The 55,160-nt window shown below is 66.3% G+C and carries 56 protein-coding genes and 1 pseudogene (2 of these 57 only partly in view); 30 read left to right on the top strand and 27 right to left on the bottom strand.

What is annotated here, in order from left to right; all coding sequences use genetic code 11:
- Positions 1 to 543, top strand: the 3' portion of a protein-coding gene (locus tag BN973_RS16505) for a GGDEF domain-containing protein (RefSeq protein ID WP_036469440.1). It extends 408 nt beyond the left edge of the window; the window shows 543 of its 951 coding nt (coding positions 409-951); the start codon falls outside the window, past its left edge; the stop codon is at positions 541 to 543.
- On the opposite strand, the gene BN973_RS16500 is transcribed toward BN973_RS16505, so the two are convergent.
- A complete protein-coding gene (locus BN973_RS16500) occupies positions 540 to 1,160 on the bottom strand; it encodes a limonene-1,2-epoxide hydrolase family protein (RefSeq protein ID WP_232232097.1) in 621 nt (206 codons plus the stop codon). The genes BN973_RS16505 and BN973_RS16500 overlap by 4 nt on opposite strands.
- An 11-nt stretch (positions 1,161 to 1,171) precedes the next feature.
- Between BN973_RS16500 and BN973_RS16495 the strand changes: the two genes are divergently transcribed.
- On the top strand, positions 1,172 to 2,809 hold the full coding sequence (locus tag BN973_RS16495) for an L-lactate permease (protein WP_036469437.1): 1,638 nt from the start codon (positions 1,172 to 1,174) through the stop codon (positions 2,807 to 2,809).
- 18 nt (positions 2,810 to 2,827) lie between these two features.
- Here BN973_RS16495 and zwf read toward each other — a convergent pair whose 3' ends face one another.
- The gene (gene zwf / locus BN973_RS16490; RefSeq protein ID WP_036472561.1) at positions 2,828 to 4,327 is read right to left on the bottom strand and encodes a glucose-6-phosphate dehydrogenase; all 1,500 of its coding nucleotides are present in this window, start codon (positions 4,325 to 4,327) and stop codon (positions 2,828 to 2,830) included.
- Positions 4,328 to 4,427: 100 nt separating this feature from the next.
- Positions 4,428 to 5,270, bottom strand: a complete 843-nt coding sequence (locus tag BN973_RS16485) for an LLM class F420-dependent oxidoreductase (protein ID WP_232232096.1) — start codon at positions 5,268 to 5,270, stop codon at positions 4,428 to 4,430.
- 180 nt (positions 5,271 to 5,450) lie between these two features.
- On the opposite strand from BN973_RS16485, the gene BN973_RS16480 reads away from it, so the two are divergent.
- Positions 5,451 to 6,092: a cutinase family protein gene (locus BN973_RS16480; protein WP_036469433.1), complete on the top strand. Its 642-nt coding sequence runs from the start codon at positions 5,451 to 5,453 to the stop codon at positions 6,090 to 6,092.
- A gap of 66 nt (positions 6,093 to 6,158) precedes the next feature.
- Entirely contained in the window at positions 6,159 to 7,337 is a 1,179-nt protein-coding gene (locus BN973_RS16475) for a glycosyltransferase (RefSeq protein ID WP_036469429.1), read from the top strand.
- 6 nt (positions 7,338 to 7,343) lie between these two features.
- Here BN973_RS16475 and BN973_RS16470 read toward each other — a convergent pair whose 3' ends face one another.
- The gene (locus BN973_RS16470) at positions 7,344 to 8,273 is read right to left on the bottom strand and encodes a DMT family transporter (protein WP_051641301.1); all 930 of its coding nucleotides are present in this window, start codon (positions 8,271 to 8,273) and stop codon (positions 7,344 to 7,346) included.
- Positions 8,274 to 8,398: 125 nt separating this feature from the next.
- On the opposite strand from BN973_RS16470, the gene BN973_RS16465 reads away from it, so the two are divergent.
- The gene (locus BN973_RS16465) at positions 8,399 to 8,947 is read left to right on the top strand and encodes a thioredoxin family protein (protein WP_036469426.1); all 549 of its coding nucleotides are present in this window, start codon (positions 8,399 to 8,401) and stop codon (positions 8,945 to 8,947) included.
- Positions 8,948 to 9,129: 182 nt separating this feature from the next.
- The gene (locus BN973_RS16460) at positions 9,130 to 9,870 is read left to right on the top strand and encodes a cutinase family protein (RefSeq protein ID WP_036469423.1); all 741 of its coding nucleotides are present in this window, start codon (positions 9,130 to 9,132) and stop codon (positions 9,868 to 9,870) included.
- Between the two features lie 4 nt (positions 9,871 to 9,874).
- Here BN973_RS16460 and BN973_RS16455 read toward each other — a convergent pair whose 3' ends face one another.
- Together BN973_RS16455 and BN973_RS16450 are read right to left on the bottom strand one after the other, a co-directional pair.
- Positions 9,875 to 10,678 carry an MOSC domain-containing protein gene (locus tag BN973_RS16455; RefSeq protein ID WP_051641300.1) on the bottom strand — a complete coding sequence of 268 codons (804 nt, stop codon included), beginning with the start codon at positions 10,676 to 10,678 and terminating at the stop codon, positions 9,875 to 9,877.
- Between the two features lie 5 nt (positions 10,679 to 10,683).
- Positions 10,684 to 11,097, bottom strand: coding sequence for a PPOX class F420-dependent oxidoreductase (locus BN973_RS16450; protein WP_036472555.1), 414 nt, complete (start codon positions 11,095 to 11,097; stop codon positions 10,684 to 10,686).
- A gap of 84 nt (positions 11,098 to 11,181) precedes the next feature.
- On the opposite strand from BN973_RS16450, the gene BN973_RS16445 reads away from it, so the two are divergent.
- From BN973_RS16445 to BN973_RS16430, 4 genes are all read left to right on the top strand, one after another.
- Positions 11,182 to 12,225 carry a class I SAM-dependent methyltransferase gene (locus BN973_RS16445; RefSeq protein WP_036472553.1) on the top strand — a complete coding sequence of 348 codons (1,044 nt, stop codon included), beginning with the start codon at positions 11,182 to 11,184 and terminating at the stop codon, positions 12,223 to 12,225.
- 107 nt (positions 12,226 to 12,332) lie between these two features.
- Positions 12,333 to 12,773: a Fur family transcriptional regulator gene (locus BN973_RS16440; protein WP_036469422.1), complete on the top strand. Its 441-nt coding sequence runs from the start codon at positions 12,333 to 12,335 to the stop codon at positions 12,771 to 12,773.
- Positions 12,774 to 12,824: 51 nt separating this feature from the next.
- Positions 12,825 to 15,065 (top strand): catalase/peroxidase HPI, encoded by a 2,241-nt coding sequence (gene katG, locus BN973_RS16435; RefSeq protein ID WP_036469420.1) that lies wholly within the window; start codon positions 12,825 to 12,827, stop codon positions 15,063 to 15,065.
- A 197-nt stretch (positions 15,066 to 15,262) separates the two neighbouring features.
- Positions 15,263 to 16,138: an alpha/beta fold hydrolase gene (locus tag BN973_RS16430; protein WP_036469418.1), complete on the top strand. Its 876-nt coding sequence runs from the start codon at positions 15,263 to 15,265 to the stop codon at positions 16,136 to 16,138.
- Between the two features lie 3 nt (positions 16,139 to 16,141).
- On the opposite strand, the gene BN973_RS16425 is transcribed toward BN973_RS16430, so the two are convergent.
- From BN973_RS16425 to BN973_RS16410, 4 genes are all read right to left on the bottom strand, one after another.
- Positions 16,142 to 16,936 carry a DUF1906 domain-containing protein gene (locus tag BN973_RS16425; RefSeq protein ID WP_036469416.1) on the bottom strand — a complete coding sequence of 265 codons (795 nt, stop codon included), beginning with the start codon at positions 16,934 to 16,936 and terminating at the stop codon, positions 16,142 to 16,144.
- A gap of 38 nt (positions 16,937 to 16,974) precedes the next feature.
- A complete protein-coding gene (locus tag BN973_RS16420; RefSeq protein WP_036469413.1) occupies positions 16,975 to 17,766 on the bottom strand; it encodes an alpha/beta hydrolase in 792 nt (263 codons plus the stop codon).
- A gap of 56 nt (positions 17,767 to 17,822) precedes the next feature.
- Positions 17,823 to 19,412: a GMC family oxidoreductase gene (locus BN973_RS16415; protein WP_051641299.1), complete on the bottom strand. Its 1,590-nt coding sequence runs from the start codon at positions 19,410 to 19,412 to the stop codon at positions 17,823 to 17,825.
- Positions 19,413 to 19,699: 287 nt separating this feature from the next.
- Complete coding sequence (locus BN973_RS16410; RefSeq protein ID WP_036469409.1) at positions 19,700 to 20,518, bottom strand: SDR family NAD(P)-dependent oxidoreductase; 819 nt, start codon at positions 20,516 to 20,518, stop codon at positions 19,700 to 19,702.
- Between the two features lie 62 nt (positions 20,519 to 20,580).
- Here BN973_RS16410 and BN973_RS16405 point away from each other — a divergent pair, with 62 nt between their 5' ends.
- From BN973_RS16405 to BN973_RS16390, 4 genes are all read left to right on the top strand, one after another.
- A complete protein-coding gene (locus BN973_RS16405; protein WP_036469408.1) occupies positions 20,581 to 21,204 on the top strand; it encodes a TetR/AcrR family transcriptional regulator in 624 nt (207 codons plus the stop codon).
- Between the two features lie 307 nt (positions 21,205 to 21,511).
- A complete protein-coding gene (locus BN973_RS16400; protein WP_036469407.1) occupies positions 21,512 to 22,768 on the top strand; it encodes a glycosyltransferase family 4 protein in 1,257 nt (418 codons plus the stop codon).
- Positions 22,762 to 23,520 carry a class I SAM-dependent methyltransferase gene (locus tag BN973_RS16395; protein ID WP_036469405.1) on the top strand — a complete coding sequence of 253 codons (759 nt, stop codon included), beginning with the start codon at positions 22,762 to 22,764 and terminating at the stop codon, positions 23,518 to 23,520. Before BN973_RS16400 ends, BN973_RS16395 begins: the two co-directional genes overlap by 7 nt.
- Positions 23,507 to 24,583 (top strand): prenyltransferase, encoded by a 1,077-nt coding sequence (locus BN973_RS16390; protein WP_036469403.1) that lies wholly within the window; start codon positions 23,507 to 23,509, stop codon positions 24,581 to 24,583. The genes BN973_RS16395 and BN973_RS16390 overlap by 14 nt, the downstream gene beginning before the upstream one ends.
- Here BN973_RS16390 and BN973_RS16385 read toward each other — a convergent pair.
- Positions 24,564 to 25,247, bottom strand: coding sequence for a class I SAM-dependent methyltransferase (locus BN973_RS16385; protein WP_036469402.1), 684 nt, complete (start codon positions 25,245 to 25,247; stop codon positions 24,564 to 24,566). The two genes, BN973_RS16390 and BN973_RS16385, sit on opposite strands and share 20 nt — an antisense overlap.
- Positions 25,248 to 25,357: 110 nt before the next feature.
- Here BN973_RS16385 and BN973_RS16380 point away from each other — a divergent pair, with 110 nt between their 5' ends.
- Positions 25,358 to 26,044 carry a cutinase family protein gene (locus BN973_RS16380; RefSeq protein ID WP_036469401.1) on the top strand — a complete coding sequence of 229 codons (687 nt, stop codon included), beginning with the start codon at positions 25,358 to 25,360 and terminating at the stop codon, positions 26,042 to 26,044.
- Here BN973_RS16380 and BN973_RS16375 read toward each other — a convergent pair whose 3' ends face one another.
- A complete protein-coding gene (locus BN973_RS16375; RefSeq protein ID WP_139830234.1) occupies positions 26,045 to 26,815 on the bottom strand; it encodes a glycerophosphodiester phosphodiesterase in 771 nt (256 codons plus the stop codon).
- A 69-nt stretch (positions 26,816 to 26,884) separates the two neighbouring features.
- Positions 26,885 to 28,033 (bottom strand): LLM class flavin-dependent oxidoreductase, encoded by a 1,149-nt coding sequence (locus BN973_RS16370; protein WP_051641298.1) that lies wholly within the window; start codon positions 28,031 to 28,033, stop codon positions 26,885 to 26,887.
- A gap of 60 nt (positions 28,034 to 28,093) precedes the next feature.
- On the opposite strand from BN973_RS16370, the gene BN973_RS16365 reads away from it, so the two are divergent.
- From BN973_RS16365 to BN973_RS16345, 5 genes are all read left to right on the top strand, one after another.
- On the top strand, positions 28,094 to 28,867 hold the full coding sequence (locus BN973_RS16365) for an enoyl-CoA hydratase/isomerase family protein (protein WP_051641297.1): 774 nt from the start codon (positions 28,094 to 28,096) through the stop codon (positions 28,865 to 28,867).
- 123 nt (positions 28,868 to 28,990) lie between these two features.
- Positions 28,991 to 29,647, top strand: a complete 657-nt coding sequence (locus tag BN973_RS16360; RefSeq protein WP_084163423.1) for a TetR/AcrR family transcriptional regulator — start codon at positions 28,991 to 28,993, stop codon at positions 29,645 to 29,647.
- A gap of 109 nt (positions 29,648 to 29,756) precedes the next feature.
- Entirely contained in the window at positions 29,757 to 30,398 is a 642-nt protein-coding gene (locus tag BN973_RS16355; protein WP_036469399.1) for a carboxymuconolactone decarboxylase family protein, read from the top strand.
- A 1-nt stretch (position 30,399) separates the two neighbouring features.
- Entirely contained in the window at positions 30,400 to 31,095 is a 696-nt protein-coding gene (locus BN973_RS16350; protein ID WP_051641296.1) for a GntR family transcriptional regulator, read from the top strand.
- On the top strand, positions 31,092 to 31,850 hold the full coding sequence (locus BN973_RS16345) for an SDR family NAD(P)-dependent oxidoreductase (protein ID WP_036469391.1): 759 nt from the start codon (positions 31,092 to 31,094) through the stop codon (positions 31,848 to 31,850). Before BN973_RS16350 ends, BN973_RS16345 begins: the two co-directional genes overlap by 4 nt.
- On the opposite strand, the gene BN973_RS16340 is transcribed toward BN973_RS16345, so the two are convergent.
- The 5 genes from BN973_RS16340 to BN973_RS30565 form a co-directional block, all read right to left on the bottom strand.
- Positions 31,818 to 32,738, bottom strand: coding sequence for an LLM class flavin-dependent oxidoreductase (locus BN973_RS16340; protein ID WP_051641295.1), 921 nt, complete (start codon positions 32,736 to 32,738; stop codon positions 31,818 to 31,820). The two genes, BN973_RS16345 and BN973_RS16340, sit on opposite strands and share 33 nt — an antisense overlap.
- On the bottom strand, positions 32,735 to 33,922 hold the full coding sequence (locus BN973_RS16335; RefSeq protein WP_036469389.1) for an LLM class flavin-dependent oxidoreductase: 1,188 nt from the start codon (positions 33,920 to 33,922) through the stop codon (positions 32,735 to 32,737). The genes BN973_RS16340 and BN973_RS16335 overlap by 4 nt, the downstream gene beginning before the upstream one ends.
- A 58-nt stretch (positions 33,923 to 33,980) precedes the next feature.
- Positions 33,981 to 35,354, bottom strand: coding sequence for a 4-hydroxyphenylacetate 3-hydroxylase N-terminal domain-containing protein (locus BN973_RS16330; RefSeq protein ID WP_036469387.1), 1,374 nt, complete (start codon positions 35,352 to 35,354; stop codon positions 33,981 to 33,983).
- Between the two features lie 18 nt (positions 35,355 to 35,372).
- Positions 35,373 to 37,676: an acyl-CoA dehydrogenase gene (locus BN973_RS16325; RefSeq protein ID WP_051641294.1), complete on the bottom strand. Its 2,304-nt coding sequence runs from the start codon at positions 37,674 to 37,676 to the stop codon at positions 35,373 to 35,375.
- A 189-nt stretch (positions 37,677 to 37,865) separates the two neighbouring features.
- A complete protein-coding gene (locus tag BN973_RS30565; RefSeq protein WP_084163421.1) occupies positions 37,866 to 38,072 on the bottom strand; it encodes a hypothetical protein in 207 nt (68 codons plus the stop codon).
- A 259-nt stretch (positions 38,073 to 38,331) separates the two neighbouring features.
- Between BN973_RS30565 and BN973_RS16320 the strand changes: the two genes are divergently transcribed.
- Entirely contained in the window at positions 38,332 to 39,159 is an 828-nt protein-coding gene (locus BN973_RS16320; protein WP_036469385.1) for a glycoside hydrolase family 16 protein, read from the top strand.
- Positions 39,160 to 39,169: 10 nt separating this feature from the next.
- On the opposite strand, the gene BN973_RS16315 is transcribed toward BN973_RS16320, so the two are convergent.
- From BN973_RS16315 to BN973_RS16305, 3 genes are all read right to left on the bottom strand, one after another.
- Positions 39,170 to 39,853: a hypothetical protein gene (locus BN973_RS16315; RefSeq protein ID WP_232232094.1), complete on the bottom strand. Its 684-nt coding sequence runs from the start codon at positions 39,851 to 39,853 to the stop codon at positions 39,170 to 39,172.
- 32 nt (positions 39,854 to 39,885) lie between these two features.
- Positions 39,886 to 40,737 carry a TIGR03560 family F420-dependent LLM class oxidoreductase gene (locus tag BN973_RS16310; RefSeq protein WP_036469382.1) on the bottom strand — a complete coding sequence of 284 codons (852 nt, stop codon included), beginning with the start codon at positions 40,735 to 40,737 and terminating at the stop codon, positions 39,886 to 39,888.
- A gap of 174 nt (positions 40,738 to 40,911) precedes the next feature.
- A complete protein-coding gene (locus BN973_RS16305) occupies positions 40,912 to 41,751 on the bottom strand; it encodes a class I SAM-dependent methyltransferase (RefSeq protein ID WP_051641293.1) in 840 nt (279 codons plus the stop codon).
- Between the two features lie 126 nt (positions 41,752 to 41,877).
- Between BN973_RS16305 and BN973_RS16300 the strand changes: the two are divergent.
- From BN973_RS16300 to BN973_RS16290, 3 genes and pseudogenes are all read left to right on the top strand, one after another.
- A pseudogene (locus BN973_RS16300) lies at positions 41,878 to 42,892 on the top strand (NADP-dependent oxidoreductase).
- 159 nt (positions 42,893 to 43,051) lie between these two features.
- Positions 43,052 to 44,506, top strand: a complete 1,455-nt coding sequence (locus BN973_RS16295) for an amino acid permease (RefSeq protein WP_036469380.1) — start codon at positions 43,052 to 43,054, stop codon at positions 44,504 to 44,506.
- A 116-nt stretch (positions 44,507 to 44,622) separates the two neighbouring features.
- Positions 44,623 to 44,877, top strand: a complete 255-nt coding sequence (locus BN973_RS16290; protein WP_036469379.1) for a hypothetical protein — start codon at positions 44,623 to 44,625, stop codon at positions 44,875 to 44,877.
- Positions 44,878 to 44,947: 70 nt separating this feature from the next.
- On the opposite strand, the gene BN973_RS16285 is transcribed toward BN973_RS16290, so the two are convergent.
- Together BN973_RS16285 and BN973_RS16280 are read right to left on the bottom strand one after the other, a co-directional pair.
- The gene (locus tag BN973_RS16285) at positions 44,948 to 46,402 is read right to left on the bottom strand and encodes an aldehyde dehydrogenase family protein (RefSeq protein WP_036469378.1); all 1,455 of its coding nucleotides are present in this window, start codon (positions 46,400 to 46,402) and stop codon (positions 44,948 to 44,950) included.
- Positions 46,403 to 46,526: 124 nt separating this feature from the next.
- Positions 46,527 to 46,997, bottom strand: coding sequence for a hypothetical protein (locus BN973_RS16280; protein ID WP_036472544.1), 471 nt, complete (start codon positions 46,995 to 46,997; stop codon positions 46,527 to 46,529).
- Positions 46,998 to 47,059: 62 nt separating this feature from the next.
- Here BN973_RS16280 and BN973_RS16275 point away from each other — a divergent pair, with 62 nt between their 5' ends.
- Positions 47,060 to 48,367 (top strand): hydroxyacid-oxoacid transhydrogenase, encoded by a 1,308-nt coding sequence (locus BN973_RS16275; RefSeq protein WP_036469376.1) that lies wholly within the window; start codon positions 47,060 to 47,062, stop codon positions 48,365 to 48,367.
- Between the two features lie 115 nt (positions 48,368 to 48,482).
- On the opposite strand, the gene BN973_RS16270 is transcribed toward BN973_RS16275, so the two are convergent.
- Positions 48,483 to 49,385 carry an NAD-dependent epimerase/dehydratase family protein gene (locus tag BN973_RS16270; protein WP_036469375.1) on the bottom strand — a complete coding sequence of 301 codons (903 nt, stop codon included), beginning with the start codon at positions 49,383 to 49,385 and terminating at the stop codon, positions 48,483 to 48,485.
- A 59-nt stretch (positions 49,386 to 49,444) separates the two neighbouring features.
- On the opposite strand from BN973_RS16270, the gene BN973_RS16265 reads away from it, so the two are divergent.
- Together BN973_RS16265 and BN973_RS30560 are read left to right on the top strand one after the other, a co-directional pair.
- Positions 49,445 to 50,266, top strand: a complete 822-nt coding sequence (locus tag BN973_RS16265; RefSeq protein WP_051641292.1) for an alpha/beta fold hydrolase — start codon at positions 49,445 to 49,447, stop codon at positions 50,264 to 50,266.
- A 102-nt stretch (positions 50,267 to 50,368) separates the two neighbouring features.
- Entirely contained in the window at positions 50,369 to 51,166 is a 798-nt protein-coding gene (locus tag BN973_RS30560; protein WP_084163420.1) for a PE domain-containing protein, read from the top strand.
- A gap of 15 nt (positions 51,167 to 51,181) precedes the next feature.
- On the opposite strand, the gene BN973_RS16255 is transcribed toward BN973_RS30560, so the two are convergent.
- Positions 51,182 to 52,366: an acyl-CoA dehydrogenase family protein gene (locus tag BN973_RS16255; protein WP_036469373.1), complete on the bottom strand. Its 1,185-nt coding sequence runs from the start codon at positions 52,364 to 52,366 to the stop codon at positions 51,182 to 51,184.
- A 99-nt stretch (positions 52,367 to 52,465) separates the two neighbouring features.
- On the opposite strand from BN973_RS16255, the gene BN973_RS16250 reads away from it, so the two are divergent.
- Together BN973_RS16250 and BN973_RS16245 are read left to right on the top strand one after the other, a co-directional pair.
- A complete protein-coding gene (locus BN973_RS16250; protein ID WP_084163625.1) occupies positions 52,466 to 52,846 on the top strand; it encodes an NYN domain-containing protein in 381 nt (126 codons plus the stop codon).
- A 77-nt stretch (positions 52,847 to 52,923) separates the two neighbouring features.
- Positions 52,924 to 53,793 (top strand): NAD(P)H-dependent flavin oxidoreductase, encoded by an 870-nt coding sequence (locus tag BN973_RS16245; RefSeq protein ID WP_232232211.1) that lies wholly within the window; start codon positions 52,924 to 52,926, stop codon positions 53,791 to 53,793.
- Here the strand turns inward: BN973_RS16245 and BN973_RS16240 are convergent.
- Entirely contained in the window at positions 53,790 to 54,101 is a 312-nt protein-coding gene (locus BN973_RS16240) for a DUF4333 domain-containing protein (RefSeq protein WP_232232093.1), read from the bottom strand. The genes BN973_RS16245 and BN973_RS16240 overlap by 4 nt on opposite strands.
- Positions 54,102 to 54,268: 167 nt before the next feature.
- Here BN973_RS16240 and BN973_RS16235 point away from each other — a divergent pair, with 167 nt between their 5' ends.
- Positions 54,269 to 54,766, top strand: coding sequence for an MBOE_33420 family protein (locus tag BN973_RS16235; protein WP_051641291.1), 498 nt, complete (start codon positions 54,269 to 54,271; stop codon positions 54,764 to 54,766).
- A gap of 5 nt (positions 54,767 to 54,771) precedes the next feature.
- Here the strand turns inward: BN973_RS16235 and BN973_RS16230 are convergent, their stop codons facing one another.
- Positions 54,772 to 55,160: the 3' portion of a CAP domain-containing protein gene (locus tag BN973_RS16230; protein ID WP_407067582.1), read on the bottom strand. The gene runs 286 nt beyond the window's last position; only the last 389 of its 675 coding nucleotides appear in the window; the start codon falls outside the window, past its right edge; the stop codon is at positions 54,772 to 54,774.

The raw sequence follows: 55,160 nt of genomic DNA, 5'->3' as shown, positions 1-55,160 counted from the left end.
GTTCTGCCGGGTTCGTTGACGACCGTCGTGTTGGCGGCGGCCATGTGGGTCGTCGTCGCGGAGGTCCCGGCGTGGCTCATCGCGCAACTCGAGGAGCAAAGCGCACTGCTCCGCAAGATCGCGCACACCGACGCGCTCACCCAATTGTTCGACCGGAGCACGCTGGGACCGCAGCTGTCTGCGCACGCCAACGGGTCGGCCGTGGTGCTCATCGATCTCGATAACTTCAAGCGCTACAACGACGGTCACGGACATGAGGCCGGCGACGACGTCCTGGTCGCCTTCGCCGACGCGATCCGTTGGTCGGTGCGCAACAAGGACGTCGCTTTCCGGATCGGCGGTGACGAGTTCCTCCTGCTGCTCGTCGGGGCCGATCGCCCCGACGCCGAGCAGGTTCTCGATCGGCTGCGCAACCGCTGGGCCGAGATCGGCGAGCCCGTCGGCTTCAGCGCCGGGATCGCTTCCGGGGAGCAGGATCTGATGCGCCTCGCGGACGAGCACATGTACGCCAACAAGCGCTCCAGGAATTTGCCGGCCGATTAGGCGAGCACGTCGAACATGTGGGCCGCCTCGATGCCGATCTGCTTTGCAACGTGGCTGGTGTCCCAATACTCGCGCCAATGGGTGATCGCGCCGTCCCGGACTTCGAAGACCGCGATGACGTGGAACGTGACCGGTTGGCCGCCCAACGCATTCACGTCGATCCGCTCGACGACGACGGTGTCACCGGTCGACACAATGGTGCGGATTTCGCTGCCGTCGATCATTCCCGTCGAGAGGCTGTTGTGCTTCTCCAGCTCCGCGCGTGCGGCATCGCGTCCGGCGATCACGGGCGAGAGCGGGACATGGAGCTGCCAGACGAAGTCCTCGGCCACCAAGGCGATCGCCGCGTCGATGTCGATGGTCTGCCCGTAGAAGGCATGGATGAAGTCGAGCACGAGCTGCTCGGTGTCGTTCTTGGCGGCAACACCTGGTGGCATGTTCTCTTCCCTTTGCTGTTCACCGGTCGCGTCGAAGGCAGCCAACCGGCTGCCGGTGTGGAAGCTGGTGGTGACTCTACGCCTAAATAAACTGATTGATTTAATAAACCTCCAAATCTTCCGCGGACATTCGTCGTTGTCATGTGATTGATCCGAGGCATGGCGGCGTATGTGATCCATATGGTGCCTATATGTATCGTCAGATCCTTGATCCTCTCGCTCACTCTCTGGGTTTGAGTTCACTCGTGGCGGCCGTGCCGCTGGCGATTCTCTTCTTGATGCTGGGCGTTTTGCGGTTGCGCGCGTGGAAGGCGTCACTGCTATCGCTGGCGGTGGCGATCGCGATCGCTGTTGCCGTGTACCGCATGCCAATTGGCCAGACGCTGTTGGCCGGCGGCGAGGGTGCCGTGTTCGGTTTCTTCCCGATCCTCTGGATCGTGATCAACGCGATCTGGGTCTACCAGATGACGGTCGAGACAGGGCATTTCGATGTGCTGCGGCGCAGCTTCGCAAGCGTGAGCGACGATCACCGCATCCAGGCGATCATCATCGCGTTCTCCTTCGGCGCGCTGCTCGAAGCGTTGGCCGGATTCGGCGCACCGGTCGCTGTCACCTCGGTCATGTTGCTCGCCCTGGGCTTCAAGCCGCTCAAGGCCGCGGTGCTCGCACTGGTCGCCAACACCGCGCCGGTCGCCTACGGCGCGATGGCCACACCCATCATCGTGCTCGGCAAGGTATCCGGATTGTCCAGCGACGCGCTCGGCGCGATGGTCGGGCGTCAAACCCCCGTCATGGCCCTGTTCGTCCCGCTGGCCCTGGTGGCCATCGTCGACGGTCGACGCGGAATTCGGGAGACCTGGCCCGCGGCACTGACCGCCGGCGCGGTTTTCGGAGTCGGGCAATTCGCCACGTCGAACTACGTGTCGGTGGCGCTGGCCGACGTCGTGGCCGCACTGCTCTCGGCCGGCGCCGTGGTGTTACTGCTACGCGTCCGGCGTCCGCAGACCGCACCCCGTGCTGCTGCCGTCGTGGCGGGCGGCGCCGCCGACACGATGCCCCCCGAATTCGAAGCGAGCCTGGGGCGAGGCGAGTCACGCGCCGAGGTCGTCCGCGCATACGCGCCGTACGCGATCATCATTGCCATCTTCGTGATCTGCCAGATCCCGGCGGTGAAGCGGTATCTGGACAACGCGACCTACACCGTGCACTGGCCGGGACTGCATCTGCTGACGGCCAAGGGCACCCCGTCGACGCTACCGAACTTCACCTTCAATCTGCTGACCACGCCGGGCACCCAGATGCTGGTGGCGGGCGTCGTCGCCATGGTGGTGCTACGCGTGTCGGTGGGCGCTGCGATCAAGGCCTACGGCGCGACGCTATATCAGCTCCGCTGGGCAATCCTCACCGTAATGGCAGTGCTGGCACTGGCTTTCGTGATGAACGCCTCCGGTCAGACCATCACGCTGGGCACCTGGATGGCCGGGGCGGGCGGTGCCTTCGCGCTGCTCTCTCCCATTCTCGGGTGGCTCGGTGTGGCGGTGACCGGGTCCGACACCTCGTCGAACTCCCTATTCGGCGCACTGCAGGTAACCGCCGCGGCCAAGGCAGGGCTCTCGCCGCTGCTGATGGCCGCGGGCAACAGCTCCGGTGGTGTGCTGGGCAAGATGATCTCGCCGCAAAACCTCGCGATCGCAGCCGCAGCGGTCGAACTGCACGGAAAAGAAGGCGACATCTTCCGCCGAGTCGTGTTGTGGAGCTTGGTGTTTCTGGCCTTTATCTGCGTCCTGTCCGGACTGCAAGCGTCGGTGCTGTCCTGGATGGTGTATTGAGGCGTGCCCCGCTGCGGATCAGGTTCTCGCTTCGCGCCAACCGCGCTCGAACGGCAACCGCCACGCATTGGGCGCGATCAACTGATGAATGGCGTTGGGCCCCCAACTTCCCGGCGGGTACACCTTGGCCGCGGGCGGGTCGGTAAGGAGTTCTTGCGAACGCTCCCATAGTGATTCGATGCCCTCGGCGGTGGTGAACAGCGTGTGGTCACCGCGCATCGCATCGAGAATGAGCCGCTCGTAAGCCTCCAACGTCTGGTCCGCGGTGTCGATCTCGCGAGACGAGAACTGCATCGACAACTTGTCGAGCTTCATTCCCGGCCCCGGCCGCTTGCCGTAGAACGACAGCGAAACCTTGGAGTTGTCAGCAAGATCGAAGGTGAGGTGGTCGGGGCCCTGGGTCCCTACCCCCGACCCAGGCGGGAACATGCTGCGCGGCGCCTCTTTGAAAGCGATCGAAATGATGCGGATGCCCTCCGCCATCTTCTTGCCGGTGCGCAGATAGATCGGCACCCCGGCCCAGCGCCAGTTGTCGATGCCGACCTTGAGAGCGATGAACGTCTCGGTGTCGGAATCGCTTGCCACACCGGGCTCCCCGCGGTACCCGTTGTACTGGCCGCGCACCACGTCGGCGCATTTCACCGGCAGCATCGAGCGGAACACCTTGTTCTTCTCTTCGCTGATGGCGTACGGCTCCAGGGCGGTCGGCGGTTCCATCACCACGAATGCCATTACCTGGAACAGGTGGGTGACGACCATGTCTTTGTAGGCGCCGGTGCTTTCGTAGAAGTTCGCCCGCTGATCCAGCCCGAGCGTTTCGGGAATGTCGATCTGGATGTGGTCGATGAAGTTGCGGTTCCAGATCGGCTCGAACAGGCCGTTGGCGAACCGGAATGCCAGGATGTTCTGGGCGGCTTCCTTGCCGAGGAAGTGGTCGATGCGGAAAATCTGGGATTCGTCGAACGTCTCGTGCAAGAAGTCGTTGAGGGCCACCGCGCTTTCCAAGTTGGTGCCGAACGGCTTTTCCATGACGACCCGGGAGCGCTCGACTAGGTCCGCGTCGCGCAGCATGGTGATCACGTCGCGCGCCGCTTTCGGCGGGACGGACAGGTAATGCAGGCGCCGCACCTTCGGGCCCAGGTTTGCCTCGGCCTCGGCGACCGCGGCGGCCAGTGCCGCCGGCCCGGCACCCTGCGGGACGTAGCGCACGATCTTCGAGAAATCGGCCCACTGCTCGGGTGTGAGTTTGTGGGTGCCGTACGAATCGATCGCGTTCTTGGCGATATCCCGAAACTCGTCGTCGCTCAATTCCTCCAGCGACGTCGCGACGATCTGGATATCGGGTGCCAGCTCGGACTGATCCAAATAGGCCAGCCCGGAAATCAGCTTGCGCTTGGCCAGATCCCCGGTCGCGCCGAACAGGACGATGACATGGGGGTCGAGCGGGGCGTAGTCGTGGCGGCGCGGACGCGATTCCGGCGCCGGGTAAGAGATCGTCTGGGGGTTCTTCTCGGCCACCCCGGTGATACTTCCACTGTCGCGCCGCATCCGCAGCCGAGGGGCCGCATCGGTTTTCTGTTGAAAATCAGATGTTCATCCGCGGCCGGTAGCGAACCGCTTATTGCCGGCGCCAGGCGAGCATCGTCTCCAGCTCTGAGAAGTCATACCCGTTGTCGTCAGGGTGGATCTCGGTGGTGAACAGCGTGACGCCCTCGTCGAGGAAGGCGTCGGCCGTCTTGGCGTCCGTCCAGGCCATCGCGCGCTCGATGCCGGCCTCGTCGCGCCCGGCCTCGGTCGCGAGCCGCTTGAGGAGCTCGTTTTTGCGGCGGAACTCGTCGATGGGTTCGAAGCTGTGCCAGATATGGGCGTGCCGCGCCGCCGCGGGAATGGTGCGTCGCTCACCGCCTCCCCCGATCAGGATCGGGATCTGCCGCAACGGGCCGGGAGTCAGATGGTTGAGCCGATATTCGATGCGCTGCAGGCCTTCGTCGAACTGGTCCATCCTCGATCTCACGGTCCCGTATTCGTAGCCGTAGGCGATGAAGTCATGCGGATACCAGCCGGCGCCAAGGCCCAGGATCAACCGCCCTCCGCTGATGTGATCGACAGTGCGTGCCATATCCGCGACCAGGTCGGGGTTGCGGTACGGCATTCCGCTGACCAGCAGCCCGATCTCGGCTCGACTGGTGATCTCGCCCCACGACGCCAGGGCGGTCCACGCTTCGAAATTGTTGACCTCGGGCTGCTCATCCTGCAGCTGCGGCACGCCGTCGACGATGTCGACGAACGGCTTGTGAAAGTGGTCGTAGCCGAAAATGGCGTCAGCGCCGAGTTCTTCGGCATGCAGCACCGCCCGGCGCCACGTCGCGTAGTCCGGCGTCCCGCCCGCCCACAGCTGAACGCCGATGCGCACCTCCGCCGAAGCCGCGGCGGCCCTGGACCCGCTCGTCGAGTCGGTCACGCTCCCCAGCCTTTCTAAACCCCCAGCATCGCCGGGCTACCTACGCTCAACCTGAGCCAACATCCGGTTCCTTCCCACCGGCAAGCACCTCATTTTGATAGGTACCGCCGTGGCCAGTGCACATCCGGGTAAAGCGAGCCGCCGGTGCGGCCGTCTGTGCCGGTATGTCAGCATTTGGGAATGAGTGCACTCAGGCTTGTTCGTGTTGTTGGCGTCGCAGCAGCGATGATGTGGGCGCTGGTTGGCGCGCCGATCTCCCCGACCGCGTCGGCTGACCCCTGTTCCGACGTCGAGGTGGTGTTCGCTCGCGGTACTCACCAGGAGCCCGGTCTCGGCAACATCGGCCAAGCATTCGTCGACTCGCTTACCTCGCAGGTCGGCGGAAAGTCCGTCGGGGTATATGCGGTCAACTACCCGGCCAACGACGACTACCACAACAGCGCAACGGCCGGCTCTGACGACGCGAGCGGTCACATCCAGGGCACCGTCGCCAACTGCCCCAAGACCAAGCTGGTGCTCGGCGGCTACTCCCAGGGCTCGACGGTGATCGACCTGGCCACGCAGGCGATGCCGGCTTCGGTCGCCGACCATGTCGCCGCGGTCGCTCTCTTCGGCGAGCCGAAGAGTCAGTTCTCGAGCGCGTTGTGGGGCGGCCAGCCGTTGCCCACGACCAACCCGATCTACACCACCAAGACCATCAGCTTGTGCGCTCCCGACGACCCGATCTGCTCCGGCGGCGGAAATATCATGGCGCACGTTTCGTATATTCAGGCCGGGATGACCGACCAGGCGGCGACGTTCGCGGCCAACCGGCTCCGCTGACGGAGTCGCGCGGCGCTGCACGGTGGATCGCAACCGACAAGCAGCACCGCGAGTGAGGTTCCGCCGATGAAATGCGTGCTGGCCGGCTATGGGAGTCGCGGCGACGTCGAGCCGCTGGCCGCAGTCGGCCGGGAGCTGATGCGACGCGGCCACGACGTGCGGATGGCCGTCGCGCCCGACATGGTGGCCTTCGTCGAATCCGCGGGGCTGCCCGCGGCCGCATATGGCCGGGACTCGCGCGAGCAGATGGACTTCGCCGCGGACTTCGTCGGCAAGATCTCGAATCCGGTCACCATGTGGGCCGAGATCGCCCAGCATGTCAACGAGGTCAAGGCCGAAAAGAGTGCGACGCTGACATCCCTGGCGGACGGGGCCGACCTGCTGGTCGCGGCCTTCAACGAGCAGGGACTGGCCGCCAATATCGCGGAGTACTACGGCATTCCGCTCGGCGCGCTGCACTACTTCCCGGCGCGGATCCTGGCGGCAGGCGGATTCGGTCCGCAGATCACCAAGGAGACCGACGACGCTCAACGCGGCGCACTTGGCTTGCCGGAGGTCGCCGGGGAGTCGACCCCGCCGACGGTGGAGATCCAGGCGTATGACGAGATCTGCTTACCGGGAGCGGCGGCCGAATGGCTGGACTCGGGTACCTCGCCGTTGTTCGTTGGCGCGCTGACACTGGGGTTGCCCACCGCCGTCGACGACGAGGTGTTGTCCTGGATCGCCGACGGCACGCCCCCGATCTACTTCGGCTTCGGCAGCACGCCGCTCGCTTCTCCCGTCGAGACCATCGCGGTGATCAGTGCGGCCTGCGCGCGCCTGGGCGAGCGGGCGTTGATCTGCGCCGGCCCGAACGACGTTGCCGGGGTTGCGGACGCCGAGCATGTGAAGGTCGTGGCCGAGGTGAACCATGCGGCCGTTTTTCCGGTGTGCCGCGCCGTCGTCCATCATGGCGGCGCCGGCGCGACGGCCGCGGGCCTGCGGGCCGGGGTCCCCACGTTGATCCTGTGGTTCTGGCTCGATCAGCCGGTCTGGGCGGAAGGGATCACGCAGCTGAAAGTTGGCTCTGGACGGGCTTTTATGGAAAGCACTTTGGATTCGGTGGTCGCGGATTTGCAGGGCATCCTCGCCCCGGAACGGGCGGCCCGGGCCCGCGAGGTTGCCGAATTGATGTCCAAGCCCGACGAAAGTCTTTCGCGCGCAGTCGATCTCCTGGAACAGGCCGTCCTCGAGCAGTCGCGATAGTACGGCCTACTTGACGATCACATCGTCTTCGTTGGGATGCGGTGTGCCGACATCTTTCGCAGCCGGATGACCTGCGCCGGGCGCCTGGTCGCGTGCCAGCGCGACGGTGGACGCCACCATCGCGACGATCGCCACCAGCAGGCCCAGTGCTGCCGAGCCTCGCACCGCGAGGTGTTCACCGAGCACGACGACCCCGAGCATCACCGCGACGACCGGTTCACCCACCAGCATCAACGGCACCGAGGCCTGTAATGCGCCGGCGTGGAAGGCGGAGCTCTGCACCATGGTTACCGCCACCGCCAGCACGACCAGCAGGTACGGGGCCGGGACGGTCATCAGCCCGTACCACCCGCCCACGGCGTAGCGGTGTGTGCAGATCTTCGTCAACACGGCGACCATGCCGAGCAGCACGGCCACCGCGACGGCCAGCAGCATGGCGCGGGTGCGGCCGTGGGTGCGCCGGGCCGCGACGAGGCACACGATGACCAGCGGCGCGGTGAGCGCCAGCGCCATCGTCCACGACGGTATCGGCGAACGGTGGTGGCCCTCGCGGGGCTGACCGACCAGCACGAACGCCGCCAGCGCGCCGGTCAACACGATCGCCCAACCCCATTCGGCTCCGGTGATGCGCTGATGGCAAAGGCGCGCGCTCAACGGCAGGGCGAACAGCAGCGACGACACCAGCAGCGGCTGCACCAGCAGCAACGAGCCGTTGGCCAGCGCCAGGGCCTGAAACACGTAGCCGGCGACCGCGGCGAGAATCCCGGCCCACCACAACGGTTGGCGAACCACGCTTGTCACGGTCGGCCGGGACAAGTCGCCGTCGGTTGGAACGCTTTGGGCGACGCGTTGTCGCACGACGATGCCGACCGCTGCCCAAAACGCGGCGAGTAACCCCGAGAAGATCGCGACGGTGTGCGAGATCACCCACCCCATGTTTCGGACTGGCACCCCGGATTGCAACGCGGCTAACTCTGGCCACACGAGATGCAGCCTTCCGTACCCGCGATCGACGGTGGTCTCCGGGTCGCCCTGGACTAGCCCCGACTAGTCTGGCGAACATGGCTATCGAGTCGACAATGCTTGCCCTCGGCACCCCCGCGCCGTCGTTCACATTGCCCAACCCGGCAACCGGCGCCCTGGTCAGCCTCGACGAGCTCACCGGTCCCGCCCTGGTCGTCACCTTCATCTGCAACCACTGCCCCTATGTGCAGCATGTCGCGGCCGGGCTGGCAGCGCTGGGCAGAGATTTCGCCGCGCAGGGGGTCGCAATGGTGGGGATCTCCAGCAACGACGTCGTCACCTACCCGCAGGATGGCCCCGACGAGATGGTCGCCGAGGCCCGCCGGCACGGCTGGGCGTTTCCCTACCTGTACGACGAGACGCAAGATGTCGCCCGCTCCTTCTCCGCCGCGTGCACCCCGGACACGTTCGTGTTCGACGGCGACCGCCGGCTCGTGTACCGCGGCCAGCTCGACGACTCCCGCCCCAAAAACGACCTGCCGGTGACGGGCGCCGACGTCCGCGCAGCGGTCGACGCCGTGCTGGCCGGCCGCCCGGTCGACCCCGACCAACGCCCGTCAATAGGGTGCGGTATCAAATGGCGCTGAGCCGGCTCCGCGCCGACGACACTCGATAGGTTCGGCCCACTGGCTACCGGTGTTGTCACCGTGTGAAATCGGCTGTGGCCGTAGGCCGTCCACAGGGCAAGCTGAACTCGGCGGGTTTTGCTACGAACGCGTGTGCAATATCACTCGTTTGGTGATCGGCACGGATGGGCACTTAATGGGGCATGATCGCCGGTTACGTCATCCGTTTCGTGGGCCCCGCGGCCGCAGTAACTTTGAGCCTTGGCGCCGCTGTCCTCTTCTCTCCCGTTCCGTGGGCGGGGGCGGAGCCGTGCCCCGACGCGCAGGTGGTGTTCGCCCGCGGCACCGGCGAGCCGGAAGGTATCGGTCCGACCGGGCAGGCCTTCGTCGACAATCTGCGCGGGCGCGAGGCCGGAAAATCCATCGACGTCTACGCCGTCAACTACCCCGCCAGCAACGAGTGGGACACCGGCCTCGACGGCATCCGGGACGCGGGAGCCCACGTCGTGTCGATGGCCGGCAGCTGCCCCACGACCAAGATGGTGCTCGGCGGGTTCTCCCAGGGCGCAGCCGTGATGGGCTTCGTGACCTCGGACGCGGTGCCCGCCGGGGTCGATCCCGCGACCGTGCCCAAGCCGCTGGCACCCGAGATCGCCGACCACGTCGCCGCGGTGGTGCTCTTCGGCACACCCAACGTGCGGGCCATGAACTTCCTCGGCGAGCCGCCGCTGGTCATCGGACCGACCTACCAGGCCAAGACGATCAAGGTCTGCGCCAACGAGGACCCGGTGTGCTCGGACGGCATGAACTTCGCCGCCCACAACACCTACGCCGACGACGCCACCATGATCGACAAGGGCGCGTCCTTTGCCGCCAGCCGACTCGACGCGGGCCCGGCCGCACCTGCCACGGTGGTGCACGCGCCGAATAGCTTTGGCAACTAAGCGTTTACGGGTCGAGGGTGACTTCGTCGCCGATCCGGATGACACCTTCGGTCGTCGCCTTGAAGTAGATGCCTGCACACGCCGCCACCCCGCAAGTGCCTGCTTCCAATCGATTTTCGGACGCGGGGATGCGAAGCGCCTGAGGAGCTTTGGGTAGCGCCCCATGCTCGAGTGTGGGTACCACGCAGCGTGGGGTGAGTTCCAGGCCGCGCAGTCGCACCTCGCCGATGCCCAATTCCCGTTCTATCCAATCGTTTTCGATGTATGGGGGGCAGCCGGGTGGTGTCGCGATCACCAGATTCGGACGATAGCGCAGGGCTTCGACGCCGATATGTTCCAAGGTGGCGGTGGTGATCGCGTGCAGCGGGGCATCGTCGGTAAACGAATCGCCCGGTGTCCCCAGCCCGATTTCCAGGATGCGGCCCGCGACATCGGCGTCCAACCCGAGTTCGAGCAGCTTCTCGGGATCCGGACGCTCCACTGTGGCGCCGTCCGGACGCTGGCCGACCAATCGCACCGCACGCCCCAGCAACCGGGAAAGCAACTCGTCGACGCCGGGATCATCGGCCGCGACCGTCGTCCCATCGGGCAGCCCGATGCGTACGTGTCCGGTATCTCCGTTGGCCGTGCACTTCAAGAGGCCACGCCACAGCCGTGCCTGTTTGGCGCTGGCCACATGCCCGGTCGTGGTGTCGACCAGGGCCAGCCGTCGGTCTCCTTCGGCGCCACGTTCGTCGACGAACAGGCTCTCGACGGTCTCGCCGAGCATGGATTTCACCGGATAACGGCGCAAACTCTCGACCCGCATGCCGACTATCTTCCACCTGACGAGTCGGTCAGCGTGATCCGCAGGACGAACCGTGGCTTTCGGCCCCGTGCAACGAGGGTTTCGATGAAGGTCACCAGCCGAAATCCCAAGCCGTACTTGCGCTTGACGAGCGATTCGACGCGCGCGACCTCCCCCGGGTCGGTGATCACCTCGGCAGTTCCCGCGACGACGGGCTGACCGCTCGGCACCTTCCCGGTTCGGCCGCACGCCGCAAGCGTGACCCGGGGATCGCGCCGCAACCGCTTGACCTTCCACGAGTCGGCCGGCGTCCACGCCGACAGCCCCGCGCCGTCGCCGACGATCCACATCGGCGCGGCGACCGCATCGCCGTCGCGCTTGAACGTCGTCAAGGACACGAACTTCTCGGCACCCAACCGGGCGGTCGCGTCGTCGCTCATTGTCTCCCCTGTCGGCGGCGGTTAGCTCGGGCCGCCGTCACGCCCTATTGTGCGGTCGGCGGCCGGGTCGTGTACAAGGGTCTGATGGAGGATCGCGACCGCAGATCTTTCGACCCGTCGGCGCTGCGTGCAGCGATGGCCCGGCGGTTGCATCGACGAACGATGTCCGAAGGTCAGCTGGTCCTCCCGGCCGTTCCGGGCATGCTCGACGAGTACGTCACGATGTGCACGACCATCTTTGCCGGCTTGGGCATACGGTACACAGACGAAGAGACCGTTCAGCTCAAAGCCGTGCTGGAAGGTGAATTGACGAAAGCCTTTAAGGCGTCCTCACGTTCGAACATCGTCGTACAGTTCAACTCTCCGTTCGGCACGACGCTGAATTACCGCGTCAAACCCCAGTGGGCAACGATCGGGGCCGATTACGACAACTGGGTCGACACCCGCGAGGGGTCGCTGTTCGGCACCGAGCCCGACGCACGCGTGTGGGCGCTGGCCAACGAAGCCGCCGATCCCAGCACTTGCCGGGTGCTCGACGTCGGCGCCGGCACCGGCCGAAATGCCCTCGCCCTGGCCCGGCGCGGCCACCCGGTCGACGCGGTCGAGCTGGCCGGCAAGTTCGCGGACATCATTCGCGGGGAAGCCAAACGGAATTCGGTCGACATCCACGTCATCCAAAGCGATGTTTTCGTAGCGATGGAAGGCGTCGGCGGCGAGTATCAGCTGGTCGTGTTCTCCGAGGTGGTGCCGGACTTCCGGACTGCGAACGAGCTGGGCGGCATGTTCGAACTCGCCGCGCAGTGTTTGGCCCCCGGCGGACGTCTGGTGTTCAACACGTTCCTGCCGCGCGAGGGCTACGTCCCCGACGACGCCGCCCGACAGCTCGGGCAGCAATGCCACACCATGATCTTCACCCGCGACGAGGTCGACAAGGCGGCCGCCGGGTTGTCGCTTGAACTCATCTCCGACGAGTCGGCCTACGACTACGAGAAAGACAATTTGCCCGAAGGCGCCTGGCCGCCCACGGCCTGGTTCGACGGATGGGCCAGTGGCCAAGACATTTTCGACGTCGACCGGGAGGATTCCCCCATCGAGTTGCGCTGGCTTGTCTACCGGAAGGTGGGTTGACGACCGAGGAGCCAGGTGACCACGAATCTTCCTGACGCCAAATTTTAACGGGGTATTGCCCCGAGAAAGTCTTGACTGATTCCAGATAAGTGGGCCATATTGGCCTTGTGTCGTCAACGTCGGACTACGCGGAGCGGTTGCGCATGGCCGACTTGCGCGTGACCCGGCCCAGGATCGCGGTCCTGGAGGCGGTGCATGCCCATCCCCATGCCGACACCGAGACGATTTTTTCCTCGGTGCGGACCGGCCTTCCCGACGTCTCACGCCAGGCGGTGTACGACGTGCTCAATGCCCTGACGGCGGTGGGTCTGGTCCGTCGCATCCAGCCATCTGGTCTGGTCGCGCGCTATGAGTCCCGGGTCGGCGACAACCACCACCACGTGGTATGCCGGTCCTGCGGCGTGATTGCCGACATCGACTGCGCGGTCGGCGATGCCCCGTGCCTCACTCCATCAGACGACGACAACGTTCTCGATGGCTTCGTGCTCGACGAGGCAGAAGTCATCTACTGGGGCCTGTGCCCCGATTGCTCGACCGCAGATTCCTGATCACAGCCCTTGTGATCACAGCCCAATCACCCACCACCGGAAAGGAATGCTGTGTCAACAGATACCTCCCAGAGTCGCCCACCCGAACCGGGCGCCAAGACGGGGAGCACCAGCGAGAGTGAAAACCCGGCGATCCCGTCGCCCCAGCCGAAGAGCGGCGCTCCCCTGACCAACCAGGATTGGTGGCCCAACCAGATCGACGTCTCGAAGCTGCACCCGCACTCGCCCCAGGCCAACCCGCTCGGCGACGACTTCGATTACGCCGAGGAGTTCGCCAAGCTCGATGTCGAACAGGTCAAGGCCGACCTGGTCTCGGTGATGACCACGTCCCAGGACTGGTGGCCCGCCGACTACGGCCACTACGGCGGCTTCTTCATTCGCATGAGCTGGCACGCCGCCGGCACCTACCGCATCTTCGACGGCCGCGGTGGTGGCGGTCAGGGCCTGCAGCGCTTCGCCCCGTTGAACAGTTGGCCGGACAACGCCAGCCTGGACAAGGCGCGACGCTTGCTGTGGCCGGTCAAGAAGAAGCACGGCAACAAGATCTCCTGGGCCGACCTACTGCTGCTGGCCGGCAACGTCGCCCTGGAATCCATGGGGTTCAAGACTTTTGGGTTCGCCTTCGGCCGCGAAGACGTATGGGAGCCCGAAGAGATCCTGTTCGGTGAAGAGGACGAATGGTTGGGCACCAACAAGCGCTATTCCGGCCAGCGCGATCTTGCGCAACCGTACGGCGCCACCACCATGGGCCTGATTTACGTGAATCCCGAAGGCCCCGAAGGTAAACCGGATCCCGTCGCCGCGGCGATCGACATCCGCGAGACCTTCGCCCGGATGGCGATGAACGACGAAGAGACCGCCGCGCTCATCGTCGGTGGCCACAGCTTCGGCAAGACGCACGGTGCCGGCGACGCCGACCTGGTCGGCCCCGAGCCGGAGGCCGCGCCCATCGAGCAACAGGGGCTGGGCTGGAAGAGCTCCTACGGCAGCGGCTCGGGCAAGGACGCCATCACCAGCGGCCTCGAGGTCGTCTGGACGCCTACCCCGACCAAGTGGGACAACACCTTCCTCGAGACGCTGTACGGCTACGAGTGGGAGCTGACCAAGAGCCCGGCCGGAGCCTGGCAGTTCACCGCCAAGGACGGCGCGGGCGCGGGCACCATTCCCGACCCGTTCGGCGGTCCGGGTCGCGCCCCGACGATGCTGGTCACCGACGTCTCGTTGCGGGAGGACCCGATCTACCGCAGGATCACCGAGCGCTGGCTGAAGAACCCCGACGAGCTGGCCGATGCCTTCGCCAAGGCGTGGTACAAGCTGCTGCACCGCGACATGGGACCGATCTCGCGTTACCTCGGCCCGTGGGTTCCCGAGCCGCAGCTGTGGCAGGACCCGGTCCCGGCCGTCGACCACAAGCTGGTCAACGACAAGGATGTCGCGGCCCTGAAGGGCAAGGTTCTCGAGTCGGGCCTGACGGTGCAGCAGTTGGTCAAGACCGCCTGGGCGGCGGCGAGCAGCTACCGCAACACCGACAAGCGCGGCGGCGCGAACGGGGCGCGGATTCGCCTTGAGCCGCAGAAGAATTGGGAGGTCAACGAGCCGTCCGAGCTGGACAAGGTGTTGCCGGTGCTGGAGAAGATCCAGCAGGACTTCAACGCCTCGGCTTCGGGTGGCAAGAAGATCTCGCTGGCCGACGTGATCGTGCTGGCCGGTTCCGCGGCGGTCGAGAAGGCGGCCAAGGACGCGGGGTACGACATCTCGGTGCACTTCGCACCCGGCCGCACGGACGCCTCACAGGAGAACACCGATGTGGAGTCGTTCGCGGTGCTCGAACCGCGCGCCGACGGGTTCCGCAACTACTTCCGGCCCGGCGAGAAGGCCCCGTTGGAGCAGCTGCTGCTGGAGCGTGCGTATCTGCTCGGTGTGACGGGTCCGGAACTGACGGTGCTGATCGGGGGTCTGCGGGCCCTGGGCGCCAACCACGGCGGCAGCAAGCACGGCGTGTTCACCGACAAGCCGGGCGCGTTGACCAACGACTTCTTCATCAACCTGCTCGACATGGGCACGGAGTGGAAGCCGTCGGAAACCGCCGAGAACGTCTACGAGGGCCGCGACCGGGCCTCGGGGGCGCTCAAGTGGACCGCGACCGCCAACGACCTCGTGTTCGGGTCGAACTCGGTGCTGCGCGCCCTCGTCGAGGTCTACGCGCAGGACGACAACGCGGGCAAGTTCGTGGAGGACTTCGTCGCGGCGTGGGTCAAGGTCATGAACAACGACCGGTACGACCTGAAGTGACGCCGGCCTGATCGGCAGCACCAGACGACACCCCGCGGGCACGCAGCCCGCGGGGTGTCGTTCATTTGACGTGGGCATGTCCGACGCGTGAGGCCCACCACACTATTACCCGCCAGTAACCTACGGCGGCGTAAGTTACGTATTCTTGGTAGGCGCCGGCGCATCCAACGACCAAGGCATGGGTAAACGGGTTGACCATGAGCGAATTGACGTACCTCGAACTGCACGGCGACCGGATCGCCTACCGGGACGCCGGCCGCGGCCACGCCCTGTTGCTGATCCACGGGATGGCCGGCAGCTCGGCCACCTGGCGCGAGATCATTCCGCAGCTCGCCAAGAAATACCGCGTCATCGCTCCCGACCTGCTCGGCCACGGGGAGTCGGCGAAGCCGCGCGGCGACTACTCGCTGGGCGCATTCGCGGTCTCGTTGCGTGATCTGCTCGACGAACTCGGCGTCTCCCGCGCCACCGTGGTCGGGCAGTCGCTGGGCGGCGGCATCGCGATGCAGTTCACGCATCAGCATCGCGACTACTGCGAGCGACTGGCCCTGATCGGCAGCGGCGGCCTGGGCCCCGAACTCAGCCCGGTGCTGCGGATGTTGGCGGCGCCCGGCGCCGAATTGCTGTTGCCCGTCGTTGCGCCCCAACCGGTGCTGAACCTGGGCAACAAGGTCGGTTCGTGGCTGACCTCGGCCGGGATTCGGGCGCCGCGAGCCGGTGAGATGTGGCAGGCCTACTGCTCGCTGTCGGACGCGCGGACCCGCCAGGCGTTTTTGCGGACGTTGCGCTCAGTCGTGGACTATCGCGGCCAGGCCGTCAGCGCGCTGAACAAGCTGCACGTCGCGGCCGGCCTACCGTCCCTGCTGATCTGGGGCGACCAGGATCGGATCATCCCGGTCGCGCACGCCTACGCCGCCCACGACGCGCTCGAGGGCAGCCGCCTCGAGGTACTCGAGGGCGTCGGGCACTTCCCGCACGTCGAGGCGCCGATGGCCGTGGCGGACATCCTGGAGAACTTCATCGCCTCGACCACGCCCCAGGCGACCGGCAGTTCGGTACCGCTGGGCATGTAGCGCTCAGCGGCCCAGATCCCACTGTCCGTAATCGGGCGCGAGGACGTCGTCGACATCCACATTGATGCCGCCCAGCAGCGGGCCCGGGTTGGACGGGCTGTTGACGATCGTTTGGTACAGCACCGCCATCGGCTCGCGCTGGCCGTGCGACCACGACCGGGTTTGCCACGCCCAGCGGTGCCCCGCGCTGGACGAGTTGCCGATCACGCCGTCCCTGATCGCCCACCCGCACGCGTTGTAGTGGCCGTAGATACCGGTACGGCCAACGCCGAGTACCGAGTTGATTCCCCGAAACCAGTCGACGGCAAGGGTATTCCAGGTGTTCTGGTCGATGTCGTCGTCGACGCTGAAGAAGATCGGCGCCGAGTTCGGTCCGCCGGCAGCCGCATGCAGCTGCTGAGCCGTTTGCGCGTCCGCCACACCACCGTCGTGCCCGCGGGTCAGGTCCGACGGCGTAGCGGGCCATCCGGGCTTGCCGTACTGGAAGTTACTGACGATGTGTAGACCCGCCGCGCGCAACGAGTCCGCGTACTCGCGGGTGATGGGCTTGGCCTCGAAATGTGCACCCGGCCGCTCGGCGGAGACGTAGTTGATCACGCCGGCGTATCCCGCCGCCTTGATCTCGTCCGGCGAAATCCTTTTCTCGGCAAAGTCGATCAGCTGGAGGCCGGCGGCTGACGAGCTGGGTGCGTCGAACGTCGCGGCCAGGCCCAGCAGCGCCGGTGCGAACGCATACTTGAGGACTTCGCGTCGCCGAACAGTCCGCCGCCCACCGCGTGGTGCAGCAATATCGTGCACGGCGCGATGGTAGCAAGCGCGTTACCGCACGACGATGCCTAGAGTCGGCGCTCGATCAGCCACGACAAGATGCGCTCGGCGACCGTTTCCCACCCGGGTTCCACGGTCATCGAGTGCCCAATCTGCGGAATGATCGTCGCCTCAGTGCCGTAGGCCCGAGCCGTCGCGCGGACCTCGGTGGGGTGATAGGTCGCGTCTTCTTCTCCGCCGAGCACCAACAACGGTGTGGTGATCCGGTCGGTCCTGACCAGTTCGAGGGCGACCATGTCCAGCAAGATAGCGCGTGTGCTGTCCGGTTGGAGCCGTGCGGTGGTCGCGCTGATCAGGTCGTCGGACGCCTTCTGGCCGAAGAACAATTCCCGAGCTCCCGCCGTCGTGGTGCCCAGGAGATGGTCGGGTCGCCCACTCAGGCTGAACCTGGAACAGCGCCACGGGTGTCGACGGATGTTGCGCAGCAGCGACCGTAGGTGTCCACGCGGCGGCGCGGACGCGATCAGAACCCCCGCCGGCGCCTTATTGGCTTCGAGATACTTCTGCACCACGAATCCACCCATGGAGTGCCCGATCGGGATTGGCTGTGGCGCAACCGTATTGGCGATCTTTGTGACGTCTTCGACGAAGTCCGAGATTGAGCACAGCCGCAGGGGTTTGTCCGCCGGGCTCGAGCCGTGGCCGCGAAGGCTGGGCGCCAGGACGCGAAACCCGCGGTCGGCGAAGAAATCCAGAAAGTGCGCATCCCAGCTCCATGCGCCCAGGAAGGCGCCGTGCACAAAGAGCAACGGGTGTGGGTGCTCCGCGGTGGGTTGTCCCTTGTCGATGAGTTCCAGCATGAGATCGAATTCCTGTCCAGGCGTTGATAATTGGAGGTTCTGAATGGGACGGACCGTCACATCCGGTGCTCGGTCTTGATGAAGTGCGCGGCACGTTCACCGATCACGACGCACGGCGCCATGGTGTTGCCGCTGGTGATCCGGGGCATGATCGACGCATCGGCGACGCGCAGACCCTCGATGCCGTAGACCCTGAGGTGTCCGTCGACCACCGACATCGGGTCGCGGCCCATCTTCGCCGTCCCCGATTCGTGCCAATAGGTGGTGACCGCGTTGCGCAGATAGGTCTCCAGCGCGCCGCCGGTCAGGTTGCCCGGCATTACCTCGCGCGTGACGAACGGCCGAAGCTCCGCGGAATTGCCGATTTCGCGCAGGGTTTCGATGCAGGCGATCCCCGTCTTGACATCGTGGGGGTCCGACAACGCGTTGGCTTCGATCCGAATGGGATCGTCGGGACCCGAACCCGTCAACCGCAATCGGCCACGGCTCCTGGGATGCGTCGGGGAGCCGAACAAGATCCAGCCATTTTGTGGCAGGCCGTATTTCGCGATGTTTTCGGGCGTGGACTTGGGAAAGGGCCCTAAACAGGCGAACAGGTCTGGTCCGTCCGTGTCGCCAAGTCCGGAGTCCCAGAACAGCATCGCACCGGCCTGGGTGCTGCCCGCAATGTCTTCGGGAAATTCCCACACGCAGTCGAACCCGTAGTGGTCGTGAAAGTTGCGTCCCACGCCCGGCAGGTGCTGGCGGAGCCGGACCCCGGCGTCGCGCAGTTCGTCGGCGTCGCCGACGCCGGACTGCATCAGCACTTTGGGGCTGTGAATCGCCCCGAGGGACAACACCACCTCGGTGTCCGCGGTCACGCGCTGGACCGCGCCCTCGTGCAGCACCTCGACGCCGGTGGCCCGAGAGTCCTGGAGAATCACCCTGGTTACCAGCGCTCCCGGCACCACGGTGAGGTTCGGCCTGTCCAGCTGCGGCGCCGTGTAGGTGCGGAATACCGACAGGCGTTTCCCGCCACGCCACCGCAGGTCGGAGATCGAGGCGCCGCGCATATCTTCCATCAGCCGCCCGTTGGGACTCTGATAGGTCGGAATTCCCAGTGTCCTGGCAGCTTTCACGGTCGCCGCGGCGATCGGATGTGGGTCGGGTGCGGGCTGGACGAAGACGGGTCCTCCCCTGCCACGATGATTCGGCTCACCCACTCCGTGCCAATCCTCGATCTGGCGGTACAAATCCAGGACCGATTCGTATCCCCAGGCCGGCTCACCGGATTCGGTCGCGAAATGGTCCCAGTCGCTGCGATGCCCTCGCGCCCAGAGCATCACGTTGATGCTCGACCCGCCGCCCAGCACCTTGCCCATCGAGAACGGGATCGAGCGTCCGTGCAGCCCCGGGTCGGGTTCGGACACGAAGCCCCAATCGCGTTCACTGCCCAGGTTCAGCGGCCACTGGCTCGCCTCGGTGACGGTGGGGACGTCATCGCTGCCGCCGGCCTCCAGCAACAGCACCTTTACGTCGGGGTTTTCCGCCAACCGTGCCGCGATCACAGAGCCTGAGGACCCCGCTCCACACACGATCACGTCGTAGCGTGTTTCTAATACAGCCTTCACGATGACTCCTCCGCACCGCTGGGTATAGCGTTGCATATCTAGCCACGCGTGAATGAGCCGAGCGGTTCACCGGCTTCACGAATTCCCGTGTGACTGACCTGGATTCGGAGACAACGGCGCGAAGGGTGACCGCTGTGACGTGGATTACCCCTTTTCAGCCGCTGTCACGAGCCGGTTAGCAAGGAAGCCGACCACACCGCGCAGGAAAATGCGCATGATTGTGCCCGTGCCACGCAGGTCCCACCCGCTTGAGCGCGCAACAACATCTGAGCCTTTCTCCCAACTCGATTGGACGACAAGCGGGTTCGCTCATTCAGGCCATCTCAGTGACCTGCATGCGTCGTGGCGGCGGTGGGCCGTAGCATCCGGCCGCTGATCAGGGCGGACAGCCAACCGGGTGACATGCGGCCGCCGGTAGTCATGATCCGGTTGCGCCACCCCGGCACCGCGACGGCACGGCCTCGGTCGAGCGCGCGCAGCCCGGCGGCCACCACGGGTTCGGGTGCGGCGAGGCGCCGGTAGATCGCGGTGTGCGAGACATCCGATCCCAGCGCATCGACGAATCCGGTCCGGGTGGGTCCGGGGCACAGCGCGGTCACCGTGACGCCCGAGCCGCGCGTTTCGGCCCACAGGGCCTGACTGAGGGAGAGCACGAACGCCTTCGAGGCGCCGTAGGTGGCCTGGTACGTGCCGGGCTGAAACGCGATGGTGGAGGCGACGTTGAGGATGCCGCCGCGACCGCGGGCCAGCATTCCGGGCAGTACCGCATGGGTCAGGCGAACCAGCGCGTCGACGTTGACTGCCACCAGCTCGTGCTCGCGATCGGCGTCCAGCTCCGCAAATCGGCCGTAGGTGCCGAACCCGGCATTGTTGACCAGCACCTCGACCGTCCGCCCAGCGAGGCTGGCGACCAGGGCCTCGACGCCGGCTTCGGCGCCGAGGTCGCCGATGACCAGTTCGACGTCGACGCGAGCCGATTGACGCACCCGCTGCGCGACCGCGCGCAGGCGTGCCTCGTCCCGTCCGGCAAGCAGCAGTGACAAGCCACGCTTGGCCAAGAGGTCGGCGAAGATCGCGCCGAAACCGGAGCTGGCGCCCGTGATCACCGCCCAGCCCGTCTCACCGCTTTGTTGAGATGACATTTTCGCCCCTTTCCGGGAATGTGAATATCATTAACATAGACCGAGATGTTAATGTCGTCAACATGACCGCAGAGAAGTCCCCCGCCGCAACCAAGATCCGCCGGGACCGTTATCACCACGGCGATCTCAAACGGGCGCTGACCAGCGCCGCACTGTCGCTGGTGGCCGAGCGGGGGCCGAAGGGATTCACCCTGACCGAGGCGGCCCGCCGGGCGGGTGTCAGCGCCGCGGCGCCGTACCGCCACTTCACCGACAAGGCTGACCTGCTCGCGACCGTCGCCGAACAGGGGTTTTTAGAACTCCACGCCGCATTGTCCGCCGGCGCCGAAGTCGCCGCCCGTCCCCCCGACAAGCTGATCGCAATCGGTCGCGCCTATGTCCGTTGGGCCGTTGGCCATCCGGACCAGTACCGCGTCATGTTCGGCGCGGATACCGGCAAGGCCCAGCACCCGAGTCTGGCCGTCGCCGCAGGTCAAGCCTTCGGAAATCTGCTTGACGCGATTGCCGGGTGTCAGGCCGCCGGGCTACTGCGCGGCCGACAACCGCGCGAGGCGGCCGGACCGCTCTGGTCGCTCGTACACGGCATCGCCTCCCTTGCCATCGAGGGCGAGCTACGCAATGTCGGGATCGAACAAGACCCCGAGGACATGGTCTCCGACGCCCTGTCCGTCCTGCTCGATCGCTGAGGAGGGCCGGCCGCCAGCAAACAAATGCGTCTCCTCCTTGGTCACCGCTCTGCCCATTGCCTCACAACATGTTCCGACTCTCGATTGCCTCCGCCCGACCCGGAACAGTTATCCACCCGACCTCGCCGCCGAACAAATATTGCCGAAACCTAGTATTGAAGGCCACCGATGGCGCGTTGCGTCGATTAGCTGATCGAACTATAGTCTGGACACATGTCCAGTTTGCTGTCACGGAGTTCGGGAGCCCGTTGATCGCAATGGATTCGGCGCCCTTCCGCGTTCGTTAACCAGCAAAGAAGAGTTGAGTATGCGAATTGCCTTGCTGTCCTACCGTAGTAAGACCCATTGCGGCGGACAGGGCGTCTACATACGACATCTCAGCCACGGTCTCGTGGAACTAGGTCATGATGTCGAAGTATTTTCCGGGCAGCCGTATCCGGAATTGCTCGATCCTCGGGTGCGATTGACCGAGGTTCCCAGTCTCGACATGTACCGCGAGCCCGACCCGTTCCGCATTCCCCGCCCCAGCGAGATCCACGACGCGATCGACCTGCGGGAACTCCTGACCGTGTGGACGGCCGGTTTCCCCGAGCCGCGGACGTTCACCATGCGTGTCGCCCGTCTGCTGGCCGACCGCGTATCCGACTTCGACGTCGTCCACGACAACCAAAGTCTGGGAACGGGATTGTTGAGCATTGCCGCTACGGGAATGCCGGTGGTGGCCACCGTGCACCACCCGATCACCCGTGACCGGGTGCTGGACGTCGCGGCGGCAAAGTGGTGGCGGAAGCCGTTGGTACGCCGGTGGTATGGCTTCCTGGACATGCAGCAGCACGTGGCGCGTCAGATTCCGGAGCTGTTGACGGTCTCGTCGTCGTCGGCGGCCGACATCATTTCCGATTTCGGCGTCTCGCCCGAGCAACTCCACGTTGTGCCGTTGGGTGTGAACACCGAGCTGTTCAAACCGGGTTCGGGTCCACGGCAGCCCGGCCGGGTGATCGCGATCGCCAGCGCCGACACCCCGCTGAAGGGCGTCAGCACCCTGTTGCACGCCGTCGCCAAAGCTCGGGTGAACCGGGATGTCGAGTTGCGGCTCGTCGCCAAGGTGGAACCCAACGGCCCCACCCACAAACTGATCGCCGAACTCGGGATCTCGGACATCGTCCACATCACCAGCGGGCTCACCGATGCCGAGCTGGCCGCGTTGTTCGCCTCGGCCGAGGTCGCCTGCATACCGTCGCTCTACGAAGGGTTTTCGCTGCCCGCCGTGGAGGCGATGTCCAGTGGTACACCGATCGTCGCGAGCCGGGTGGGTGCCCTGCCCGAAGTTCTCGGGTCCGACGGCGCCTGCGCCGAGCTGGTGCCGCCCGCCGACGTCGACGCGCTGACCCGCGCGCTGGGCGAGTTGCTGGACTCGCCGGAAAAGCGCCGCAGCCTTGGAAAGGCGGGCCGGGCCCGGGCGGTCAGCGTGTTCAGCTGGGAAGCCGTAGCGGCACAGACCGTGCGGATCTATGAGCAGGCGATCGCACGAAAGACCGTCACCGAGGGCGAACTGCAATGCTGACAGTCGATTTCGACCGGCTCGGCATCGGGCCGTCCAGCAAGGTGATCGACGTGGGCTGCGGGGCCGGCAGGCACGCGTTCGAGGCGTACCGTCGCGGTGCCGACATCGTCGCGTTCGATCGTGACGAAGCCGAATTGAAGTCCGTAGAAACCATTTTGCGGGCGATGGCCGAAAACGGAGAGGCACCTGCGGCAGCATCGGCGGAGGCGGTCGTCGGCGACGCGTTGAACTTGCCGTACCCCGATGAGACATTCGACTGCGTCATCGCATCCGAAATTCTGGAACACGTCACCCAAGACGACGCCGCGATCGCGGAATTGGTCCGGGTTCTCAAAGTTGGAGGCACCCTCGCGGTCTCGGTACCCCGATGGCTCCCGGAACAAGTGTGCTGGCTGCTGTCCGACGAGTATCACGCCAACCTCGGTGGGCACATCCGCATCTACCGGGCCAGCGAATTGCGGAACAAGATCGTAGGCAGCGGCCTGGAATTGACGCATTCCCATCATGCGCACGCATTGCATGCTCCATTTTGGTGGCTGAAATGTGCTGTCGGAGTTCAAAATACAGACCATCCCGCGGTGACCGCATATCACAAACTTCTGGTGTGGGACCTTATGCGCAGGCCCAGGCTCACCCGTATCGCGGAGTCGGTGCTCAACCCCTTCGTGGGCAAGAGCGTGGCGATGTACTTCACCAAACCGCACCAGGTCAAAGCGGAAGCGACACCGGGGTATTCAGTTGCGTCGATCTAGCCCGCCGGCAGTCCCGGGCGTCTTCAGCCCCGAGCAGTGTCGCCAGACAGCGCTGTCCATCGCCGCCGAGCAGGAATCGTCCGGTGCCATCCCCTGGTTTCGGGGCGGTCACACCGACCCGTGGGATCACGTCGAATCGGCGATGGCGCTCACCGCTGCCGGATTGCTGGAACCAGCCCGGGCCGCATATGAGTGGAGTCGTCGTAATCAGCGATCCGATGGATCTTGGCCCCTCCAATTCCGTTCGGGGACAATCGAAGACCCCAACAGTGACAGCAATTTCTGCGCCTACATCGCCACCGGTGTTTGGCATTACGTATTGGTCACCGGCGACGAGTCCTTCGCGGCGTCGATGTGGCCGACGGTGCACAAGGCGATCGACTTCGTCATCGACCTGCAGATCGGGTACGGCGAGATCTGTTGGGCGCGAAGCGAAACCGGTCCGGTTCGCGAAGCTTTGCTAACCGGTTGCGCCAGCGTGTATCACAGCATCCGGTGCGCATTGGCGCTGGCCGCCCTGGTCGGCGACCCGCAGCCGGAGTGGGAGCTGGCGTTGGGCCGGCTGGGCCATGCGCTCGTCGCGCATCCGGAGGCGTTCACCGAAAAAGACCGCTACTCGATGGACTGGTACTACCCCATCCTCGGTAGCGCGCTGCGAGGCCCGGTCGCCGCGGCGCGCGTGAAGGAGCGCTGGGACGACTTCGTCGTCGACGGTCTCGGCATCCGCTGCGTGAACGACCGGCCCTGGGTGACGGGCGCCGAAACTTGCGAACTGGTGATGGCGCTCGAAGCCATCGGGCAGCGATCCGTCGCGCACCGGCAATTCGCCGCGATGCAGCACCTGCGTGAAGAAGACGGCTCGTACTGGACCGGCTTGGTGTTCGCCGACGGCAAGCGGTGGCCCGAGGAGCGCACGACGTGGACGGGCGCGGCGGTGATCCTGGCGGCGGACGCGCTGTCGGACACCACGGCAGGCGCCGGGATCTTCCGGGGCCAAGGTCTGCCGCTGGGTCTGCAGACCGACTTCGACTGCGAGTGTGTGGTTACCGGGCCTGGCCGGTGATTTCGATCGGCTCGCCCACCCGACCGCTGATGCGCTCGAGCACCCGCAGTGACCCGAGTGCGGAGACCTCCCGGAACTGGCCGGAATCGAGTGCGCGGCAATAGATGTAATACGGTGGCCGGCCGCCGTCTCGCGGATCGGGAAATACGTCGTGGATGACGAGTGCCCCGCCGACACTCACCCACTTGGCCCATCCGTTGAAGTCCTCGGTGGCCGCGGCCTCGGAGTGGCCGCCGTCGATGAACAAGAACTGCAGCGGTGACCGCCATCCCCGGGCCACCACCGGTGACTTGCCCACCACCGCCACCACGTGGTCATCCAGCCCGGCGGCGTCGAGCGTGCGACGAAACGTCGGCAAGGTGTCGAACAGTCCGGTGACCTCATCGACCAACGAGGCGTCGTGGTATTCCCAGCCGGCCTGATGTTCCTCGGAGCCGTGGTGATGATCGATCGTGTAGAGCACGCCCGCCGTCTGTTGCGCCGCGGCACCGAGCAGCAAGGTGGATTTGCCGCAATAGGTTCCGATCTCGACTCCGACACCGCCGCCCAGATACCGCAGCGCCGCGTCGTAGAGCGCGCGCCCCTCGTCGTCCGGCATGAAACCCGTGACCTGGCCGGCCAGCGCGAACAAACGCTCGGGTGCACTCGCGTTGGTGTTGCTCATCAGCCGAACCTATCGTTCGGCGTGCTACGGCCGACAACGTGGTCAGAGTCCGTACGGATCCGAATTCACCCTGCCCGGCGCCGGCGCCGAGTTCGACTTAACATCGTGCTGTGCGCGCTTTACTTCTCCGTAAACCATGTGGTGTGTGCCTCGCGGCGGTCGTGATCGCGGGCGCACTGATACTGGCCCCCGCAGTGCTGCAGGCTCCGGGTGCCGTACCGTCGGCCGCCGCCAGCTGTCCCCAGGTTCAGGTGGTGTTCGCCCGCGGCCGATACGAATCACCGGGACCGGGTGTGCTCGGCAACGCGTTCATCAACGCGCTGTCGTCCAAGGTGGGCAATCGGAGCTTCGGCTCGTACGCCGTCAAGTACCCCGCTGATACGCAGGTCGACATCGGCGCCAACGACATGAGCCACCACATCCAGGACATGGCCGGCAGTTGCCCGAACACCCGGCTCGTGCTGGGCGGCTACTCACTCGGAGCCGCGGTCACCGACGTGGTGCTCGCCGCGCCCATCAGTGCGTTCGGGTTCGACAGTCCCCTGCCGCCCGGCATGGACCAGCACATCGCCGCCGTCGCGCTGTTCGGCAACGGAAGTCAGTGGGTGGGTCCGATCACGAACTTCAACCCGCTGTACAACGACCGGACGATCGAGTTGTGCCACGGCGCTGACCCGGTCTGCAACCCCGCCGACCCGAACACCTGGAAAGAGAACTGGCCACAACATCTGGCTAGCGCGTACATCGACGCCGGCATGGCCAACCAGGCCGCCGACTTCGCCGCCAGCAAGCTGTAGCTAGAGCGGGGACCACTCGTCGCGCGCGACCAGCACATCGCGCAGTAGGTCGGCGCGATCGGTGATGATGCCGTCCACCCCGATGTCGAGCAGGGCCCGCATCACCACCGGATCGTCGACGGTCCACGCGTGCACCTGACGCCCCGAGGCGTGCGCGGCCCGGACCAGGGCCGGCGTGATCACCGGCAGGCGGCCAACCCGTGGCGGCAGTTGTAGGCAGTCGCTGTCGTGCAGCATTCGCCAGGCATACGCGCGGCTGGCCGGTGTTTTCGCCGCGACCAGCGCCGGGAACGCGACCGTGCCCGCCGAACTCGCGACCCGTTTGGACAGCAGGCGCAGCGCGCGACGGCGACGCCGGTCGGAGAACGACGTGACCAGCACCCGATCGTGGGCGTTCAAACGCTCGATGACCTCGACCGTCGGTTCGATGGCCGACTCGGCTTTGATATCGATGTTGACCCGCATGGCGGGTAGCGCCACCAGCAGCTCTTCCAGCGTCGGGATGGTCTGCCCCGCACCGAGATCCGCCGTGCGGAGATCCGACCAACCAAGCCGGTCGATCGGGCCCGGCAGCCCCGCCTGCGCCGGGAGCCGGCGGTCGTGCAGGATCACGGCCACGCCGTCACGGGTCGCGCGAACATCGGTCTCGATGTAGCGAAATCCGAGCTTGGCGGCCTCGTGGAACGCGCCCATCGTGTTCATCGGGAACCTGAACGACGTGAATCCCCTGTGCGCCATGGCAATTCGTCCGGTACCGCGGAGAAACTCCACGTCGCCATCGCTCATGGGGCTAAGGCTACGGCGGCCGGTCAGGTTCGGCCCGGAAAACCGACCGAATTGCTACCTCAGGTTGGTCGGGTTGAGGTCTTCGGGCATTTGTTGGCCGGCATCTTCGTAGGCCTTCTTGATCGCCGCCATGACCGGTGCGCCATAGTCGGCTTTCTTGGACACCACGGTGTCGTAGCTGGCACGCAGGGGTTCCAGGTGCCCGCGGAACTCGGGAATGACGTAGCGACCGATCAATTCGTAGCTGCGCAGCGTCGCCTCGCGGTCAGCCCAATCACCGGCCAGCACCAGGAACCCGCCGAACCCGCCGGTGATGGTCTGTAACCGGTGCAGCGCCTCGATCATGTCGTCGGGTGTGCCGACGATCGCGGCGTCCTCGGCGATCTCCTGCTCGAGGGTGTAGTCGTTCTTCAACCCGGCGATCCGCTTGAAGTAGCCGATCCGTTCGACCTCGCGACCCTCGCGGACCTCGGCCATTGCCTGCTCTCGGGTGTGCGCGAGGTGCGCGCGGATCACCAGGCGCCACTCCTCGCGCCGGAAGTTCTTGCCGCTCTCCGCGGCGGCCTTCTCCCCCAGCGCCCAGTGCGCCGCGAGGTCCTTCTTGCCGCCGATCAGGCCGGCGCCGAGCGAAAGGACCCCGACCCCGTGGGTACCGGCGGCGGTCATGCCCGACGGCGAGGTGCTCGAGGCGACCGCGATCGGCATCGAGCCGTTGACCGGAAGCATTTGCAGGCGTGCCTCATTCAAGGTGAACCAGTCGCTGTGATGGGTGACCGTCTCGCCGGCCAGCAGCCGGATGATCACCCCGAGGGCTTCGTTCATCCGCGGACGCTGGGTGATCGGGTCGATGCCCATCATCGTCGCGTCGGAGACCAATGCCCCGGGGCCCACACCGAGCATCGCCCGCCCGTACGTCAGGTAGTCCAGCTGCACGAACCGGTCGGCCACCATCAGCGGGTGGTGATACGGCAGGCTCACCACGCCGGACCCCAGCCGGATGCGTTGGGTGCGTTGACCGGCAACGGCCAAGAACATCGCGGGGTCGGCGATGTTCTCCCAGGCGGCCGAATGATGCTCGCCCACCCAGGCCTCGTCGAAGCCCCACCGATCACACCACGCGATCAGCTCGAGATCACGCTCATAGCTGGTCAGCGGGCTTTCCTTGACCGGGTGATACGGCGCGATGAACGTCCCGAACGACATCCTCACGAAGGCCTCCTAGAATCTACATCGACGTTCACGTTCATCGAAGGGAGCGGACCGATGCTCGACCCCGAGGCATACCGCACCATCGACGTCGCCCTGGACGAATCCACTGGCGTCGCGGTGTTGACGCTGAATCGGCCCGACAAGGCCAACGCCGTTGACGACGTCATGCATTCGGAGTTGTCCACCGTGTTCGCCGCGGCCCAAGACGACGGCCGGGTGCGTGCCGTGGTGCTGACCGGTGCGGGCCGGACGTTCTCCGCGGGCGGTGACGAATCCAGCGATCGCGGGTATGCGACTTCGACCGGCCGAACGCCGATCGAGGAGGCGCGCCACATCGTGGACGACATCATCGCCCTGACCAAACCCCTTGTCGCAGCGGTGAATGGGCACGCGATCGGGCTGGGCGCGGTGCTGGCGACGCTGGCGGATATCTCGTATGTCGCCGAATCGGCCAAGCTCGGCGACTTACATGTGCATGCCGCGCTGCCGGCCGGCAACGGTGCTGCAGTGATCTGGCCGCTGCTCGTCGGGATCAACCGCGCCAAGCAATTGTTGATGGCGGGTGACCTCCTCACGGGCGCCGAGGCCGAGCGACTGGGACTGATCACCGGAGTCCTGCCGGCTCCCGAGGTGCTACCGGCGGCGATGTCGATGGCCGTGCGGCTTGCCCAACTGGCTCCCCAGGCTGTGCAAGGCACCAAGGTGGCGATCAACCGCCTGCTCGCCCTGGCGTCGGGTGCGGTGCTGCCGTTGTCGCTCGCGCTGGAGGCGGCGGCTATGGAGCACGACGACTTCCGCGTGGCGATGGAGAAATTGGGGCGCAAATGACGGAGCATCAGTTCGGCACGCTACGACGACAGGGTCGGTTTGTCAACGTCAACGTTCACGTTGACGTTGGTCGGCTTTCTGCAGCTCTCGGCCCTGATGGCGTACGTTGATACCGCACGGTAGATGAGGAGGACGACGATTCCAGCCACCCGCCAGCAGAGCGACAATGCCCGTCGACGCCACGAGCGCCGCAACGCCGACCGCCGCGCCTCCGGGGAGCGATGGCAGACGATCCTCAAGGGCGCCGCGGAGGTCTTCCGCCGGGAAGGATTCGCGCGAGCCCGCCTCGAGGATGTGGCCGCCGAGGTCGGCATCAACCGTGCCTCGCTGTACTACTACGTCGGCACCAAAGAGGAGCTGCTGGTCGCGTTGATCGAGCAGCCCGCCTACACGATGACGCGGCGCTGCCGCGAAGCGCTCGAGTCCGACGCGCCGGCCGACGAGAAGCTGCGTCGCGCGCTGCGCGCGTACATCGAAGACCTGGCCAACTATCCCGAAGTCTTTCTGTTGTTCAGCGAAAGTCAGTATCTCGCAACCCTTCCCGAGGCGCGGGACATCGTCGCCAATGCCGATGCCTACGGCAAGACGTTGCTTGCGATCGTCGAAGAGGGCGTCGCGTCCGGCGTATTTCGCCGCGACCTCGACCCGCGGCTGGTGATGCTGGGGATCCTCGGCATGCACAACTGGATCCACCGTTGGTACGTCCCCGGCGGACGCAACACACTGGCCGAGATCGGCGATGCGTTCGCGGCCATGACACTCGCCGGCTTGCGCCCCTGATGTCAGCGGACTGTACGCAATCTGCAGCCCGGCTGAACTGCGAGCTGCATTGACGTAGCGGCTGACGCTGGGATTGAATGCAATCTGCACCCAGTCGAGAGGACCCGCAATGCCGCGCCTGAATCCCATTCCCCGGGGTGAGGTCACCGACGAGTTCACGCTCAAGATGTACGACTTCATGTTCGGCGACCGCGATCCGGTGGCCGAGCCGGGCACCGTCGGCGGCACTCCGGGAAACTGGTGGACGGTCATGGCCCAGTCGCCCGCTGCCCTGCGCCATGCCGTGCGGGGCTTTCGCCTGTACCGCCAAGAAGTAAGCATTCGCCCCGATCACCGCGAGCTCGGCCAGATCCGGGCGGGCTGGGTGGTCGGCAGCCAGTTCGTCTACTCCCAGCATTGCAAGGCGTGCCGGTCGGCGGGGCTGTCCGTGGAGAAGATCGCGGCGATCCCGTCGTGGCAGACCGCCGATTGTTTCGATCACACCGAGCGGCTGCTGCTGGCCTACGCGGATTGCCTTGCGGGCCAACAAGGTCGGGTGCCCGAGCAGTTGTTCACCCAACTGCGAGAAGTTTTCACCGACACCGAGATCCTCGAATTCACCTACACCACCACGATGTATGTCATGCACGCGATCATGTCGCGGGCGCTGCGCCTGGAGTTCGACGACGTCGACGACCCGATCGTGGAGGTCGACGACCCCGAGGGTGGTGGCGTGCTCGACATCGGCGCCGCCACTTCCGGAGGTGACTGAGATGACCGAGATCGACGGCCGATCGGACTTGGCCTACCGGTTGATCCGGCGCGCGATCGCCGAGGGCGATTTCGAGCCGGGCTCGCGGCTGGTAGAACAGCGCATCGGCGAGATGTTCGACCTGTCCCGCACCCCGGTGCGAGAAGCGTTGCGGGCCTTGGCTGCCGACGGCCTGGTCGTGATCGAGCGCAACCGGGGGGCGGTCGTCGCCACGATGTCCGAGACCGACATCCGCGACCAGTACGAGCTGCGCGCCCGGCTGGAATCGCTGGCCGCCGAGCGTGCGGCAACGCGGATGGATGCCGAGGGCATCGCGGAACTCGACGCGGCGATCGCGGATTTCGATGCGGGCATCGAGCTCGTGTCGAGTGGCTCGCTGGATGCGGGGCTGCGCCGAATCACGGCTGCCAACAGCGCCTTTCACCAGGGTGTGGTGGAGGGGTCACGGCACCGAAGACTGTCGGCGCTGCTGGTGCACGCGGTCGACATTCCGTTGGTGTATCAGGTTTTTCGGCATCAGACGCGGGCCGAAAGCGAGCGCTCCAACCTGTTCCACCGGATGGTGCGCGACGCGATCGCCGCCGGTGAACCCGAGCGGGCCGGCGCCCTGATGGCCGAGCACATCTTGCAGGGCCGCGACTGTGTCCTGGCATCGCGCGCGCACCCGCGTCCGGAAACCCAAACCCACGCCTCGTGATCGAGCGATTCCGGCTGGACGGTCGCGTCGCCGTGGTGACCGGGGCGACGTCGGAGTTGGGTGTGGCGATCGCCCGGGCGCTCGGCTGTGCTGGAGCGCGAATCGCCTTGGCGGGTCGTCGTCCCGACGACGTCGAGGCGCGCTGCACCAGATTGCGCGACGACGGCATCGACGTCACGGCATTTCGGGTCGACGTCGCAGACCCCGAATCCTGCACCGACGCGGTCGGCCGGATCGCGGAGCATTTCGGCAGGGTGGACGTGTTGGTCAACAACGCGGGCGTCGGCACCGCCGCGCCCGCGACGCGCGAGGATCCGGCGCAGTTCCGGCACAGCATCGAAGTCAACCTGATGGGCGCCTATTGGATGAGCCAGGCGTGTGGCCGCGTGATGCAGCCGGGATCGGCCGTCGTGATGATCAGCAGCATCCTGGGGTTGACGACGACCTCGCTGCCGCAGGCGGGCTATGTGTCCAGCAAGGCGGGGCTGCTGGGTCTCACCCGCGACCTGGCCCGACAGTGGACCGGCCGCAAGGGAATTCGGGTCAACGCCGTGGCGCCGGGATTTCTGTCCACCGGAATGACCGCGCACACGCCGGGCGGCTTCAACGACGAGTTCGTGAACTCGCGGGTGCCCGCCGCGCGGATGGGTGATCCCGACGAGGTGGCCGCGGCGGTCCTGTTTCTGGCCAGCCCGGCCGCGTCGTTCGTCAGCGGCGCGGTGTTACCAGTCGACGGCGGAGCGTTGATCACCTGAGCTTCGTGCGAACAGCAGGGCCCGCAAGTGCTCGAGGACCGCGGGATCGATCAGCTCCGGCTCGTAGAGCAGCTCCGGCGGGAAGTACAACACGATCTCGTCGATGCCGATCTGCTGCCAGCCGGCCACCCAGTCGTCGAACGCCTGAACGGACGACCAGATCGGGTCCGGAGTGGTCGCGGGACTGCCGGCCAGGATCTGCCGGCGAATGCTCGAGGGGTCTCGGCCGACTTCGGCGCAGAGTCCGTCCAGGATGGCCGAGCGCTGCTCGGTGATCGCCAGCAGCTCGGGTGACGACAGCCCCCAGCCGCCAAACGAACTCCAGATGTCGCCGTACCGCGCCACCAACCGCAGGCTTGAACGGTCATGCGCGGCAATGCACATCGGCGGCCGGGGCCGTTGCACGGGAGCAGGTCGCAGCCGAACGCCGTGAACTTCGTAGTACTTGCCGGCAAAGTCGACCGGTTCGGCGCGCAGCAGCGCGTCGACCAGCTCGACGGCTTCGGCGAACCGCTCGGCACGCTCGTCGCGAGCCCACGGTGCAGTGCCCAGCAGCTCGTGGTCGGTGCGCGCGTAACCGGCCCCGATCCCCAGCCGCAGCCGGCCGCCCGACATGTTCTCGAGCGTGATGGCTTGACGCGCGAGCAGCACGGGGTGTCGCAGGATGACGTTGGAGACCAACGGCCCCAGCAACATTCGTCGCGTGCAGTTGGCCAGGCCGGCCAGCGTGGTGAACGCCTCGAACCAATTGGCTTTCGGGGCTTGCGGGTTGGCGCCGTGGTCGTCGATCCAGAGGCTGCGAAACCCCAACTCCTCGGCCTGCTCGCAACGGTCGAGCAGGGTCGCCCACGCGACGTTGGGAAACAGCAGCACCCCGAAGTCGATCACTGACCGGTGTGCACTTTTTCTGCTTCGGCACGGCGGCGGGCGTCGCGCTCGGCAAGGAATTGTTGTGTCGCGCCGACGATCGCGTCGGTGATATTGCCCATCAGCGTCTCGCGGTGGAAGATCGTCCAGTCGCGGCTGCGCTCGATCGGTTCCAGCGAATCCTGAAACACCGGCATCACGTAGCGGCTGATCAGCTCGTAGGACCGCAGCGTGGCTTCACGATTGGCCCATTCGTGCGCCATCAACAAATAGGTGCCGAATCCGCCGGACTGTTTTTGCAGCCGGCGCAACTGCTCGACGGCCATCTCGGGAGTGCCGATCACGCCCACACCGGTGTCGTTGACGGCGGCCACGATGTCCTCGCCCGGATCGAAGTCGCCCAAAATCGGTATCGCGCCGACATTTTGGAAGTAGTCGACCCATTGAGCCAGGCCGACCTCGACCTCTCGGCGGGCCTGCTCCTCGGTTTCGGCGATGTGCATCGGCCCGACCATGCGCCAGCCCTCGCGGCGCACCGTCTTGCCATGTGCGGCCGCGGTCTCGGTTGCTGTCCGCCAGTTGCGCGCCAGCGCGTCGAAGGCCTTCCTCTGGGTCGCCGCGATCGAGAGCAATCCGATGCCGAACTTGCCGGCCGCGACCGGGCCGGACGGCGACGCCGTCACTGCGACGCTCACCTCGATGCCGGGCTTGCTGTAGGGCCGCAGTTGCAACCTGGCATCGCGCAACGTGAACCAGTCCGTCTTGCGCGTCACCGGTCCCTCGTCGGCCCACAATTCGAGCACCGCCTCGAGCGACTCGAGCATCATGTCGCGCTGCCGCGTCGTCTCGATGCCCATCATGTATGCGTCGCCCGGCAGCGCGCCCGGCCCGACCCCGACGATCAGCCGGCCCCGGGTCAAGTGATCGAGTTGCACCATCCGGTCGGCGAACATGAACGGGTGGTGGTACGGCAGCGAGGCCACGCCGGTGCCCAACCGGATGCGCTTGGTGCGGGCGGCGGCCGTGGCGATCATCAGATCCGGCGCCCCGCTGATTTCGGTTCCGCCGGAATGATGTTCGCCGAACCAGGCTTCCTCGTAGCCGAGTTCTTCGACGGCTTCGACCAGCTGCAGGTCGCGCTCGAATGCGAGGGTCGGATTGTCCCCCACCATGTGGTAGGGGGCGATGAACACACCAAAACGCATGCAGCTGAATCTACGTCTACGTTCACGTTCATGCAAGCACGGTGACCGCGCGGCGCCGTCAATCGAGGTTGGCCGCGTGCCGGGCCAGGCGCTTGGCCCGCTCCATGTCGTAATGCTTGCGGGTCACCAGCCGCTGGGCGAACAGGCCGCCACCGGATTGCACATTGGTGACCAGGTGCCAGCCGCCGTACGAGTCGGCGGTGGCGTCCCGGATGGCGTGAAACAACTTCGCGCGAGTATCACCCGGGACCTCGGGCGCGCCGGTGAGGTACTTGCGCAACTGCGGCCCGACGTCCGGGTTGTCCAGGTCCGCCATCGACGGCGTGGTGATCACGCCACCGCCGGCGATGTCGTGCAGATGCCGGACCATCAGGTTGAAGTTCGCCGCGCCAACGTATTTGGTGGCGTTGGTGTAGAGATCGTCGGGATAGTAGTAGCCCTCCGGCGTGGTGTGCGCGTTGCTGATCGCGGCCTCCATGCCGGCGCGCAGGATGGTGGCGTGGATCATCATCTCGTCGATCTTTTCCCGGATGTGCGAAACCCGGGCGGTGCCGTTGGCTTCGGCGATCAGTGCGGCCAGGCCCACCATCTCGTCGGCCTGTTCCACCATCACGGCGGTTCCGCCAAGGCGTTCCCACAGCCCGAGCGAATGCGCGAAGATTCCGGCCTGGGCCGCAACCCCGTCCAGGAACACGTGTGCGTTCGGTACGAACACGTCGTCGAAGATCACGAACCCGTCGGGCATGCCGCGCCCGGAGCTCACCGGGTAGTCGCGTTCGTCACCGCCGCGTGCCTGCACGGTGCGGCTGACGACGTGCACGCCCGGAGCGTTCACCGGTACGGCGCACGCGATCGCGTAGTCCTCCTCCCCCGGCTTCATCGACTTGGTCGGCATCACCAGCAGGTGATGCGCGAAGGGTGCGGCGCTGATGTGTAGCTTGGCGCCGCGGATCACCACGCCGTCGTCGCGACGCTGGACCACGCGCACGTACTGGTCGGGGTCGTCTTGCGCGGCCGGGGCCCTCGACCGGTCGCCCTTGGAATCGGTGATGCACTCCGCGACGCGGATGTCGTCGCGACGTGCTTGCGCCACATAGGCATTGATGCGCGCGACGAACTCGGGGTGCGCGTCACCAAGCCGCGCGGCCGCCACCACGAGCGTCATCAGCGACTGGTAGGTGACGTTGAGCAACAGATCCATCCTGGTCAGGATCGGCACCCGCTCCCGCAGTTCGTCCACGCTGCGGGGCGCCTCGACGAGGGGGTTCACCGCGTCGGGCTCGGGACGGTACGACTCGTCGTATCCGGCGGTCACCGCATACAGCGCCGGCGCCAGCAGCGGGTCGGTGTCCATGTCGGCGACCAGCTTGCCGTCCTGATAGATCCGTCGTCCGTCGCGCAACGAGTTCTTGTACTGTTCGCCCGTCATCATTTTGCGGTGCGCTCCTTCTTATCTGCTGGTCCGCTGATTGAACGGCTGGTCGCGGTCGGGATCGGCCTCGCGGGGCAGCCCCAGCACGCGTTCGGCGATGATGTTGCGCTGGATCTCCGAGGTGCCGCCGGCGATGCAATACTTCTTCATCTCCAGGAATGACCTTGTGCCAGCGGGCATCTCGGCGTCGATCGGCCAGCCCAGCGAAAGATCTGGCTGCAGGTCGACCCGGATACGCCCCGCGCGCTCGTGCAGGTCCGCGCTGACGAGTTTGCGAATCGAGTCGATCGCGCCGGGGTTGCGATCCGGGGTGACGCTGGCACGCAAACTCGCGGTCTGCAGCGCGCGTTCGTCGACAAGCATGCGCTGCAACCGATCCCGTACATCGGCGTCGTGCCAGGCACCGCTGTCGAGCGCCTCGGCGATCAGCTGATCGGCCACGCCCGGACCGACGACCGGCGGCCCGGTGAGACTGTTGCGTTCCTGCATCAGTGTGCTGATGCCGACCTTCCAGCCGGCGCCGCACGGGCCTAGACGCGCCGAGTCGGGCAGCACGACGTCGGTCAGGAACACCTCGTTGAATTCGGCGTCGCCCGTCATCTGCCGCAGCGGTCGCACCTCGACACCGGGTGTTCGCATGTCGAGCAGGAAGTAGGTGATACCCGCGTGTTTGGGCAGGGTCGGATCGGTGCGGGCCATCAGCAGCCCGAAGTCGGCGGTGTTGGCGAACGAACTCCAGATCTTCTGGCCATTGACCAGCCAGCGATCGCCGTCGATCGGCACGGCCGAGGTCGACAGGGACGCCAGATCGGATCCGGCGCCGGGTTCGCTGAACAGCTGACACCACCGATGCTCGCCCAGCGCCAGCGGCCGCAGGTACGTTTCACGCTGCTGATCGCTGCCCCACTGAAGAATTGTTGGGCCGGCCAGCCATACCCCGACGAAATCTTCCTCGGGCCGGTCGAGGCCACGGCGGCGCAGCTCTTCGACGACGGCGCCGCCCTCGTCGCGGCTCATGCCCCGACCGCCGTACCGGACCGGCCAGGTCGGTGTCGACCAGCCCGCGGCGCCGAGCCGGCGATACCAGTCGCGCCGCGCCGGTGAATATTTCTCCCCCGCTGCCGGGGGTGGGCCATCACCGGTGAGGCCGTCGATCAGGTTGGCGGCCAACCACCCGCGCAGTTCGTCGACCGCCGGCGAGTCTTCCACGGGTGCGGATTGTGCTGTGGGCGCGGGGGTTTCGGTTACCGAGCGGCCGAGCCGATTGCGATGCGCCGACGGTGTGTCGAGCAGGTATTGGTCGGACTTGGCCCGGCGCAGGTAAAGGTGTGCGGCGTGCTCCCAGGTGTAGCCGATGCCGCCGTGCAGCTGGATCATCTCCGCGGCGTTCTGCACCGCAGCGTCCCCGCAGGCGGCGGCCGCGACCCTCACGGCGAATTCGGCATCGGCCGCCCCGGCCGCCAGCTGCCGGATTGCATACCAGGCGCTACTGGCCGACAGCTCGGCACGTACCGCCGCGTCGGCGAGACGATGCTTGAGCGCCTGGAACGCACCGATCTGGCGGCCGAACTGCCGACGGTCCAACAGGTATTGCCTGGTGAGCGCTACGCACTGCTCGGCCAGCACGGCCTGCTCGGCGGCCAGCAGTGCCGTCGCCCGAAGGCGGACTCGAGCCAACACGGGCGTTGCGGCTCCGGGCGCCCCGACCCGGCGCGCCGCGGCGTGCGAAAGCCGGAGATTGGCCAACGGTCGGGTCGGGTCGAGGGTGGCCAGCCGCTGTCGGTGCACCCCGTCGGAACCGGTGATCGCGAAAAGCGTTGTGCCGTCCGCGGTCTCCGCGGAAACCAATATCAAGTCGGCGTCCGCGCCATCGGGGACGTGGCCGAATTCTCCACTGACAGACCAGCTTTGGCCATCGCGTTCCGCACGGCCCACATCGTCGCCGAGTGTCGCGGTCAGCTCACCCGCGACGATACGGGGCAGTAGCTCTTCGCACGCATCGGCGTCGTCGGAGGCCAGCAGCGCGGTGGCGGCCAGGCAAACGGTGGCGAAGTACGGTGCGGGTGCCAATTCCCGCGCGAGTTCTTCGCAGACGATGGCCTGTTCGGTCAACCCGGCTCCGCTGCCGCCGTACTGGTCGGGCAGCGCGATGCCGAGCAGGCCCAGCGCGCCCAGCGTCGGCCACCCCGCTTTACGCGCCTCGGCCGGGTCCGCGTGCCTGGTTTCGTCGAGCGGCAGTTGCTTGGCCACCATTTTGCGGACCATGCCGCGAAGGTCGTCGAGTTCGGACGCGCTCGAGTGTGCCTGCACCGCGACAGCCATTTTGTATACATTAGAGAGGAATTGACGGGTGTCAATAACCTTCTTGGTGGACTATCCAGCCGGTTGTATGCAATCCATGTCAGGCGTGCAGCGAGGCGGTGCTCCGGGTGCCGAGGAGTGCGGGCATGCTGGTGAACCCGCGGAGGTTGACCAGCCCGCGCCGTTGCCGCGGCGCGGCCAGCGCCGGGCTTACGCGGGCGTATCGCCGGTGGAGTAGAGCTTGAAGTGGCGGCTGCCGGCGGCGACCGCGTGGCCTACCTGAACGGCCCCTCGACGAGCCCGAAACGACGGATGGCGACGCATGGATTCGACACGTTCACGTTCGCGGCGCTGCGCGGCGATCCACGCCGGATGGGACTGGAGAAAAATAACTGTCGACTCTGGCGCATTCGCCATGATTGTCAACTCCTCTCAGAGCCCCGACTCGGCTGTAAAGCTGCAACAGTGTTATCTGTTCGTGTCCAGGATGCCCAGCCAATGCTGAGACCAAACCGTGCCTGAACATGAGAATTCGCCGTGAATTCCATCCCAAATCCCGAGCTTGTAGCGTTCCGCCGTCCGTTTCGGGTCGGCGGCGGTCCAAATGCTAACGACGGCCACCGACACATTTTTGGTTTCGACCCCGGACGACCCGGGCTGCTATCGTCGCTTGCTTATGCCTGAGATGGACCGTCGCCGCATGATGCTGACGACAGGGATCGGCGTGCTGGCGGCCGCGCTGCCCATCCCTGAGGCCAGGGCTTATCCCGGGCGGATGCCACCGCCCAGCGCGCCCAGCGGGCAGGCCGCAAGCTACATATTCTCCGATGAGTTCGACGGCCCGGCCGGTTCGGCGCCGGACCCGTCGAAGTGGGCGATCGCCAAGGCCCGCGAGACGATCAAGGACCCGACGTATTGGGAGCTGCCCGAGCACATCGGGCAGTACCGTGACGACCGGAAAAACGTGTTCGTAGACGGCAATTCGAACCTCGTCCTGCGCGCGGCCAAAGATGGCCCCACCTACTTCAGCGGTAAGGTGCAAAGCCTGTGGCGCGGCGGCGTCGGCCACACCTGGGAGGCCCGCGTCAAGCTGAACTGCCTGACCGCCGGTGCCTGGCCCGCGTACTGGCTCGGCAACGACGATCAGGGCGAGATCGACGTGATGGAGTGGTACGGCAACGGCAGCTGGCCGTCGGCGACCACGGTCCACGCCAAAGCCAACGGCGGCGAGTGGAAGACCCACAACATCGCGGTCGACAGCGCCTGGCACACCTGGCGCTGTCGGTGGGACGAGGCCGGCATCAGGTTTTGGAAGGACTATTCCGACGGCGCCCAGCCGTATTTCGACGTGCCGGCCAGCTCGCTGCCGGATTGGCCGTTCAACGGCCCCGGCTACACGGTCTATCCGGTGTTCAACCTTGCCGTTGCCGGCTCCGGCGGTGGCGATCCCGGCCCGGGCGGCTACCCCGCCGACATGCTCGTCGACTGGATACGCGTCTGGTAGGTCGGGCGCGTCAGCCTGGTATTCGGTCCCCGGCGAACCACGCTTCTGCGACCGCGTGGACTTGGGGCGGCGGAAAGCGGGTCCCCGGCGCGCCCAGTTGACCGACTTTGACCGTCCACGTCGGTCCGGTGCGGTCGTCGATGCAGGTCTGTGAGTCGGGGAGGCATAGGACCACGAGGTTGGCGCCGGTGTGCCCGCACCAGTAGGCCCCGACGTAACCGTCGTCCCGGCTGCCCCAGGCCCCGCCGTTGCGCAGCAAACAGCGGGTGCCGTCGTCGAGAGCGAGCGCATACGGCTCCGGCGAAGCGGGGGGTCGCACCGGCGGAAGCTCGCCGTGGTAGGTGACCCGATGCAAACGCTGGTCCCACGGATCGTCCACGCACAGCAGCGATCCCGGCGTCGACGGCCAACAGGTTCCGGCTCCGGCTGCGCTCGGCGAGCACGCGTACACGTCGTCGGCCACCGCCGACGGCGACGGGGTGCTGCAGTTGTCGACGACGGCGACGTTGCCGTCGGGCGGGGTCTCGTGAAAGCCGTTGACGGCTTGCCCCTGGGACCCGACGGCCACCGTGGTGATCTGCTGAGTGGGCGGCGGATCGGCGTTTGCCGGTCCGGCGAACCCGAACATCGCCGTGACAACGATTGGCACCGCAGCAAGCCGCAACACGTCCACCGAGCTAACAATCCTCCACATCTGCGGCGATGTGAATGGCAAACCTGCCGGGGCTAGACGGCCGCGACCGGCCGCGGTGCGGAATCCAGGGCAAGGCAACGTTGGAGCAATGCGTCCGTCGGTGGCTGACGGAACGCCAGCACCATCTGCTCGCAACCTAGCCGTTCGAACTCCGGCAACAGCGCCAGCTGTTCATCCACCTGCTCGGGCTCGACCGGATGCAGGGGAACCTGCGCGGTGCGCATGACCTCGCCCGGTTTGCGTCCCACATCGGCACATGCCTCGTCGAGGCGGGCGTTTACGGTGCCCCATCGTTCGGGCCCCTCATATCCGGGCATGTTCCAGATGTCCGCCTGGCGGGCGATCACGCGGAGCATCTTCGGCTCCGTGCCGCCCATCACGATCGGGGGGTGTGGGCGTTGAAGCGGTTTGGGTTCGCACAGCGCATCCTCAAGGGCGAAGAATTGCCCCTTGAAGGTGACCGATTCCTCCGTCCATAGCCGGCGAATCAGGGTCAGCGCCTCGTCGACCATCGCGACGCGGGCACCGGGAGCGGGAAAGTCGATCCCGTACCCGCAATGTTCGGCCTCGTGCCAGCCGGCGCCGATCCCGAAGTTCAGGCGCCCACCCGATATGTGGTCGACGGTGACCGCCATCTTGGCAAGAACCGCGGGGTTGCGGTAGGTCACGCTGGATACCAGGCAGCCGACCCGTGCCCGCTCGGTCACCGCGGCCATCGCGGCCAGGGTGGTCCAGCCCTCATGGGTGGGGGCGTCGTGTTCCTGCGGCCCGTAGAAATGGTCGTAATCCCACACCGCTTCGAATCCAAGGCGATCGGCGGTGCGCCACAACTGCTCGAGTTCGGCGTATTGGAAGCTCTGGTCGAATTTGACCGAAATGCGCATGCGGCGATTCTAAGTTCGGCGGCGCACTTTGGCGCGGCGAATGGTCCGCATTCCGATTTCGTCTCCCGCTCGTCAGATGCCAGACAAGCCGTATTAAAGAAACTTTCCGCACTCACGGTCCGAGCACTGATACCGAAAAATGTTGCACAGGTTGCTAGTTAGGCAAGCGTGGGCTCAGTGGGTCAGCAGAGCCGCCGCACTCCATGGTCGGGTGCCGGGTCCGCGTGGATCCGGTTGAGGCAGCCATGCGGCGAGGCGCATGGGTACCGGCAAGCGGCGGAATCGGCGGGCGGCGATAAGCAGCGATTCCACTTCGGCGACGCGCCAGCCGAGTTCTTCGAAATAAGCCACGCCGTTTTCGGGGGCGAATCTGAACGGTGCATTCTCCAGCATGCCTGCCATCTTCTTGTTCATCATCTTTTTCAGACCGGGACCCGCGAAGTCGAGCATCCACCAGGTCACCTCGGGGCGGGTGATCGCCTGCGACAGCGCTGCGACGTCGTCGTCGTCGAGATACATCAACAGGCCCTCCGTGAGCACCAGGGCCTTCTCGGCGCCGTCGAGGGCGTCGTTGAGGAATGCGTCCCTGGCCTGCGGGTCCGCGAGGTCGACGGCCGTGCGCGTCAACCGGCAGCGCGGTGTCTGATCGGCGAGCAGTTGCGTCTTCTCCGCCAGCAACGCCGGCAGATCCGCCTCCACCCATCCCAACCCGGCGGGCAGCTCCATACGATAGGGCCGGGTGTCCAGGCCGGCGGCCAGATTCAACACCCGGTCGCAACCGTTGGCGACGGCCGCGGCGATCGCGTCGTCGATCAGTTTGGTGCGCGCGACGAGCCACCAACCGTTGCGCGTCGACCGGGGCACATTGGCGACGATCGCACGGCCCTGCTCACCGGCCAGGAGCCCGGCGAGCGGGTCGTGGAACAACGCATCGGGGCGTTCCGACTCGGTTGCCCGATGCAGTGCCGTCCAGCGGGCGGTATCCGAAACATGGGTGATGGTGTGATCCGCCATAGGTGGGGTTATAGCATTCGCCGCCGACCTTGGCTCGCCGCGAGTCCAGCGGCGTACTAAAGACCTTGTGCACCAACATCTTTCACGGCTATTGATCCGGAGAATGGTGTCCGGTAGCGTGCGCTCATGCCTGATCGAAATCGCCGATTCCTCCTGCGTGAGCGCCCGACCGGACGTATCGGTCCCAACACGTTCGAGCTCAGCGAGGAGGCCGTGCCCGAGATCGGGGACGGTGAGGCGCTGGTGCGGGTCGAATGGATCTCGCTCGATCCGACCAACCGGACCTGGATCAACGACACCCCGACCTATCTGCCTCCGGTCGGTATCGGCGAGGTCATGCGCGCCGGCGGGCTCGGCCGGGTCGTCGAATCGAACAACCCCAACTATGCGGTCGGCCAGATCGTGCAGGGCCTCGTCGGCTGGCAGGAGTACGTAGTCGTCTCCGACACGATGCCGTTGTTCGCGGTCGACGTCGCCGACGGCGTCTCCCCCAGCGCCTATATGGGCGCACTCGGGACGACCGGGCTCACGGCGTGGGTCGGGATCCGCGACATCGGCAAGCCGCAGCCGGGTGAGACCGTCGTCGTGTCGGCCGCGGCGGGTGCGGTGGGCTCGGTCGCCGGCCAGCTTGCCAAAGGCCGACGGCGCCCGCGTCGTCGGGATCGCCGGCGGCCCGGACAAATGCCGGCTGCTCACCGAGGAACTCGGCTTCGATGCGGCCGTCGACCACCGTGCCGACGACTGGCTCGCCCAGCTCCGGGCGGCGACACCCGACGGCATCGACGTCGACTTCGAGAACGTCGGCGGCGTCATCATGGACGCGGTCTTCGCCCGGCTCAACATTCGCGCGCGCGTTGCGCTGTGCGGCTTGATCTCCGGTTACAACGAGGCCGACCCACCACCCGGACCACGAGCCTTCGGCAACCTGCTGATCCAGCGCGCGAGGGTGGAGGGCTTCATCGTTCTCGACCACCTCGGCCGCGCCCCCGAGGCGGTACGCGAGATCTCGGGCCTGATCGCCGCGGGCAAGCTCACGCCGCTGGAGACCGTCGTCGAGGGCTTCGAACAGCTACCCACGGCGATCAACATGCTCTTCGACGGCAAAAACGTCGGCAAGCTCATGGTCAAGACGTCGAGCTAGGCCTATCGCGTCCCATTTTTCTTTGCTCGTTTGAACCAGCACATCTCGTAGAGCGTTGACAATTGGCATGGTCAGCAGCGGGATGTGAGGATAAGAATTATCCTGTTCGGCCACAGGGTTGGTTAGCTGGTAGGTACCGGAACCACGAGGACGTGACACATGAGCGAGGACGTCGCCGAGCTCAATCCTGCTGTCCCGCAGCTGCACCGAGGGCTGTCCAACCGTCACATCCAGCTGATCGCGATCGGTGGCACGATCGGGACGGGCCTGTTCATGGGCGCGGGGCGAACGATCTCCCGCGCCGGCCCGTCGGTCGTGGTGGTTTACGGAATTATCGGGTTCTTCTTGTTTTTCGTGCTGCGCGCGATGGGCGAGCTGCTGTTGTCGAACCTGAACTACAAGTCCTTCGTCGACTTCGCCGCCGATCTGTTGGGGCCGGCGGCGGGCTTTTTCGTCGGGTGGTCGTACTGGTTCGCCTGGATCGTCACCGGCATTGCCGAACTGGTCGCGATCGCGGGCTACTTGCAGTTCTGGTGGCCCGGTCTGCCGGCATGGCTGCCGGCGCTGATCGCGTGTGTGCTGATCCTTCTGATCAACCTGTTCAGCGTGCGCAACTTCGGGGAGATCGAATTCTGGTTCGCGCTAATCAAAGTCGTCGCGATCATCAGTTTGATCGTTGTCGGCGCAATCATGCTGGCCACCAATTTCGTTTCTCCGCAAGGACATCCAGCGACGATCGAAAACCTTTGGAACAGCGGCGGATTCTTCGCCACCGGCGTTTCCGGGATGGTGGGCGGATTCCAGATCGCATTCTTTGCGTTCGTCGGCGTGGAACTCGTCGGCGCCGCGGCGGCCGAGACGGCCAACCCGCGTCGCACCCTTCCGCGCGCGATCAATGCGGTGCCGCTGCGGGTGGCGATCTTCTATATCGGCGCGCTGCTGGTGATCCTCACCGTCGTCGAATGGCGGCGGTTCGACGGCAACGAGTCCCCGTTCGTCGCGATGTTCTCCCTGGCCGGACTCGGCGGTGCGGCTTCCGTGGTCAACTTCGTCGTGATCACCGCGGCCTCCTCCTCGGCCAACTCCGGGATGTACTCGACCGGCCGCATGCTTTACGGCCTGGCCGACGAAGGTAGCGCTCCGGCGGTATTCCGGCGGCTGAACCGCGGCGGCGTCCCGGCGCACGCCCTGTTCGTGACGGCCGTGCTGCTGCTGACCGCCATCCCCCTGCTACACGTCGGCCGTTCGGTGATGGGTGCTTTCACGCTGGTGACAACCATTTCGGCGCTGCTGTTCATGTTCGTCTGGGCGATGATCCTGGTCAGCTACCTCGTCTATCGCCGGCGGTACACGCAGCGCCACGCGGACTCGGCCTTCAAGATGCCCGGCGGCCGGGTGATGTGCTGGGCCGTCCTCGTCTTCTTCGCATTCGTCGCGTGGACGCTCACCACGGAAAACGACACCGCCGTGGCTTTGGCGTGGTTCCCCGCGTGGTTCGTGCTGTTGGCCGCCGGATGGCTGGTTGTCCGGCGCAGTCGCGCTCATGCCGAGCGCTACCACCAGTTCCTGGCCGAGATGCACCCCCCTGTGCAGAACCCGGCGCCGGCGTCCTGACCGGCGCGTGAGTCGCGCGGCCCGCTCGTTGTTGGGATCGGTAGCCCGTGCGGGCGTCTGTACTCATCGCAACGACGCCGCCAAAGAGGTAGCGCCCCAGGAAAGGAAGACAGTAAATGAACATCGTGCCGACCGGCATCCAGGAGCAGATCAACCGCGTCGATCGCCAACGGAGCCTGTACATCGGGATCAGCACCGGCCTGCTGGCGATCTGGAGCATCTACCGGCTGATCTGGATGCTCTACATCGGAATGACGTTTGGCTGGTTCTTTTCAGCGGTGGCTTTCCAGTTGGTGCTCTGGGGTGTGATCGGCACCGCCGCGGCGGTGGCGTCCATCGGTTTCCTGACGCGGTACAACAAAGGTTCTTGAGTCGTCTGACGGCCGTCGGAGAAGTCCCGGACCCGCGGGGGGTCCGGGACTTTCCGTGTGGCGCCAAGACTTACAGCTGGGCCCACACCGACTTCGTCTTCAGGTAGATCTCGAGGCCCTCTTTGCCGAACTCGTGGCCCCAGCCGGACTGCTTGTAGCCGCCGAACGGCACATCGTGGTCGAACACCAGCTGGCAGTTCACCTGGACACTGCCGGCCTGCAATCGCTTCATGATCCGGTGGGCCCGGCCCAGGTTCTCCGTCCAGGCGGTGGCGGCCAAGCCGTAGGTGGTGTCGTTGGCCATGGCCACGGCCTCGTCCTCGTCGTCGAACGGCAGGATGCTGACCACCGGCCCGAAGATCTCCTCCCGGTACAGCCGCATGCCCGGGTCGACGTTGGTCAGCACGGTCGGGTGGACGAAGTAGCCCTTGCGGTCCAGCCGGTGGCCGCCGGTGACCACTTCGACGCCGTCGCGCTTGCCCTCGTCGATGTAGCCCATCACGCGGGTCAGCTGCTTCTGGCTGATCAGCGGGCCGCTGACACAGCCCTCTTCGCTGGGGGCGCCCAGCTTGAACGAATTGGCCATCATCGAGATGCCCTCCACGACGCGGTCGAACACGCCGCGCTGCACGAAGATTCGCGATCCGCACACGCAACCCTGGCCGGAGTGCACGAAGATGCCGAGCGAGGCCATCATGATGGCCTTGTCCAGATCGGCGTCGTCGAAGATCAGCACCGGTGACTTGCCGCCGAGTTCCAGCGTGACCTTCTTCAGGTTGTCGGCCGACGCACGCACGATCGCCTTGCCGACCTCGGTCGAGCCGGTGAAGGCGACCTTCTGGACATCGGGATGCGCGGTGATCGCCGCGCCCGCGGTGTGCCCGTAACCGGTCAGCAGGTTGACGACACCCTCGGGCACGCCGGCCTCGTGGATGAGCCGGTCCAGCAGCACCGCCGACAGCGGCGTCTCCTCGGCGGGCTTGACCAGCAGGCTGCCGCCGGCGGCCAGGGCCGGCGCCAGCTTCGCGCTGGCATTGAAGATCGGGCCGTTCCACGGGAAGATCAGGCCCACCACGCTGTACGGCTCCTTGAGCGTGTACGCGTGCATGTTGACGTAGGTGTCGGTCGCGATGCCGTCGGTCTTGACGTCGTAGGCGACGCCGTTGATCTTCGAACACCAGCCGGCGTAGTACCGGAAGAACTCCGAGCAGGTCGACATCTGCAACTGCGCCTGCATCAGCGGCATGCCGGTGTTGAGCGAGTCGAGTTGGGCGAACTCCTCGGCGTGCTCGTCGATCAGCTCCCCGATTCGCCACAAGATCTTGGCCCGCTCGCGGCCCGGGAGGTCGGACCAGACACCCGACTCGAAGGAGGCCTTCGCCCGTGCCGCGGCTTCGTTGACCGCGTCTTCCCCGCAGTCGGTGAATTCGGTGATCTGTTCTTCCGTGGCGGGGTTGATGATCGGAATGACCTCACCCGAGCCGGGGCGCTTACTTAGGTCGTCCAGTACTGCCTGCAGAGTCATCTGTTCCCTTCCCGATCAACCCTGATCGAGCCCGGCGCACCCGTGCCCGTAATGCTGAGCACCTGCTTAGCATTGTGATCGTAGCCAGGTCAAGATTCCGTCGTGCCGGCCGGTTCGGCGTGGTTTAGCGCTTGGCCGCGCTGATCGCCGCGCGCACTGCCGAAATGCAGTCGGTCGCTTCGGGTTCCGGCCCCAGCCCGACGCAGTAGCTGCCGGTGTGCTCGCCGCCGAAGCCGGTGATCGTGAACCCGGCGGCATCGCCAAAGCCCGCGTCCGCCGTCATCGACGCCTGCGCCAACGGCAGGGACAGCACCGAGGTCCCGCGCTTGGCACCGTCGGTGGCCACGAGCAGTTGGGTGGGATGCAGCACCACCGCGGTCCAGTGCTCCTCGTCCGGGTCGACCGGGTTGGCGCGCCGCCGCAGTAGCCTCGCGAATCCCGAACTGGCCGGCGGGTTTTCGCTATGCGTGAGCCATACCTGGACATCGTTGAGGTCGATTTGGCGGGACGCGGCATGTTCGGCCAATTTGCCGCAGATCCGGCGCGGCAACTCGACGATTCGCGCCGACCGGGTGTGACGCACATACAGCGGCATGGGTGCATCATGCCCGCGGACCAACCCGGTCGCCATTCGCGCGGGCGGTATTGAATAGACCGATGGCGTGCTGCGAATTCCCGGCTGTGGTGCCGGGCTGCGATTCGGCCTTCACCGTCGACTCGTCACGGATCACCTTCGGGCGGGGCTGTCTCGCCGAGTTGGGCGACAGAGCCGGGGCGCTGGGCCTGCGGCGGGTGGCCCTGTTCTCCGACGCCCGTGTGGCGGGCCTGCCGATCTTCGCCACGGCGCGCGAATCGCTGGTCGCGGCCGGTGTGGACGTGGTCACCTACACCGACGTGCACGTCGAACCGACGGACGCGTCCTTCGCCGAAGCGACCCGCTTCGCCAGGGAAGTGCAGCCCGACGGCTACGTGTCGCTCGGCGGCGGGTCGGTCATCGACACCTGTAAGGCCGCCAATCTCTACGCCACCCACCCGGCGGACTTTTTGACCTACGTCAACGCGCCCATCGGCGAAGGCAACCCGGTACCCGGACCGCTCAAGCCCCACATCGCCTGCCCCACCACCGCGGGTACCGGCAGCGAGGTCACCGGGATCGCGATCTTCGATCTGCTGTCGTTGACGGTGAAGACCGGAATCGCCTCGCCCGCGCTGCGGCCCACCGAGGCGCTCGTCGACCCGGATTGCACCGCCAGCCTGCCCGCCGGAGTCGTCGCGGCGGCGGGCCTGGACGTGCTGTCGCACGCCCTGGAGTCCTACACCGCGCGCCCCTATGTGCACCGGCCCACTCCCCCGCGGCCCAGCCTTCGGCCGATGAGTCAGGGCGCCAATCCGTGGAGCGACCTGGGCTGCAGCGAGGCGCTTCGCGTGCTGGGCCGCAATTTGGAGCCGGCGGTGCACGACGCTTCCGACAGCGACGCGCGCGAGCAGATGATGTGGGCCGCGACGCTGGCCGGCATCGCCTTCGGCAACGCGGGCGTGCACGCGCCGCACGGCATGGCCTACGCGGTGGCCGGGCTGGTGCGCGACTTCCACCCCTCGGGCTACCCGCCCGACGAACCGCTGGTGCCGCACGGGATGTCCGTGATCGTCAACGCGCCGGCGGTATTTCGGTTTACCGCGCAGGCCAGCCCGCCGCGGCACACCGAGGCGGCCCGATTGCTGGGCGCCGATACCCGAGACGCCGGCCCCGATGATGCGGGCGAGGTGCTCGCGACCGAACTGATCCGCATCATGCGTGCGGTGGGCATGCCCAACGGCCTTGGCGGGGTGGGCTATACCGACGCCGACATAGGCGCCCTCACCGAGGGCGCCTTTCCGCAGCAGCGCCTGCTGCAGAACGCCCCGCGCGAGATGAGCAAGCCGGTGCTGGCCGATTTGTTCGGCGCCGCGATGCGCTACTGGTAGGTGTCTGGTCTGCTGGGGCCTGGCTGTCGCCGAGATCGACGCCAGCGTGCGGTTCACTCGAACTTTTCCGCGCCGGCGTCGATCTCGACGATTCGCGCCGCGCTACCGGTAGGCGCTACGCGCTGACGAGCTCCGGGTGGAACTTGGCCGCCATGCGCCGCATGCCGTCGCGCCAGTCGACGGTCGCGGCGCCGACGAGCTCGCGCATCCGGCTGGCGTCGGTGGGATTGCCGCGCAGCGCTTGCTCGCTCTCCTCGAAGACCGGCTCCTTGCCGACCAGTGATCCCAGGTAGCTGCACCACTCCTGCAGGCTGACGTTCTGTTCGCCACACCAGTTCAGCGTGGTGGCCGGCACCGACGCCACCTCGAACAGCTTCGGGATGGTGGCGATGATGTCGTCCTCGTGGATCGGGGTGTAGCGGGCCGGGCCGCCGGCCGGGACGGGAATCGGGATGCCGGCCAGCATCATCTCCATGTGATAGAACGGCCAGCCGCCGTTGTCGCCGTAGGGGACGTTGAGGCGGGCGATCGTGGTGGGCATGTTCAGGGCGCGTGCCATCGTCCGGGCGACGACCTCGCCGGCGATCTTGGAGATGGAATAGGTGGGGAACAACGGCTTGTGGTTGTCGCCCAACGCGGCGTCCTCGGTACGCACCTCGTCTCCCGGCGGGTCGTAAACGGCTCCAGATGAGCAGTGCACGAACGCTTTTGCGGTACGGCAATGCGCCATCAGAAGCCCGACGGATTCGGCGTTGGCCGCCAGATCCTTGTCCCAGTGGCCGCTCTTGGCCACCGCGAGATTGAGCACGTAGTCGAAGTCATTTGGCAGACCGGCGAAGTCGCCGGCGGCCAGGTTGACCGTCTGGCACCGCACGCCCGCCTTCTCGAGGTCCTCCCGAACCGCGGGATTGGTGAACCGGGCGATGCCCCACACTTCGTTGTCGGTTGCCAGCGCCTTGGCGACGGGGGTGGCAACTTGTCCGGTCGGGCCGGTGATCAGGATCTTTGAGCCGCGCATGCGCTGATGGTAGCGAGGGCTCGCCGCGCCCCGATGATCGGCGTAACGTCGCGCACGTCATGGCAGATGCGGTGCGATTCGTCGACGCGAACGGGCTCAGATTCGCCTACCTCGAGGAGGGCTCGGGGCCCCTCGTGCTGATGCTGCACGGCTTCCCCGACACCGCGCATTCCTGGGACCAGCTGCGCCCGGCGATCGCGGCCAAGGGCTATCGCGCGGTCAGCCCGTTTATGCGCGGGTATGACCCCAGCGGGATCCCGGACCGCGACCCGGATCAGGAGACGTTGGCGCGCGATCCGCTGGCGTTGATCGAAGCACTCGGGGCGTCCGACGCGATCCTGATCGGCCACGATTGGGGGGCGTCGGCCGCCTACGGCGCGGCCGCGCTCGGCCCGGATCGCGTGAAAAAGCTTTTCGTCATCGGCATTCCGCACCCGGCCGCGCTCAAACCGACACTGCGAAAGGTATGGGGCGTGCGCCATTTCGTGGCCTACAAGCTGCCGGGGGCGTCAAACCGCTTCGCGCGCAATGACTTCGCGGCGCTGCCTGCCATCTACCGGCGATGGTCTCCGACGTGGAGCCCCGATCCGAGCGAGTTCGACGCGGTGCGCGCGAGCTTCGCGAATCCGGCGAGCCGCAACGCCGCGTTCGGCTATTACCGAAAGCTCTCCCCCGTACCGAGCGCGTCGCTGAAGGCGCGGATCAAGGTGCCGACGGTTGTCTTTGCCGGACTGGATGATCCGATCGCGGAGCCATCGGACTACCGGGGCGCCGCGCGGATGTTCTCCGACGAGTACGTGGTCGAAGAAGTCCCCGGCGGACATTTCATGCACCGAGAACATCCCGAAGAATTCACCGCTCGGTTGTTGACCCACCTCTGATCCGCCGGGCGCCCATATTTCTGCCTGTGGCAGCCGGGAGCCTCGGTAGAATCAATGCATTCCGCCACGGTTGCTGCGTACATACCTAGGAGCAGGACGCACATGACATCCATGTCGCACGATCCGGCTGTTGCCGCCATCGGCGGGCAATTGACGGCAATGGGCGCCGCCGCCATCGCTTCCGGTGCCGCGGCCGCCCCGGCGCTGACCGCGCTGGTGCCCGCGGGCGCCGAGGAGGTTTCGGCGCAGGCGGCAGCGGCGTTTGCCGCGGAGGCCAGCAAGGCGCTGGCCGCTCACCTCGCGGCCCATCAGGAGATTTCGCGGACGGGCGTGGCGCTGGTGAACATCACTCGGATGTATACCCAGACCGATGCGACCGCCGCAGGCGCCTTGCAAGCCAATGCGGCGCGCACCACCGCCGTCGAGTTCGGCAGCGTCGGCGCCCCGATGTCGAGGTCGTTGGCCAGTCCGGCGCCGGCGACGCGGCTGCTGCGCGCCGAAGCAGTGCCCGGCGCGGCCGGGACAGCGGCCCGCACGCCGGCGCTGGCCAACTTGGTCGAAGGAGCGGCCGTCGCGCCGGCCCCCGCGGCCGGGGCGGCCGGCATGCCCGCGGCCATGAACGCGGCATCGACGCTGCTCAGCGCCGGCAGCGCACCGCTGAGCACGCTCAGTTCGCTCGGCTCGTCGCTCGGGTCCGTCGGCCAGGGCGGCTTGGGCGGCGCAACGGCAGGTGGTGCGTCAGCGGGCGGAGCCGCGACGAGTGCCGCGGGCGCGAGTGGAGCTGCCGCGGGCGGCGCCGGTCCGGCGCTGGCGTCCTCGCTGACCGACGATGACGGCACCCCCGACGCCAAAGACGCCAAGGACGCCGACGGCAAGGAGACTGGCGGGCAGCTGCTCTGAGCGGGTTTGCCCGGGTCAGAGCCCCGGCTGGTCCTCGATGATGCCCAGCCAGATCTGGGCCGCGTCGATGGCCACTTTCTCGCTGATGAACGCGTGCTGGGTTCCGGTGTAGATGTCGCGGAACGCGCGCTCGAGGCGGGTGCCCTCGCGGATCGAGCTCGTCCCGGCGACCAGGTGGGCCCATTCGGCGCAGCCTCGGGCCGTATCGGTGGCGTATACGGCGGCCACCCGCATATCCGCGCGCAGCCCCGGCGTCAGGTCTTCGCCCGCGGCCACCGCGGCCTCGGCGGTGGTGAAGGCGTCGAGCACCAGCAGGCGCGCGGCGCGCCAGGCCGCGCGGTGGTGGGCAAGGCCCTTTTGGAAGGTGGGGCGGCTGGCCAGTGACGCCATGTCGCTCATCCGGAATTTGGTGGCGGCCAGCTCCTGAACGTCGTCGAGCATGCTCTTGGCCACGCCCAGCGCCCACGATGCGTGCCCGGCGGCGGTGACGGGCATCAGGCCCATCCGGGTGGCCGGTGACGTTCCGCGATGCGGCTGGCGGGCGAACAGTTCGAAGGTGCGGCTCTTGGGAACGAACACGTCGGTGATGCTGTAGTCGTAGGAGCCGGTTCCCTTGAGCCCTTGGACATGCCATCCGTCGTTGAAGCTGATCTGGTGTCGCGGCAGTACGGCCACGTGCATCTCGGGCAGGCCCTCGCTGATCCAGCGCATCTCACCGTTGTCCAGCGGCAGAAATCCGGCCGCGACGTATTCGGAGTGGCCGATGCCGGAACCGAAGCTCCAAGCTCCGTTCAGCAGGTAACCGTCGTCGACAACCGTGCCCTGGCCGTTGGGAAAGAACTGGCCGCCCATCGTCACCCGGTTGTCGTGCGCGGTGAACACCTCGGCGAAACCCTCGTCGGGCAGATAGGCCGCCGCGGCGAACGACGACGGCAGGTTGGCGATGCCGACCCACCCGAATGAGCCGTCCTGCCAAGCCATTTCGATCCAGGTCTCGATCATCTCGGTGAACGACGGATCGAGTCCGCCGGCCACCGCGGGGTTGAACGACGACATCAGCCCGCTGGCCCACATCGCATCCACGATCGGTGCGGAAAGTGTCCGGATCCGCTCGGACTCGGCGGCCTGTTCCTGGACGACGTCGCGCATGCCGCGCGCCAGCGAGACCACCCGGTCGCTCGTATCGGCTAACGACGTCATCGGCGCTCTCCTTGTCGAACCCGGGACATTGATACCGGTGACCGTACCAATTAACCAAAGTGTCTAGCCATTCAAATCCCCGGTCCTACTGTGGGTTGGGTGCGGTGGATCGTCGACGGTATGAACGTCATCGGCAGTCGCCCGGACGGCTGGTGGCAGGACCGGGAGCGTGCCATGGTCGATTTGGTAGAAAAGTTGGACGAATGGGCCTTAGCACAAGGAGAGACCGTGACCGTGGTGTTCGAGCGGCCGCCCAAGACCGCGCTCACGTCGACGGTGATCGAGATCGCGCATGCGCCCAAGGCCGCCGCCAACTCGGCTGACGACGAGATCGTCCGGCTGGTGCGCGCCGGCGCCAGGCCGAACGACATCCGGGTGGTGACATCGGACCGGGCGCTGACCCACCGGCTGCGAACGCTGGGTGCATCCGTCTTTCCGTCGGAGACCTTTCGCAATCGCATCGATCCGCGGGACCGATGAACGGCGGCCCGGCCGAGCCCGCAACCAACCGGGTCTGCGAACTCGCGCGCATCGACATCCCGATCATCCAGGCGCCGATGACCTACATCGCCGGCGCCCAGCTCGCCGCCGCGGTGTCCAACGCCGGCGCATTGGGGATCATCGAGACCACCTCCGATCAGGGGCGGGCCGACATCCGACGGGTGCGCACCCTGACCAGCGGTTCGGTCGGCGCGAACATCGCACTGCTGTTCAACCGTGACCTGACGGTGGTAGACCTGCTGGTCGCCAACGGCATTCGCTTCGTGACCACCTCGGCCGGGAGCCCCAAGCTTTTCACCGAGCGGCTCCACGACGCGGGCATCACCGTGTTCCACGTGGTGGGCACCCTGGAAGCGGCCAAAAAAGCCGTCGATGCCGGAGTGGATGGCCTCGTCGTCGAGGGGGTCGAGGGCGGCGGGTTCAAGAATCGATTCGGGGCGTCGACGATGGTGCTGCTGCCTTTGGTGGCCGCGCATGTCGACATCCCGATCGTGGCCGCCGGCGGGATCTGCGACGCACGATCGATGGCCGCGGCGTTTGTCCTCGGCGCCGAGGCCGTCCAGATGGGCACCCGATTGCTGGCTTCGGCGGATTCGCCGGTGCACGGCAACCTCAAACAAGCGGTCGTGGCGGCGGACGAGACCGGGACCGTGCTGCTGCCTCTGGACGGCAAGCGGATGATGCGGGTGATCCGGACACCGGCGGCCGAAAAGCTAGATAAGTCAGCGTCTTTCGAGGAAGGGGGCGCGGCGTTGCAACGCGTCCAGCGACTCTATTTCGAGGGCGATATGGACGCCAGCGTCGCCAATACCGGTCAGGTCGCCGGCCGGATCGACGACCTCCCACCGGCTGCCGAGATCATCAGGCAAATGTGGACCGGCTGCCGCGAGGTGCTGGCCGCCACTGCGGACCGGTTCCGGTCCTAACTCGGGTGGCTGTTGACGGCGAAATCGACCCGCTCGCCGTCGACCTTGATGATCTTCATGTTCGCCGTGTACTCCTTGCCCTCCGGGCCGGTGAAGTGACAGTCGAACTGGACACCGATTTTGGCCTCGACCCCGTCGGGGCAGTGCACATCGGCCGGATGAAAACCGGTCTGCTTGGAAACGACGTCGACCACCGATTGCGCTGCGCCGTCGGGCTTGACGGTCGACTTGCTGGTGCAGCCGGCCAGCGGCACGGCCACCGCGCCGGCGAGCACCGCCGCGGCCGCGGCTTGGGCGATACGCATCATCGCGCGGTTCTCCTTTGTCTGCCGAGCCCGAGGCTAACGCGACGGGAATCGACAGGCTAACACGCGTCCGTGCCGATGCCACAGCTCAGAAGTGCCAAATGTTCGGCACTGCAACGAATACTCGCATTGCCGGGCAACCCGGCGTCGGGGCGGGCTAGAGTGACGCGATGGCACTTACGTACCCGGCGCCAGCCGCGTGGCTGGCTCTGGTCACCGCCGTGGTCGCCGCACCGGCAGCCGGTGCGGACCGGCCGCAACCCGTGCCGCTGTACGGGACGTACAACACCTTCCTGGATCACTCGAAGCAGACGTTCAACGGCCAACCGCGGCCTTCGGATCCGTCGACGCAGGCCGCCAGCTTCACCACCACATGCGACGCGTCCGGTTGCGTGGCGCACTGGCTGCTGCTGGACCGGCTGACCGACAACCCCAATGCGCCCAAGATGTACGACTACCGGTGGTCCAACGACAGGTGGGTATCGAGCTCGGACTATCCGTTCCACTGCGACGACGCCAGCTTGGTCGACACCCGGCGGTCCGATTTCCTGATGCCCAACGGGGACGGAAGCTTCCATGGGGAGCGAACTTTCACCGTCGGCGCACCCGGATGCCCCGGTGACGGCCCGGGTGTCTACTGGCTGCCGTTCACGCTGACGCCCAGCTGAGCGTCCTACTGAGGCGGAATCGCCGGCGGCGGATAAACGCCGCGCAGGATCCACGGCAGCCAGTTGATGCCGTATTCGATCTCGTCGCTCGCGTCGTAGTCGGGGCTGGGATCAAGTGGGACGTTTTCCTGCAGGGCCACCGCGGGCGGCGGCGCAGCCCTGGGTGGTGCGGCGGCGGGCCGATCGGGTTGTCCGTAGACGGCGACCACGACGGTGCGATCCCGCGCGTTCTCCGACCACACCCCGATCTGGCTGTTGGCACAGTCGGACATGATCGCGAAAGACTGCGGGTTGTAATACCACTGGTTGATCAGCTCGATGCCACTGATCGCGATCGCGGGATTGATCGCGACCGTCTCGGCCACCCGCCCGTGAAAACCGGCGGCGTTCGCGC

Source organism: Mycobacterium triplex (assembly GCF_000689255.1).
Taxonomy (GTDB): Bacteria; Actinomycetota; Actinomycetes; order Mycobacteriales; family Mycobacteriaceae; genus Mycobacterium; species Mycobacterium triplex.
Note: the sequence above shows the minus strand (reverse complement) of the source record. Positions and strands in the feature narration are given on the sequence as shown.

Excerpts from the sequence above, each read along its gene's own strand:
- BN973_RS16500 (WP_232232097.1), bottom strand. The coding sequence starts at position 1,160 with ATGGATCACATACGCCGCCATGCCTCGGATCAATCACATGACAACGAC.
- BN973_RS16495 (WP_036469437.1), top strand. The coding sequence starts at position 1,172 with ATGTATCGTCAGATCCTTGATCCTCTCGCTCACTCTCTGGGTTTGAGT.
- BN973_RS16480 (WP_036469433.1), top strand. The coding sequence starts at position 5,451 with ATGAGTGCACTCAGGCTTGTTCGTGTTGTTGGCGTCGCAGCAGCGATG.
- BN973_RS16475 (WP_036469429.1), top strand. The coding sequence starts at position 6,159 with ATGAAATGCGTGCTGGCCGGCTATGGGAGTCGCGGCGACGTCGAGCCG.
- BN973_RS16470 (WP_051641301.1), bottom strand. The coding sequence starts at position 8,273 with ATGGGGTGGGTGATCTCGCACACCGTCGCGATCTTCTCGGGGTTACTC.
- BN973_RS16465 (WP_036469426.1), top strand. The coding sequence starts at position 8,399 with ATGGCTATCGAGTCGACAATGCTTGCCCTCGGCACCCCCGCGCCGTCG.
- BN973_RS16460 (WP_036469423.1), top strand. The coding sequence starts at position 9,130 with ATGATCGCCGGTTACGTCATCCGTTTCGTGGGCCCCGCGGCCGCAGTA.
- BN973_RS16455 (WP_051641300.1), bottom strand. The coding sequence starts at position 10,678 with ATGCGGGTCGAGAGTTTGCGCCGTTATCCGGTGAAATCCATGCTCGGC.
- BN973_RS16450 (WP_036472555.1), bottom strand. The coding sequence starts at position 11,097 with ATGAGCGACGACGCGACCGCCCGGTTGGGTGCCGAGAAGTTCGTGTCC.
- BN973_RS16445 (WP_036472553.1), top strand. The coding sequence starts at position 11,182 with ATGGAGGATCGCGACCGCAGATCTTTCGACCCGTCGGCGCTGCGTGCA.
- BN973_RS16430 (WP_036469418.1), top strand. The coding sequence starts at position 15,263 with ATGAGCGAATTGACGTACCTCGAACTGCACGGCGACCGGATCGCCTAC.
- BN973_RS16420 (WP_036469413.1), bottom strand. The coding sequence starts at position 17,766 with ATGCTGGAACTCATCGACAAGGGACAACCCACCGCGGAGCACCCACAC.
- BN973_RS16415 (WP_051641299.1), bottom strand. The coding sequence starts at position 19,412 with ATGCAACGCTATACCCAGCGGTGCGGAGGAGTCATCGTGAAGGCTGTA.
- BN973_RS16410 (WP_036469409.1), bottom strand. The coding sequence starts at position 20,518 with ATGTCATCTCAACAAAGCGGTGAGACGGGCTGGGCGGTGATCACGGGC.
- BN973_RS16405 (WP_036469408.1), top strand. The coding sequence starts at position 20,581 with ATGACCGCAGAGAAGTCCCCCGCCGCAACCAAGATCCGCCGGGACCGT.
- BN973_RS16400 (WP_036469407.1), top strand. The coding sequence starts at position 21,512 with ATGCGAATTGCCTTGCTGTCCTACCGTAGTAAGACCCATTGCGGCGGA.
- BN973_RS16395 (WP_036469405.1), top strand. The coding sequence starts at position 22,762 with ATGCTGACAGTCGATTTCGACCGGCTCGGCATCGGGCCGTCCAGCAAG.
- BN973_RS16385 (WP_036469402.1), bottom strand. The coding sequence starts at position 25,247 with ATGAGCAACACCAACGCGAGTGCACCCGAGCGTTTGTTCGCGCTGGCC.
- BN973_RS16370 (WP_051641298.1), bottom strand. The coding sequence starts at position 28,033 with ATGTCGTTCGGGACGTTCATCGCGCCGTATCACCCGGTCAAGGAAAGC.
- BN973_RS16365 (WP_051641297.1), top strand. The coding sequence starts at position 28,094 with ATGCTCGACCCCGAGGCATACCGCACCATCGACGTCGCCCTGGACGAA.
- BN973_RS16360 (WP_084163423.1), top strand. The coding sequence starts at position 28,991 with ATGAGGAGGACGACGATTCCAGCCACCCGCCAGCAGAGCGACAATGCC.
- BN973_RS16355 (WP_036469399.1), top strand. The coding sequence starts at position 29,757 with ATGCCGCGCCTGAATCCCATTCCCCGGGGTGAGGTCACCGACGAGTTC.
- BN973_RS16350 (WP_051641296.1), top strand. The coding sequence starts at position 30,400 with ATGACCGAGATCGACGGCCGATCGGACTTGGCCTACCGGTTGATCCGG.
- BN973_RS16335 (WP_036469389.1), bottom strand. The coding sequence starts at position 33,922 with ATGCGTTTTGGTGTGTTCATCGCCCCCTACCACATGGTGGGGGACAAT.
- BN973_RS16330 (WP_036469387.1), bottom strand. The coding sequence starts at position 35,354 with ATGATGACGGGCGAACAGTACAAGAACTCGTTGCGCGACGGACGACGG.
- BN973_RS16325 (WP_051641294.1), bottom strand. The coding sequence starts at position 37,676 with ATGGCTGTCGCGGTGCAGGCACACTCGAGCGCGTCCGAACTCGACGAC.
- BN973_RS30565 (WP_084163421.1), bottom strand. The coding sequence starts at position 38,072 with ATGGCGAATGCGCCAGAGTCGACAGTTATTTTTCTCCAGTCCCATCCG.
- BN973_RS16320 (WP_036469385.1), top strand. The coding sequence starts at position 38,332 with ATGCCTGAGATGGACCGTCGCCGCATGATGCTGACGACAGGGATCGGC.
- BN973_RS16315 (WP_232232094.1), bottom strand. The coding sequence starts at position 39,853 with ATGTGGAGGATTGTTAGCTCGGTGGACGTGTTGCGGCTTGCTGCGGTG.
- BN973_RS16310 (WP_036469382.1), bottom strand. The coding sequence starts at position 40,737 with ATGCGCATTTCGGTCAAATTCGACCAGAGCTTCCAATACGCCGAACTC.
- BN973_RS16305 (WP_051641293.1), bottom strand. The coding sequence starts at position 41,751 with ATGGCGGATCACACCATCACCCATGTTTCGGATACCGCCCGCTGGACG.
- BN973_RS16295 (WP_036469380.1), top strand. The coding sequence starts at position 43,052 with ATGAGCGAGGACGTCGCCGAGCTCAATCCTGCTGTCCCGCAGCTGCAC.
- BN973_RS16290 (WP_036469379.1), top strand. The coding sequence starts at position 44,623 with ATGAACATCGTGCCGACCGGCATCCAGGAGCAGATCAACCGCGTCGAT.
- BN973_RS16285 (WP_036469378.1), bottom strand. The coding sequence starts at position 46,402 with ATGACTCTGCAGGCAGTACTGGACGACCTAAGTAAGCGCCCCGGCTCG.
- BN973_RS16280 (WP_036472544.1), bottom strand. The coding sequence starts at position 46,997 with ATGCCGCTGTATGTGCGTCACACCCGGTCGGCGCGAATCGTCGAGTTG.
- BN973_RS16275 (WP_036469376.1), top strand. The coding sequence starts at position 47,060 with ATGGCGTGCTGCGAATTCCCGGCTGTGGTGCCGGGCTGCGATTCGGCC.
- BN973_RS16270 (WP_036469375.1), bottom strand. The coding sequence starts at position 49,385 with ATGCGCGGCTCAAAGATCCTGATCACCGGCCCGACCGGACAAGTTGCC.
- BN973_RS16265 (WP_051641292.1), top strand. The coding sequence starts at position 49,445 with ATGGCAGATGCGGTGCGATTCGTCGACGCGAACGGGCTCAGATTCGCC.
- BN973_RS30560 (WP_084163420.1), top strand. The coding sequence starts at position 50,369 with ATGACATCCATGTCGCACGATCCGGCTGTTGCCGCCATCGGCGGGCAA.
- BN973_RS16255 (WP_036469373.1), bottom strand. The coding sequence starts at position 52,366 with ATGACGTCGTTAGCCGATACGAGCGACCGGGTGGTCTCGCTGGCGCGC.
- BN973_RS16245 (WP_232232211.1), top strand. The coding sequence starts at position 52,924 with ATGACCTACATCGCCGGCGCCCAGCTCGCCGCCGCGGTGTCCAACGCC.
- BN973_RS16240 (WP_232232093.1), bottom strand. The coding sequence starts at position 54,101 with ATGATGCGTATCGCCCAAGCCGCGGCCGCGGCGGTGCTCGCCGGCGCG.
- BN973_RS16235 (WP_051641291.1), top strand. The coding sequence starts at position 54,269 with ATGGCACTTACGTACCCGGCGCCAGCCGCGTGGCTGGCTCTGGTCACC.